Annotated in this window: 57 protein-coding genes (1 of these 57 only partly in view); 36 read left to right on the top strand and 21 right to left on the bottom strand. The window is 56.9% G+C overall.

What is annotated here, in order from left to right; translation table 11 throughout:
- Positions 1-59, bottom strand: partial view of a sigma-70 family RNA polymerase sigma factor gene (locus BUA39_RS15355; protein WP_242648622.1) — the 5' portion only. It extends 478 nt beyond the left edge of the window; 59 of the gene's 537 nt are visible here — the first part of the coding sequence; the start codon lies at positions 57-59; its stop codon lies off the left edge, out of view.
- Between the two features lie 241 nt (positions 60-300).
- On the opposite strand from BUA39_RS15355, the gene BUA39_RS15350 reads away from it, so the two are divergent.
- Genes BUA39_RS15350 through BUA39_RS15335 form a run of 4 tightly spaced genes read left to right on the top strand, consistent with a single transcriptional unit; the run spans position 301 to position 3,998 of the window.
- Complete coding sequence (locus BUA39_RS15350; protein ID WP_072794106.1) at positions 301-1,578, top strand: NAD(P)/FAD-dependent oxidoreductase; 1,278 nt, start codon at positions 301-303, stop codon at positions 1,576-1,578.
- Entirely contained in the window at positions 1,575-2,336 is a 762-nt protein-coding gene (locus BUA39_RS15345) for a DUF1365 domain-containing protein (RefSeq protein ID WP_242648615.1), read from the top strand. Before BUA39_RS15350 ends, BUA39_RS15345 begins: the two co-directional genes overlap by 4 nt.
- Complete coding sequence (locus tag BUA39_RS15340) at positions 2,333-3,490, top strand: SAM-dependent methyltransferase (RefSeq protein WP_072794105.1); 1,158 nt, start codon at positions 2,333-2,335, stop codon at positions 3,488-3,490. The genes BUA39_RS15345 and BUA39_RS15340 overlap by 4 nt, the downstream gene beginning before the upstream one ends.
- Positions 3,483-3,998 (top strand): DUF3833 family protein, encoded by a 516-nt coding sequence (locus BUA39_RS15335; RefSeq protein ID WP_072794104.1) that lies wholly within the window; start codon positions 3,483-3,485, stop codon positions 3,996-3,998. The genes BUA39_RS15340 and BUA39_RS15335 overlap by 8 nt, the downstream gene beginning before the upstream one ends.
- Before the next feature lie 107 nt (positions 3,999-4,105).
- Here BUA39_RS15335 and BUA39_RS15330 read toward each other — a convergent pair whose 3' ends face one another.
- The gene (locus BUA39_RS15330) at positions 4,106-5,161 is read right to left on the bottom strand and encodes a ParB/RepB/Spo0J family partition protein (protein ID WP_072794103.1); all 1,056 of its coding nucleotides are present in this window, start codon (positions 5,159-5,161) and stop codon (positions 4,106-4,108) included.
- Positions 5,161-6,537 carry an AAA family ATPase gene (locus BUA39_RS15325; protein ID WP_072794102.1) on the bottom strand — a complete coding sequence of 459 codons (1,377 nt, stop codon included), beginning with the start codon at positions 6,535-6,537 and terminating at the stop codon, positions 5,161-5,163. The genes BUA39_RS15330 and BUA39_RS15325 overlap by 1 nt, the downstream gene beginning before the upstream one ends.
- Before the next feature lie 614 nt (positions 6,538-7,151).
- On the opposite strand from BUA39_RS15325, the gene BUA39_RS15320 reads away from it, so the two are divergent.
- The 5 genes from BUA39_RS15320 to BUA39_RS15300 all read left to right on the top strand — a co-directional run bounded on the left by BUA39_RS15320 (position 7,152) and on the right by BUA39_RS15300 (position 14,185).
- Complete coding sequence (locus tag BUA39_RS15320; RefSeq protein WP_072794101.1) at positions 7,152-8,411, top strand: replication initiation protein; 1,260 nt, start codon at positions 7,152-7,154, stop codon at positions 8,409-8,411.
- A 419-nt stretch (positions 8,412-8,830) separates the two neighbouring features.
- Positions 8,831-9,823: a response regulator gene (locus BUA39_RS15315; protein ID WP_072794100.1), complete on the top strand. Its 993-nt coding sequence runs from the start codon at positions 8,831-8,833 to the stop codon at positions 9,821-9,823.
- Between the two features lie 228 nt (positions 9,824-10,051).
- The gene (locus BUA39_RS15310) at positions 10,052-10,423 is read left to right on the top strand and encodes an Hpt domain-containing protein (protein WP_165610540.1); all 372 of its coding nucleotides are present in this window, start codon (positions 10,052-10,054) and stop codon (positions 10,421-10,423) included.
- Positions 10,413-13,757, top strand: coding sequence for a PhnD/SsuA/transferrin family substrate-binding protein (locus BUA39_RS15305; protein WP_072794098.1), 3,345 nt, complete (start codon positions 10,413-10,415; stop codon positions 13,755-13,757). Before BUA39_RS15310 ends, BUA39_RS15305 begins: the two co-directional genes overlap by 11 nt.
- Positions 13,758-13,789: 32 nt before the next feature.
- Positions 13,790-14,185 carry a response regulator gene (locus tag BUA39_RS15300; protein ID WP_072794097.1) on the top strand — a complete coding sequence of 132 codons (396 nt, stop codon included), beginning with the start codon at positions 13,790-13,792 and terminating at the stop codon, positions 14,183-14,185.
- Positions 14,186-14,232: 47 nt separating this feature from the next.
- On the opposite strand, the gene BUA39_RS15295 is transcribed toward BUA39_RS15300, so the two are convergent.
- Entirely contained in the window at positions 14,233-14,670 is a 438-nt protein-coding gene (locus BUA39_RS15295) for a hypothetical protein (protein WP_072794096.1), read from the bottom strand.
- A complete protein-coding gene (gene motA, locus BUA39_RS15290) occupies positions 14,670-15,536 on the bottom strand; it encodes a flagellar motor stator protein MotA (RefSeq protein WP_072794095.1) in 867 nt (288 codons plus the stop codon). The genes BUA39_RS15295 and motA overlap by 1 nt, the downstream gene beginning before the upstream one ends.
- Before the next feature lie 198 nt (positions 15,537-15,734).
- Between motA and BUA39_RS15285 the strand changes: the two genes are divergently transcribed.
- Positions 15,735-16,925: a hypothetical protein gene (locus BUA39_RS15285; RefSeq protein WP_072794094.1), complete on the top strand. Its 1,191-nt coding sequence runs from the start codon at positions 15,735-15,737 to the stop codon at positions 16,923-16,925.
- A 3-nt stretch (positions 16,926-16,928) separates the two neighbouring features.
- Here the strand turns inward: BUA39_RS15285 and BUA39_RS17045 are convergent, their stop codons facing one another.
- The 3 genes from BUA39_RS17045 to BUA39_RS15270 form a co-directional block, all read right to left on the bottom strand.
- Positions 16,929-18,284 (bottom strand): flagellar motor protein MotB, encoded by a 1,356-nt coding sequence (locus BUA39_RS17045; protein WP_072794093.1) that lies wholly within the window; start codon positions 18,282-18,284, stop codon positions 16,929-16,931.
- Between the two features lie 162 nt (positions 18,285-18,446).
- Positions 18,447-18,917 carry a MucR family transcriptional regulator gene (locus tag BUA39_RS15275; protein WP_072794092.1) on the bottom strand — a complete coding sequence of 157 codons (471 nt, stop codon included), beginning with the start codon at positions 18,915-18,917 and terminating at the stop codon, positions 18,447-18,449.
- Between the two features lie 197 nt (positions 18,918-19,114).
- Positions 19,115-19,327, bottom strand: coding sequence for a hypothetical protein (locus tag BUA39_RS15270; RefSeq protein ID WP_072794091.1), 213 nt, complete (start codon positions 19,325-19,327; stop codon positions 19,115-19,117).
- Between the two features lie 271 nt (positions 19,328-19,598).
- Here BUA39_RS15270 and BUA39_RS15265 point away from each other — a divergent pair, with 271 nt between their 5' ends.
- The 4 genes from BUA39_RS15265 to BUA39_RS15250 all read left to right on the top strand — a co-directional run bounded on the left by BUA39_RS15265 (position 19,599) and on the right by BUA39_RS15250 (position 23,329).
- Entirely contained in the window at positions 19,599-20,288 is a 690-nt protein-coding gene (locus BUA39_RS15265) for a winged helix-turn-helix domain-containing protein (protein ID WP_165610539.1), read from the top strand.
- 332 nt (positions 20,289-20,620) lie between these two features.
- The gene (locus tag BUA39_RS15260) at positions 20,621-21,073 is read left to right on the top strand and encodes a hypothetical protein (protein WP_131814608.1); all 453 of its coding nucleotides are present in this window, start codon (positions 20,621-20,623) and stop codon (positions 21,071-21,073) included.
- A gap of 122 nt (positions 21,074-21,195) precedes the next feature.
- Positions 21,196-22,650, top strand: coding sequence for a flagellar hook-length control protein FliK (locus tag BUA39_RS15255; protein WP_165610538.1), 1,455 nt, complete (start codon positions 21,196-21,198; stop codon positions 22,648-22,650).
- 10 nt (positions 22,651-22,660) lie between these two features.
- On the top strand, positions 22,661-23,329 hold the full coding sequence (locus tag BUA39_RS15250) for a flagellar hook assembly protein FlgD (RefSeq protein ID WP_072794087.1): 669 nt from the start codon (positions 22,661-22,663) through the stop codon (positions 23,327-23,329).
- 20 nt (positions 23,330-23,349) lie between these two features.
- Here BUA39_RS15250 and BUA39_RS15245 read toward each other — a convergent pair whose 3' ends face one another.
- From BUA39_RS15245 to BUA39_RS15225, 5 genes are all read right to left on the bottom strand, one after another.
- A complete protein-coding gene (locus tag BUA39_RS15245) occupies positions 23,350-23,760 on the bottom strand; it encodes a flagellar biosynthesis protein FlgH (protein ID WP_131814607.1) in 411 nt (136 codons plus the stop codon).
- An 81-nt stretch (positions 23,761-23,841) separates the two neighbouring features.
- Positions 23,842-24,630, bottom strand: a complete 789-nt coding sequence (flgH, locus tag BUA39_RS15240; protein WP_072794085.1) for a flagellar basal body L-ring protein FlgH — start codon at positions 24,628-24,630, stop codon at positions 23,842-23,844.
- Complete coding sequence (gene flgA, locus BUA39_RS15235) at positions 24,627-25,295, bottom strand: flagellar basal body P-ring formation chaperone FlgA (RefSeq protein WP_072794084.1); 669 nt, start codon at positions 25,293-25,295, stop codon at positions 24,627-24,629. The genes flgH and flgA overlap by 4 nt, the downstream gene beginning before the upstream one ends.
- 3 nt (positions 25,296-25,298) lie before the next feature.
- Complete coding sequence (gene flgG / locus BUA39_RS15230; RefSeq protein ID WP_072794083.1) at positions 25,299-26,084, bottom strand: flagellar basal-body rod protein FlgG; 786 nt, start codon at positions 26,082-26,084, stop codon at positions 25,299-25,301.
- Positions 26,085-26,129: 45 nt separating this feature from the next.
- Complete coding sequence (locus BUA39_RS15225; protein ID WP_072794082.1) at positions 26,130-26,867, bottom strand: flagellar hook-basal body complex protein; 738 nt, start codon at positions 26,865-26,867, stop codon at positions 26,130-26,132.
- 143 nt (positions 26,868-27,010) lie between these two features.
- Here BUA39_RS15225 and BUA39_RS15220 point away from each other — a divergent pair, with 143 nt between their 5' ends.
- From BUA39_RS15220 to BUA39_RS15205, 4 genes are all read left to right on the top strand, one after another.
- Positions 27,011-28,843, top strand: coding sequence for a tetratricopeptide repeat protein (locus tag BUA39_RS15220; RefSeq protein ID WP_072794081.1), 1,833 nt, complete (start codon positions 27,011-27,013; stop codon positions 28,841-28,843).
- Positions 28,844-28,991: 148 nt separating this feature from the next.
- The gene (locus BUA39_RS15215; RefSeq protein ID WP_072794080.1) at positions 28,992-30,296 is read left to right on the top strand and encodes a flagellar hook protein FlgE; all 1,305 of its coding nucleotides are present in this window, start codon (positions 28,992-28,994) and stop codon (positions 30,294-30,296) included.
- A 26-nt stretch (positions 30,297-30,322) separates the two neighbouring features.
- Positions 30,323-31,741, top strand: a complete 1,419-nt coding sequence (flgK, locus tag BUA39_RS15210) for a flagellar hook-associated protein FlgK (RefSeq protein WP_072794079.1) — start codon at positions 30,323-30,325, stop codon at positions 31,739-31,741.
- A 10-nt stretch (positions 31,742-31,751) separates the two neighbouring features.
- Positions 31,752-32,834, top strand: coding sequence for a flagellin N-terminal helical domain-containing protein (locus BUA39_RS15205; RefSeq protein ID WP_072794078.1), 1,083 nt, complete (start codon positions 31,752-31,754; stop codon positions 32,832-32,834).
- Between the two features lie 30 nt (positions 32,835-32,864).
- Here BUA39_RS15205 and BUA39_RS15200 read toward each other — a convergent pair whose 3' ends face one another.
- Entirely contained in the window at positions 32,865-33,614 is a 750-nt protein-coding gene (locus BUA39_RS15200; RefSeq protein ID WP_072794077.1) for a response regulator transcription factor, read from the bottom strand.
- A gap of 161 nt (positions 33,615-33,775) precedes the next feature.
- Here BUA39_RS15200 and BUA39_RS15195 point away from each other — a divergent pair, with 161 nt between their 5' ends.
- The 4 genes from BUA39_RS15195 to BUA39_RS15180 all read left to right on the top strand — a co-directional run bounded on the left by BUA39_RS15195 (position 33,776) and on the right by BUA39_RS15180 (position 36,658).
- Positions 33,776-34,912, top strand: coding sequence for a flagellar basal body P-ring protein FlgI (locus BUA39_RS15195; RefSeq protein WP_072794076.1), 1,137 nt, complete (start codon positions 33,776-33,778; stop codon positions 34,910-34,912).
- Positions 34,912-35,205 carry a hypothetical protein gene (locus tag BUA39_RS15190; protein ID WP_072794075.1) on the top strand — a complete coding sequence of 98 codons (294 nt, stop codon included), beginning with the start codon at positions 34,912-34,914 and terminating at the stop codon, positions 35,203-35,205. Before BUA39_RS15195 ends, BUA39_RS15190 begins: the two co-directional genes overlap by 1 nt.
- An 11-nt stretch (positions 35,206-35,216) precedes the next feature.
- On the top strand, positions 35,217-35,702 hold the full coding sequence (locus BUA39_RS15185) for a hypothetical protein (protein WP_072794074.1): 486 nt from the start codon (positions 35,217-35,219) through the stop codon (positions 35,700-35,702).
- 131 nt (positions 35,703-35,833) lie between these two features.
- The gene (locus tag BUA39_RS15180) at positions 35,834-36,658 is read left to right on the top strand and encodes a flagellin N-terminal helical domain-containing protein (protein ID WP_072794073.1); all 825 of its coding nucleotides are present in this window, start codon (positions 35,834-35,836) and stop codon (positions 36,656-36,658) included.
- A 114-nt stretch (positions 36,659-36,772) separates the two neighbouring features.
- On the opposite strand, the gene BUA39_RS15175 is transcribed toward BUA39_RS15180, so the two are convergent.
- Complete coding sequence (locus BUA39_RS15175) at positions 36,773-38,134, bottom strand: FliI/YscN family ATPase (RefSeq protein WP_072794072.1); 1,362 nt, start codon at positions 38,132-38,134, stop codon at positions 36,773-36,775.
- Positions 38,135-38,202: 68 nt separating this feature from the next.
- Between BUA39_RS15175 and BUA39_RS15170 the strand changes: the two genes are divergently transcribed.
- From BUA39_RS15170 to BUA39_RS15135, 8 genes are read left to right on the top strand one after another with little or no spacing between them, the layout of a single operon-like run.
- Positions 38,203-38,550, top strand: a complete 348-nt coding sequence (locus tag BUA39_RS15170; protein ID WP_072794184.1) for a flagellar basal body protein — start codon at positions 38,203-38,205, stop codon at positions 38,548-38,550.
- Between the two features lie 11 nt (positions 38,551-38,561).
- Positions 38,562-38,972 (top strand): flagellar basal body rod protein FlgC, encoded by a 411-nt coding sequence (gene flgC, locus BUA39_RS15165; protein ID WP_072794071.1) that lies wholly within the window; start codon positions 38,562-38,564, stop codon positions 38,970-38,972.
- Between the two features lie 9 nt (positions 38,973-38,981).
- Positions 38,982-39,305: a flagellar hook-basal body complex protein FliE gene (gene fliE / locus BUA39_RS15160; protein ID WP_072794070.1), complete on the top strand. Its 324-nt coding sequence runs from the start codon at positions 38,982-38,984 to the stop codon at positions 39,303-39,305.
- A gap of 33 nt (positions 39,306-39,338) precedes the next feature.
- Positions 39,339-39,608: a flagellar biosynthetic protein FliQ gene (locus BUA39_RS15155; protein WP_072794069.1), complete on the top strand. Its 270-nt coding sequence runs from the start codon at positions 39,339-39,341 to the stop codon at positions 39,606-39,608.
- Between the two features lie 2 nt (positions 39,609-39,610).
- Positions 39,611-40,420, top strand: coding sequence for a lytic transglycosylase domain-containing protein (locus BUA39_RS15150; RefSeq protein WP_084605027.1), 810 nt, complete (start codon positions 39,611-39,613; stop codon positions 40,418-40,420).
- A gap of 7 nt (positions 40,421-40,427) precedes the next feature.
- Positions 40,428-42,524 (top strand): flagellar biosynthesis protein FlhA, encoded by a 2,097-nt coding sequence (gene flhA, locus BUA39_RS15145; RefSeq protein WP_072794068.1) that lies wholly within the window; start codon positions 40,428-40,430, stop codon positions 42,522-42,524.
- Between the two features lie 3 nt (positions 42,525-42,527).
- On the top strand, positions 42,528-43,283 hold the full coding sequence (locus tag BUA39_RS15140; RefSeq protein WP_072794067.1) for a flagellar biosynthetic protein FliR: 756 nt from the start codon (positions 42,528-42,530) through the stop codon (positions 43,281-43,283).
- Between the two features lie 3 nt (positions 43,284-43,286).
- Positions 43,287-44,411: an EscU/YscU/HrcU family type III secretion system export apparatus switch protein gene (locus BUA39_RS15135; RefSeq protein WP_072794066.1), complete on the top strand. Its 1,125-nt coding sequence runs from the start codon at positions 43,287-43,289 to the stop codon at positions 44,409-44,411.
- Here the strand turns inward: BUA39_RS15135 and BUA39_RS17040 are convergent.
- From BUA39_RS17040 to BUA39_RS15115, 4 genes are all read right to left on the bottom strand, one after another.
- Positions 44,408-44,854, bottom strand: a complete 447-nt coding sequence (locus tag BUA39_RS17040) for an NUDIX hydrolase (RefSeq protein WP_072794182.1) — start codon at positions 44,852-44,854, stop codon at positions 44,408-44,410. The genes BUA39_RS15135 and BUA39_RS17040 overlap by 4 nt on opposite strands.
- A gap of 99 nt (positions 44,855-44,953) precedes the next feature.
- Complete coding sequence (locus BUA39_RS15125; protein WP_072794065.1) at positions 44,954-45,757, bottom strand: ABC transporter substrate-binding protein; 804 nt, start codon at positions 45,755-45,757, stop codon at positions 44,954-44,956.
- Positions 45,754-46,470, bottom strand: a complete 717-nt coding sequence (locus tag BUA39_RS15120) for an ATP-binding cassette domain-containing protein (protein WP_072794064.1) — start codon at positions 46,468-46,470, stop codon at positions 45,754-45,756. Before BUA39_RS15120 ends, BUA39_RS15125 begins: the two co-directional genes overlap by 4 nt.
- On the bottom strand, positions 46,464-47,168 hold the full coding sequence (locus BUA39_RS15115) for an ABC transporter permease (RefSeq protein WP_072794063.1): 705 nt from the start codon (positions 47,166-47,168) through the stop codon (positions 46,464-46,466). Before BUA39_RS15115 ends, BUA39_RS15120 begins: the two co-directional genes overlap by 7 nt.
- A 206-nt stretch (positions 47,169-47,374) precedes the next feature.
- Between BUA39_RS15115 and BUA39_RS15110 the strand changes: the two genes are divergently transcribed.
- Complete coding sequence (locus BUA39_RS15110) at positions 47,375-48,148, top strand: DeoR/GlpR family DNA-binding transcription regulator (protein WP_072794062.1); 774 nt, start codon at positions 47,375-47,377, stop codon at positions 48,146-48,148.
- Positions 48,141-49,715 (top strand): glycerol-3-phosphate dehydrogenase, encoded by a 1,575-nt coding sequence (gene glpD, locus BUA39_RS15105; RefSeq protein ID WP_072794061.1) that lies wholly within the window; start codon positions 48,141-48,143, stop codon positions 49,713-49,715. The genes BUA39_RS15110 and glpD overlap by 8 nt, the downstream gene beginning before the upstream one ends.
- A gap of 336 nt (positions 49,716-50,051) precedes the next feature.
- Here glpD and BUA39_RS15100 read toward each other — a convergent pair whose 3' ends face one another.
- Complete coding sequence (locus BUA39_RS15100) at positions 50,052-51,158, bottom strand: saccharopine dehydrogenase family protein (protein ID WP_072794060.1); 1,107 nt, start codon at positions 51,156-51,158, stop codon at positions 50,052-50,054.
- Positions 51,159-51,272: 114 nt separating this feature from the next.
- The gene (locus BUA39_RS15095) at positions 51,273-51,704 is read right to left on the bottom strand and encodes an Lrp/AsnC family transcriptional regulator (RefSeq protein WP_072794181.1); all 432 of its coding nucleotides are present in this window, start codon (positions 51,702-51,704) and stop codon (positions 51,273-51,275) included.
- Positions 51,705-51,944: 240 nt separating this feature from the next.
- On the opposite strand from BUA39_RS15095, the gene BUA39_RS15090 reads away from it, so the two are divergent.
- The 4 genes from BUA39_RS15090 to BUA39_RS15075 form a co-directional block, all read left to right on the top strand.
- Positions 51,945-53,501: an ABC transporter substrate-binding protein gene (locus BUA39_RS15090; protein ID WP_072794059.1), complete on the top strand. Its 1,557-nt coding sequence runs from the start codon at positions 51,945-51,947 to the stop codon at positions 53,499-53,501.
- Positions 53,502-53,629: 128 nt separating this feature from the next.
- Positions 53,630-54,610 (top strand): ABC transporter permease, encoded by a 981-nt coding sequence (locus BUA39_RS15085; protein ID WP_072794058.1) that lies wholly within the window; start codon positions 53,630-53,632, stop codon positions 54,608-54,610.
- On the top strand, positions 54,607-55,569 hold the full coding sequence (locus BUA39_RS15080; protein WP_072794057.1) for an ABC transporter permease: 963 nt from the start codon (positions 54,607-54,609) through the stop codon (positions 55,567-55,569). Before BUA39_RS15085 ends, BUA39_RS15080 begins: the two co-directional genes overlap by 4 nt.
- 4 nt (positions 55,570-55,573) lie before the next feature.
- Positions 55,574-56,370: ABC transporter ATP-binding protein (locus BUA39_RS15075; RefSeq protein ID WP_072794056.1), on the top strand; the 797-nt coding region annotated here is incomplete at its 3' end.

Genomic DNA, 56,370 nt, shown 5'->3' with positions numbered 1-56,370 from the left:
TAAAAATCAAAGAGCCGCGCAAAGGCCGCGCGATCCCGATCCTGTTTCACCGCCAACATCCAGACCGTTTGGTCCGAATAGTCCTGTTGCACCGCTTCGTTCAAAGTGTCCCGTGTCCCACGCCCCTGCCGCTGCGCCAGTATGGCACGGTGCGGTTGATCATTCAGGGTTCGCTCCAACGTCAGCATACCCTCAATACGCAGTGGGTCGAGCCTTGGATCATTTTTTTCTTCGGACCGAGAATTTTTAATCCGAAGGCGAATTTTTCCCGTAGAATCATAAAAGAACCAAGGAGAACGCATGTCCTTTGACATCCCAAGCCCCCTGCCCCAACGCATTGCCATTATCGGCGGAGGCATCTCGGGCATGGCCGCTGCCTATCTGCTGGCCGACCGCCATGACGTGACCCTATTTGAGGCCGCACCGAAATTGGGGGGACACGCGCGCACCGTGATCGCGGGCAAAGCGGGCGATCAGCCGGTCGATACGGGCTTTATTGTTTTCAACTATGTGAACTACCCGCATCTGACGGCCATGTTCCGCGACCTAGATGTGCCCGTTGTCAAAAGCGACATGAGTTTTGGGGCCACCATCGACAATGGCCGCGTCGAATACGGCTTGCGCGACCTCGCCGCCGTGACCGGCCAACGCCGCAACCTCTTGCGCCCCAGCTTCTTTCGCATGCTGCGCGATATCATGCGCTTTAACGGCGGCGCGGAACGGCTGGCACAGGACGGCACCACAATTGGCGAGCTGGTGAACGAGATGCAACTGGGCGAGTGGTTTCGCCGCTACTACCTGATGCCCATCTGCGGCGCGATCTGGTCCACCCCACCCGAAGAAATCCAAGGTTTCCCCGCGCGTTCCCTCGTGCGGTTTTTCCGCAACCACGCACTTCTGTCAGCAACCGGACAGCACCAATGGTGGACGGTGAAAGGCGGCAGCGTTGAATATGTGACGCGTCTGGCGCAAAACCTCACCGACCGGGGCGTCACCCTGCGCACCGGCGCGCCAGTGACATATGTCCATCGTGATGCCGCAGGGGGTCAGATCACAAGCCCCGGCGCAGAACCGCAGCGCTTTGATCAGGTCATCTTTGCCTGCCACTCTGATGACGCCCTGCGCATGCTGGCCAACCCAACACCAACCGAAGCCGCCGCACTTGGCGATCTGCGCTATCAGGACAACCATATGATCCTGCACGCCGACCAAGCGCAGATGCCCCATCGCAAAGCCTGCTGGTCCAGCTGGGTCTATAAAGCCGACGCCCGCGATACGCGTCCGGCCATCGGCGTCACCTATTGGATGAACCGCCTGCAGAACATCCCTGAAGATGACCCGCTGTTTGTGTCCCTAAATCCCGTGCGCGATGTTGACCCGTCGTTGGTCTATGACGAAAAAACCTTCCGCCATCCGGTCTTTGACCTTGCGGCGCTGAAGGCACAGGGCACGATTGCCGACATCCAAGGACAGAACCAAACTTGGTACGCCGGGGCCTATCTGCGCCACGGCTTTCACGAAGACGGATTTGCCAGCGCCGTGCGCGTGGCTAAGTCGCTTAATCGGGTGACCGTATGAGCCGCGACATGGATAGCTGGCCGGAACACATCCGCGCCACCACAACCCACAGCCGGGGCGGCGACCTGTCGCGCAGCTTCACCTATTCGATCGACTATGTGCTGATCGACCCAGACGCCCAGCGTGGCCCCCTGCTCTTTTCGCGCAACCGGTTCAACCTTGCCTCTGTGCACGATCGGTCACACGGCGGACCACAAGGCAAAGGCGCAGGCGACGCATGGGCCCGTCGCGTTTTTGCAGAGGCCGGGCTTACTGATTACGACCTGCGCCTTCTGACGCAACCCCGCTTTCTGGGCTATATATTCAACCCCGTCAGCTTCTGGCTGGCGATGAAAGGCGACGATCTGCTGGCGGTCATTGCTGAGGTCTCTAACCCGTTCGGAGATCGCCATTCCTATCTGTGCCACAACCCAAATTTCGAGCCTATTACACCTGAAAGCACGCTCTGTGCCGAAAAGAACATGCATGTTTCACCGTATTTGGAAGTGAGCGGAGATTATTCTTTTAATTTCAATGTGTTAGATAACTCCATCCTTATCAAAATTTTGCTAACCCAAGGAAATCAAACGCTTTTTGCCAATCTGCGCGGCACCCGCGCCCCGCTAACCAATCGTGCCATCCTCTGGGCCGCCTTACGCCGCCCCTTTGGCCCCCTGCGCACCGTCGCGCTGATTTACTGGCAAGCGCTGCTTTTGAAACTGCGCGGCGCGACCTACCGCACCCGCCCTGCCCCACCCGAAAAGGAGATCACCCGATGACCCTGCTGACTGACGCCGTGAAACACGAATTTCTGAACGCCTGCGGTCAGATCAAAGTGGGTCGCCTGCGTTTGCGCACACCTGATGGGCAGGTCCATCACTTTGGCGACAGCGGTGAAGAAGGTGATATGGACATCAAAGATTGGTCCGTGATTACCGCACTGGCCGCACGCGGCGACGTGGGCTTGGGCGAGACCTATGTGGCGGGGCTGTGGGAGACCACATCAATAGAACGTCTGGTCGCGGTTGCGCTGCGCAACCTCGATACCTTTGAAGGCTTCGCCAACCCCAGCCGCCTCAACCGATTCAAGTTCCTGATCGTGGATCGTCTGCTGCGCGCCAATTCCGTGAAAGGCGCGTCTCGCAATATCAAAGCCCACTACGATGTCGGCAATGAATTCTACCAGCTTTGGCTTGATCCTGGCATGACCTATTCCTCGGCACTCTTTTCGCCCGAAGATAGCAGCCTGCAACAGGCCCAGACCCGCAAATACGACCGCGTGCTCAGTCGGCTTGGAGATGGCGAACGGGTGCTTGAAATCGGCTGCGGCTGGGGCGGCTTTGCCGAACGCGCCGCCGATCAGGGCCGCGCTGTGACAGGGCTGACGATCTCTCCCAGCCAAAAGGGCTATGCCGAAGCGCGGCTGGACGGCAGCGCCGAGATCCGTTTGGAAGACTACCGCAAGACCGAAGGCACCTATGACAACATCGTCTCTATCGAAATGATCGAGGCGGTCGGCGAAAAATATTGGCCAAGCTATTTCAACACCCTGAAAGCGCGCCTTGCCGAAAGCGGCCGTGCAGTGGTTCAGGCCATTACGGTGCAGGACAGCTACTTTGACCTCTACCGGCGCGGCAGTGATTATATTCGCCAATATACCTTTCCCGGCGGAATGCTTTTGTCGGATGCGGTCATCGCCGATCAGGCCCGCCGTGCCGGGCTGACCGTGTGTGACAACTTCGCCTTTGGTCAAGACTACGCCCGCACCTGCCGCCTTTGGGCCGAGCGCCTGCGCGATCAAAGCGAAAAGGTTCTGACACTGGGCTATGACCGACAGTTCCTACGCAGCTGGGTTTTCTACCTCGAAATCTGCGCGGCGTCTTTTGCGGTTGGTCAAACGGACGTTGTCCAAGTGGAGTTGGCCCATGCTTAAACGACTGCCTGATCCGCCTGCCGCCTTTGACGACAAAACAGGGTCTATGACCTTCGACTTGCGCCAACACCTGTCAGGATCCATCAAATCCGAAGGTGTCATCTTTGGCCCAACCGGCCGCCTCGTGTCTCGCTTTGTTGCGGACATGGAAGGGGAATGGGACGGCAATCGAGGACAACTGCGCGAGGCGTTTCGCTTTGCAAGCGGCGCAACAGAACAGCGCTGTTGGTCGATCACGCTAAGAGACGACGGGCGCTATACCGCGACGGCTGGCGACATCATTGGCCAAGCAGGGGGTGTGATCGAGGGCACATCGGTAAAATCGCTCTACCGTCTCAAACTCGGTGCCGACGCCGGAAACCACATCGTCTCGGTGGAGGACTGGATGTACCTGTCTGAAAGCGGCGTCATCCTCAACCGCAGCAAGTTCCGCAAATTTGGCATCAAAGTCGGAGAGCTTTTTGCAACCCTGCGCCCTGTCTCAGGGACTCCGTCTTCGGATCTGTAAACGAAAGCCCTCCAAGGGCTTCGGAGGGTAGCGCACATAATACGCCAAAAATATGTGCTACCGATGGATGCTAATAAGGCGCTCTCGTAGAGGGTTTCTATGCGAAACTAGCCGAGCAAGGCTTTGACCTGCGCCAATGTCTCATCGGCAAGGTCCTGCGGAACCTCCCTGCCCTTCACCTCCAAGCGCATGCCATTTATTCCGAACTGCACAGAGAGGCTCCCGCCGCCCTCCAACGGAACTGCCGGCAGCCTGTGATATTCATTCGGCCGGCCACCCCGAGAGGGTTCCTTTTCAAGCGGTCCCTGATCTTCAATCGCTCGCTCTAGCGCCTGCATTTCCTGCTGGGCGGTCAAAGCACTTTGATCTGCCAGTGCCGCCCGCAGCCGAGGCTGCGCCCCACCCCGCAGCGCCGCGGCCACCTTGAGCCCGGTGCGCTCAGTCAGCTCCTTCGGAAACTGCAACAAATCCCCCAAGGCTTCATGTACAGCCGCAAAACTGCGAATCTTAGAGCGTTTAGATTTCGACCCGTGTTCGAACAACCGATTGATGGCCTCTTCAACCGTCTCAAACACCCCACTTTGTGCCGAAACCACCGCAATCCGCCCGCGTTCATAGTGCGAAAGATTGGCCCGGACTTCGTTTTCTTCGACCATGTTAACGTAGGCATCGGCACTATCCGCAGGGCGACGCAGAAAGGCGGGAATACGCGCAAATTGCGGATCTTGCCCTGCCAGCGTTTTGAAAGCGTCCAGTCGACGATGCCCGGCAATCAGCCCATAGCCCTCTGCCAGCGCAACCACCTCGATCGGGGCGCGCAAGCCATTTTGCCGGATGGAATTCAACAACTCCTCGCGCGCTTCAACGGTGTCTTCTATGCGGTCGCGACGCAGGTAATCTGCTTGAATGTCTGCAAGCGGAATCGATTCTATTGCACGCCCTTCTTGTTCGGCCGACCGCCATTTCTCCGCATCGGCGCTATCTCTGGCTGCGGCCACCCGATCACTAACACCCGCCATTCCGCCAAGCGCGGCAGCCTCTCCGGCAACCTGTGCAATTGGCGGCGCCATCCCGCTCCCCAAAGGCGGTTTCGCGGCGAAACCCTCATCAAGCCTCTCGAGTTCTGATTGATCCGGTGCCACCAAACGTCTGCGTTTTGCCATCACTTGTCCTCCATCTGCGTATCGCGCCACCAGCTTCCAATCAGCAGCTCTTTGAACTCCGCGTAGGTGCGATCAAAAGTTTCCCGACCACGCACATAGGTATCTCGATTGAAGTCGCGGTAGTCCGCTTCATAAATCCCGTTCACCTGTTCGCCAGCCTGGCCCACCAAAGCCGTGTAGTCCTGCCGGTAGGCATTCATAAAATCGCCAAAATAGGCCTGGATCACATTTGCCATATCGGTCTGCTGGCTGGCGTCAAAGCGGGTGACAATCGCCCTCACTACATCCCATTCAAACTTAAGTTCCGGTAAACCCGCCGCCCGCGCGGCAGTGTTTTCACCGTCTTCGATGCTGGCAAATGTCGAATAGAGCATGTCAAAGAAGCGCCCAGTGGAATCAAACTCCAGAAACGATGCCCCAAGAGGGACAAGCAAGATATCAGCTGCCGCCAAACCATTGATCGTCAGATAACCGAGGGCAGGGGGCGTATCGAGGAAGACGATGTCGTATTTATCCAACACGCCTTCATCTTCCAAGAAATTGGTCAGGCCATCCCACAGCGGCCAGTTGCGTAGACCCATGCGCCAAACAGGGATCTGGAACTCGGCCCAATAGAGATTAAGCTGCGCCCCGATCAGGTCGATGTTCGGCCAATGGGTTTTCTGGATCACATCTTTGGATGTCACCCCAAGCGCTTCCTTCAGGGTTTCATCCAAGGCGATCTCGGGCTGCCCACCTGCGGCGCGCACTTCGTTTTCAGCAACCACGGCCTTGGCGTAATCCTTGGCAATCAGCGGGAAGACGGTGCTCCATTCATCCGGCACCTTGCCACCAAGGATTGAGGTCATGGACCCCTGAGAGTCCAGATCAATGACCAGAACCTTGTATCCATCCAGCGCCGCCGACATGGCCAAATGCGCGGCCGTAGATGTCTTGCCAACCCCGCCTTTGAAGTTCGCGACGGCCACCACCTTGGCAGGCAAGCCCTCGGGCCGGTAGGGCAGGTATTCTTTGGTGCTGACGCCCTCTTGGTGAAAGTAATGGCGAAGCACCAGGACCTCTTCCAAAGTGAACCATTTTGAGCCACCGACGCCTTCGCCCTGGGGCAAGTCTGGGTTGGCCTTCAAGACACGGCGCAGATGGGCCGGGGCGATGGGGATCAGGTATTTGGTGATCTCCCAGATCGAGAATTTCCGCAACCTCTTTTGTCCATCCGGCGCATAGCCACGACGCGCCATGTCGGCACGTCCCTTGGCGCAGAAAGCGGCGGCTTTCGCGAATCGTGTGGTGTCGATAGGGTCGGGTAACTTCTCTGCCGCAGCCTTGGGATCGAGGTTCAGATACGGGGGCAGGGGAAGTGTGGGAGCTTTGCTCACTGTTCGTTGCCTCTGATTATGTTCGCCTGTTTATCGGATATATCCGAATCTAGCGCACATTTTGCAAAGGCGGAAGCATTGCCTTTCTTGAAGGTACATAATTTGGCTTTTGAAGTCCAAAGATGGCCAAGTGGCTCCTATTCCTATTCCAAAAATAGAAAACACACCCCCAACAAAGAGTTTATTTTGTATAAGAACTTTAGATTCTTTGGGTTCGAATAATACTTTCGAATCAAGGAGTTAAGTAAGTTTGGGGACCTGCATCCGGGACGAAAGGCACCCGTTTACAGGCCTTAAGGTGCCTGGCTACGGGATCAATGGTACCCAGATGCAGGACAAAGGGCACCGATTCCCGGTGGGTTCAAAAGACCGCAAGATATGGTGGTTTTCTGCCGCTTTGGCCCCATATTTCTGGCTTTCGGACCTGCCAATGGGTCGTTTTTGACTCCCTGAGTCGGTCAGCGACCACCTGATTCGAAGGGAGATCGCACCCCATGAGTCAAGCGGAGTCTTTGGGTACCCGTTTGCGGGATGGGTTAAAGAACCCAGAGATTTATTGCGCTCGGGTACCTATTTATGCCAGTCTCTCGGGCAAAATCGAGTCAGTGAGAATCATGGCGCAAACCCAGATTGATATGGATAAACTGACCGGCGCATTGCGGCGGGAAACGGTCAAAAAGAACGTGGCCGCGATCCATATCAGTGGCAAACTCAGCCTTCTGCAGCGCAAGCTCTCCAACGTGCTTTTGCTCAATGCCTATGACTCTTTGACCTCTGCCCAAAGCCATTCGATTGATGCGCGGACGTTGGCGATGATGGTCGGATATAACTCCAACGATTTTGATACGCTGCGCGCGAGCCTGCGTGCGCTCGCCGAAACCGTGGCCGAGTGGGATATGCTGGATGAGGATGGCAAGCAGGAGTGGGGCGTCAGTTCGCTTTTGTCCTTTGCCAAACTGAAAAACGGCATTTGCGAATATGCCTATTCGCCGGCCTTGGCGCAAAAGCTGCATGACCCGAAAATCTATGCGCTGATCAATGTGCATATCCAAAAGAACTTCAGTTCCGGCCACGGGCTGGCGCTTTATGAAAACTGTTATCGCTTTGTCAGGACCGGCAGCACCGGCTGGTGGTCGCTTGATACCTTCCGCAAACTGATGGGGGTGGACGGGTCGAGCTATTACGAGAGCTTCAAGCACCTCAATGCCAAGATCATCAAACCCGCCGTCGCCGAGGTGAACAAAAGCAGCGATATTGAGATCACGCCGGAATTTCAGAAAAAGGGCAGGGCGGTCACCGACATTCGGTTTCTGATCAAGGAAAACCCGCAGCTTGCCATGTTCCAGATTGATGACAGCGACGGGACGCGGAACCTGCCTGTCTATAAAGCGCTGCTTGCGCAGGGGATTTCGGACCGGCTGGCGCGGCAATGGATTGCAGAGCACGGCGAAGACTATGTGCAGGAAAAGCTCTCTTATATGTCTGACCAGGACACGGTGAAGTCCAAGGTCGGCTATCTGACCGCGGCGATCCGGGATGATTACAAGCCAGCGCGCGAGGCAACGCCTGAACCAACAGAGGCCGCGCGGCAGCTGGCGGAGGCGCGCGAGGCGAAGCGGCGCGCGGAAGAATCAGAGGTTGATACTCGCCGTGCGGCCAAGGCCGAGCGCGGGCGGCGCTTTGCTATTGTGGCCGATGTGGTGGCAGGCCGGAACCCGACTCAGCGGGATGCGGACAAGCGGCTCTTTATGGCGACGCTGGACGACGACCTTTCACGCGAGGAATTCCGCGCCCATGGCTGGAATTCTGCGCTGAATTCCTCGGCCATTTTTGCCTTCTGGGAAGACCTTGTGCCGGGCGTTTTTGACGACTAGGAAAAAATACCCCCGATCCGTGATAAATTCTGGGGCACTGTTTCCAAGTTGCGGACAATTCACCACGTCCGACTGACACGACTGTGGGGAATCGATCACAGGCGAATGCGCCTTTGACGGGCAAGAACGCGCTGCTTGGCAAGGGATCAACCCTAGGTTACACTGTATACAAGTGATGAAAAAACAATCAGAACCGACAACCTGCTGTTTTTGAAGGTTAAAGTCGGGTTAAAAACCAGAGGTGTCAGGCAGTCCCAGTTGGAAAATCGCAAATGCTGCACTCAATCCAAAAGTTTGCCCCATTTGCGCCATAATTGTCCTGATAACTTCAACAATGAGACTTTAACAAAGCCCCGCCGGTTTGGCCGATGCAGAAGCATCCCACCCAAGGGCTCTGGCAAACGGACGCAGAAGCTTAGATGTCCCGCAATTTGGCGGTGACGCGACTGGAGAAAAAGATGAAGATCCTTGCCGTCGATGACGACGAACTGATCCGCGAAATTCTAAGTGCGACCCTTGAGGCGCATGGGTACACGGATGTGACCCTGGCGGAATCGGGCGAAGATGCCTTGCAGAAGATCGCTGCATCGCCGACGCCGTTCGAAGGCTTCATGTTCGACATTCAAATGCCGGGGATGGACGGGACGGAACTGTGTCAGCACGTCCGCCAGATGGAGCATTACAAAAATTCGCCGGTGATTATGATCACCGCGATGAACAACAAAGAGTATGTCGACCGCGCTTTTATGGCGGGCGCGACAGACTATGTGACCAAGCCTTTTGATACGACCGAGTTGATGACGCGCATCCGCTTGGCGGACCGCCTGCAATCTGAGGCACGCAAAGCTGCCGCTGCTGCCGCAAGCGCGCCGGCTGCTACGGCTGCCGCGCCGAAGCCACCGTTCAAAGACCCGGTCACCGTCAAAGATGTGCGCGGCGTGGTGAAGAGTGCTGCGCTGGATAACTATGTCATGCTGATGTTGGAGCAGAAGCAATTTGCCATGGCGGCCTTTGCGATCCGCGTGCCAGAACTTGAGGCGGTGCATGCCGGCTCTGACATCGAGGAGTTCACCTACGTGGTCACCGATGTGGCTGAGGTGATTTCTGATTGTCTGGTTGGCGCGCAGGCTTTCCTGTCTTATCTCGGTGGTGGGGTTTTTGTCTGTGTTGGGGCGAAGAACAAATTGCCGACGGCAGACAGCCTGCATGATGAATTTGTGATGATGCTGAATGACCCCGATCTTGTGTATTGCGAAGAGGTCGCCACCGGCTTTACCGCGCAGATCGGCGAAATTGCGGCACCGAAACTGTTTGAAAAACGCGGCGACCTGCGCTTTTTGGATCGCGCGGTTGAAAAACTGAACGAGGTGTCCAGCAGCCCGCGATCGGGGGGCGGCCGTTTCGCCGCCTAGGCTGACCCATTGAACCCCCCGCGGCGCAGAAGTGCCGCGGCCGAGCGCCAACTGCGTGGCGCGGCTCGTGTCCAGAGGGCACCAGATGGCCAAAAACGACAGTAAACCATGGAAAACGTTAACCATTTGTTAACGACCGAGGCTGATTTTGCCACACAGGCACCGTCAATCGTGGTAACCTGAGTGGGCAATAAAATCAGCGCCTGAAGAGCGTTGAGGAATAAGATGTTGGGTGAGCAGACAATGATGCAGGGAATGGACGCCGACAAAGCGGCCCTTCTGGAGGCCGGACTCGCGAAAATTCGTGAGCGGTTCATCGCGTCTTTGGAAGATCGCATCGAAAGTTTCTGCACACTCCTAGAACGTCTTGAAGATCCAGAGACGGAAGAATCCGCCTGCATGGAAATTCGCGCACAAGCCCATAAGCTGCATGGCATATGCGGCAGCGTTGGCCAGCCCCGGATGGGGGCCCTGGCGGCGCAGCTGGAACAGCATATCGACACGCTGCTTGCAGGCGAACGCCCCCTCAACACCGACTTTGTCGATGATCTTCTGAATGCGCTGCTCGATGAAATGGAGCAGAATGTGGATGGCGCATAACACAGACTTTTGGCATGCGCTTAAAGCGCTGCGCCGATGGTTCGGGTTCTGGATCTTACTCGCCGCTTTGACAGTTGCGTTGCTGGCACGCGCCACCGCAGCAGATGCTCAGCAGGCACAGTTCTCAGCCGATACAGAGGTTTTCACGGTGGGGGTCCTTTCCACCGAGGGCGCGACGCGCGCGCTTGAATCCTGGCGGCCCACGATTGACTATCTGAACCGCGAAGCGCAATTCGCAGAATCCCCATATCGTTTTAATGTGCAGCCGTTTTCCCATGCGGCCCTGATCGAAGCCATGGCCACCGGCGCGGTCGATTTCGCGCTGACGAACCCGGCGATGTACGTCACGGCCGAGGTCGAAAGCGGCGCACGGGCGGTGTTGTCGCGGGCGCGTTTCTGGGAGGAGCGGACCTATAGCGATATCGGTGCCCTGATTTTTGTGCGCGCCGATAGCCCGGTGCGTCAGATCAACCAGTTGCGCGGTGCCAGCGTAATGGCGGTTGCCGCCAGCGATTTTTCCGGCTGGTGGCTGGCCGAACAGGAATTCCGTCGCCGCCGTTTGGATGTCGAAGACATGCTAAGCGAGCTGGTGTTCTCGGGCGGGAACCAGCGCGAAGTGGTTTATGCCGTGCAGACCGGACTTGTTGATGCGGGCGTGGTGCCAGCAGGTGTGCTGGAACAATTGGCGGCTGAGGGTGTGATCAATCTGGACGATTTTGTCCCCCTTTCCCCCATGGCCTTCCCGGATTTTCCGTTTTGGGTGTCGACCCCGCTTTATCCTGAATGGGTGCTTTCGGCCAATGCAGAGGTGCCAAATGACACCTTGGCTTTGGTCATCAATGCGATGCTGAGCATTGATGCAGAAGCCGAGGAATCCATCGCCGCCGGCAATGTCGTGTGGCAGGCCCCGCAGAACTATCAAGAGGTGCACGACCTTCTGATTTCCCTGCGCGTGCGTCCTTACGAAAATTACCTGCTGCAGGCCACCGCGCGGATCTTCAGAAGCTACAAGTGGGCCATCCTTGGGATGACCACTTTTATCATTTGTTCGCTGCTGTTCCTGATCCTGCAATTGCGCCGCAACATTTTGCTGGCCGAGCAACAGAAGGACGTGCTGGAAAGCGAAATCAGGTCAAAGATTTTTTATCGCAGCGCGGTCGAAGAACACACCGTCTTTTGTATGCTCAAACCCGATGGGCGCATTTTGCATGTGAACGAAAGCTTCTGCGCAACAACGGATCGCGAACGATCGATGCTTTTGGGAACGCCGTTGTCTGACCTGCTGCCAGAGCGTGAGCAAGAGATTCTGCGCAACGATATTATGAAAGCGATGGAGGTCGGCGCGCCGTGGGATGGGCCGCTGAAAATCCTGCGCGAGGATGGCACTGCGGCTTGGGCGCAGTGCACCGTGATTCCTGTGTCTGGCGCGGGTGATCTGCTGTCTGAAATCGCGGTGGTCGCCACCGATATGACCCAGACCCGCAAGGGCATTTCCGATGAAAGCTTCCATGACAGTCTGGAACTGATCGAAGATCAGGTGGTCGTGCTGCGCCCCGGATCACTGGACCTGCTGTATTGTAACCGCACCGCCACTGAAAAGCTGATCGAGGATCGCGTGGGTGGCACGTGGAAAGGCCGCAGCGCGAAGGACATTCTGACTGACAACGACCTGCGCGCTTTGGAAATGCGCTGCCAAGCCTTGGAAGAAGGGCCGCAACGCCGCATGACCTGGGAGGTCACCGCAGGCGACGGCACGCCATATGAAATTTCGCTGGAATATGTCCAGCCCGACAATGATGAGCCGCGCTTGATCGCGATCTATCGCGACATCACCGCGCGCAAAGTGGCCGAGAAAGCCAAAAACGAATTTGTCGCCACGGTCAGCCACGAATTGCGCACGCCTCTGACCTCGATGAAAGGCGCGCTGGGTCTGGCGAAATCTGGGGCGATTGGCGAACTGACCCCGCAGATGGACAAGATGATCGGCATGGCGGCGGATAACTGCGACCGGCTGGTGCTGCTGATCAACGACATTCTCGATATGGAAAAATTCGAGAACGGCAAGATGGACCTGAAACTTGCGCCGGTCGACATGCTCGAAGTGGTCGAACAGGCGATGGAGTCCAACAAGTTCTACGCCGAGAAGTTCAAATGCACGATGCGCCTGCATCTGGAAGAGGTCGACGGTGGCTTTATGACCATGGGCGAGAAGGATCGCCTGCTGCAGGTCATGGACAACCTGATGTCAAACGCCGCCAAGTTCTCGGGTGCGGACAAAGAGATCATCGTGTCCTTGTCGGTACACCGTGGCCGCGTGCGCTTTGCATTGCGTGACTTCGGCCCCGGCATTCCGAAAGAGGCGCAGGCGACGATCTTTGACAAATTTACCCAAGCCGATATGGGCGACACCCGGTCCCAAGGCGGCACTGGGCTTGGTCTGGCCATCGCGAAGATGATTGTCGAAAGCCACAAAGGCGCGATTTTCTTCGCCTCTGAAAATAATATTGGCACCGAGTTCTTCGTTGATCTGCCGCGACTGGTCGGCCAGCAACTGATGCCGCTTGAAAAGCTCGACAGCGAAGTTGCGATGTTCAGCGGGGCAGGGATGGAAACTGATCCAGCGGCAGAAATTGCGGCGCGCGAGGAAATCGCAGCGAAGGCGGCGGCGCAGGTTGCTGATGGGTCCGAAATGCAGGTTCTGCTGTCTCAGCTGCAATCGGGCGGCTTTCAAGTGGAATTGGAAGTCGGCAGCGTGACCGTTAGCCAAGTCGTCAGCGGCAAGGGTGTTGTTGGTCAGTCCTCGGTCTTTAATTGGCTGTCAGACGAAGGGCGGACTTTGGTAACAGACCTCTTTGAAAAAGAGATGCTGTCGAACCTCAAGGTCTCTGTCTTGCAGGCCAAGTCGGAAGACATGAACATGTCAGATGGCGCGATCTTGAACAGCTTGCGGACAAATATGTACAGCAATTGGCTGAACATGATCCCGACATTGGATAGCACCGAAGATGGCTTCCGCCTGATGGCGGTCGGCTCTAAGGACTTGCCGCATGTGGATACCGATGATGTCACGTTGGTGCAGGCGGGCGATGCGGCGCAGGCCATGGTGCTGGCAGGCGAAGATCAATTTGATGCCATCCTGCATTTTGACAAAGTGGGCTTGGCCCATTGCATGACGATCATCCCCGTCACAGGCGGACAACTGCCAGACTCGCTGCCGGTGATTGTCATGGTAACACAGGTTGAAGCGCCAGAAGCGGAACGCGGCGTGGTTTCAAGATTTGCGCGGCCTTCGGGTGCAGGACGTGGGAAAGCACGTCGCCGGGCGCGCGGTTAAACGCAGAACGTTGGATAACGAGGAAATTGAATATGGGTGAGCTGACAAAAATTCTGCATGTGGAAGACGAGGGCGATATTCGCGAAATCGCAAATATGGCGCTGGAATTGATCGGCGGCTTTACGGTCGCGCAGGCGGAACTGGGCACGGTGGCGTTGGACATCGTCGAAGATTTCGCGCCGGACCTGTTGCTCTGTGATGTGCAGATGCCGGGGCTGACCGGGCCAGAGACCATTGCCAAAATTCGTGAGATTCCGGGCTATGAGCAAATTCCAGCGATCTACATGACCGCCAAAGTCGGGGAGTCCGAAAAGGACAGCCTTCTGGGCCAATATGAACTGGGCTTTATTGCGAAGCCGTTTGACCCGACAACCCTCGCGACCCAAATCCGCGAGATGTGGGCAGCTGGATTTCAGAACGCCGCTTGATAAGAACAAAGGCCAGCCCCCTCCCGTCGGTGGGGGCCGGTCTACGGCTACGTCTCCCCGCGCATCTGACGCAGATAGCGATTGCGCGCCACCTCTTCGAGGGAGGCGCTTTCGGCCAGATCGTCCTCGCGGCGCTTTTCAACCAGGGTTTTATCCAAGACCGCTTCGTTTGACCGCGCTTCGGTGTAGGTGTCAAACAGCTTGCCTTCGATCTGGGCCGCATCTTTATCCAGCCGGGCCATTTCTTTTTCTAAGAAGGCGCGGCGGGTTTGGATGGCCTTTAAGAAACCCGCCAAAAACGGCGCGGCCTCGGGCGTTGAAATATGCGCCTCTTTCGCGAGACGTTCATCCAGCTTGTCAATTTCGGATTGCACCTGCGCTTGATGGGACCGGATCAGCCCCATCTTGGCCGCGTGGCCATCCAGCTCGTGTTCCTTGATCCGTTGCAGAACCTGCAGGGCCTGAATGCGACGGGTGCGGTCCATTATGCCCCGGCAAGATCCTGACGCGCCTCTTCCATTTCATAGAAAGACGGCTGCAGCGTCGTCGGGATATTGCCGCGTCCGATTTCCACGCAGATGGTCGGCGAATGGTCATGCAGGATGGCGATAAAGATATCGCGGATCACGTTATAGAACGCGCCGTCCTGTTCTTCGATTGCGGTCAGGCGACCAGAAAGAGGGGCCACAAAACAATAGGCCAGGAAAACCCCAAGGAAGGTACCAACCAGCGCGCCGCCGATCATTTCGCCCAGCACCGCAGGCGGCTTGTCAATCGACCCCATGGTTTTGATAACACCCAAAACCGCGGCAACAATCCCGATCGCGGGCAAGCCGTCGGCCACGGTTTGTAGCCCATGTGCGGGCGTCAAAACCTCGTGATGGTGTTTCTTTAGCTTTTTGTTGATCACATCCTCAGTTTGGAACGGATCGTCAAAGTTCAGCGCCAGCATGCGGAAACTGTCGGTGATCAGATCAATCGCATGGTGGTCGTGTTGGATTTTTGGAAACTGCGAGAAAATCGAACTGTCATGCGGGTTTTCGATATGCTCGTCCAGGGCAAGGATGCCGTCCTTCTGGTAAATTTTAACCAGACCGTACATCAGGTTCAGCAGATCAATGTAATCGCTTTGCTTCCACTTCGGCCCCTTAAGGGATTTGAAGACCGCCTTGAATGTAGCGATCACATCTTTGAACGAATTCGCTGCGACAAAGGCGCCCAAAGAGGCGCCGCCGATCATCATGCCTTCGTAGGGGAGGGCGTGTAAAATCGGCCCCATTTCCCCGCCCGACCACAAGAAGCCGCCAAAGACGAGGACGATGACAAGGATAAAGCCAATGACAATATTCATTTTGGGTCGCTTTTCGCAGCTGCTCTATTTGCCTTATTTTTGCCATAGGCAAGGGTATTCTAGCAAGGATTAAAGGCGAATTCAGAGGATAGAATGCGCTTTTTCATGGAAAATACAAGAATAACTATGGATAAACCACTCAACCATGGCTAAACTTAAAGGATAAGTTAACGTCAAACGTTGCGCTTGGGGAAGAACATGTCTGGCAGCGAAAACATCTTGGTCGTATTGCTTGAAGAAGATGACCTTCGGATGGTGCATCGTGATTGGCCGCGTAAAATGCGGCTGGCGGTGTGCTTGATGCCAAGCGGCGATTGCCAGTTGCTGCTGTTCCGTCAGGAAGAAGCGGGGATTTTCGCCGCGCGTCTGCGCAAGCAACTTGGATTGCGCGCCAAAGAGATCTGCGTCTACCCGCCGGTGCACGGCTTCCCAACACGGCAGCTGCGCTATTCCGATCAACGCAGCCTTGCGACGTTGCTGGCGGACTCTCCGCAGCTGGTTGAAGAAGCGGATGACTATTCGGTGAACTTTGCCTTCGCGCTTGAAGAAGGGCTGGAACCCAGCGCCTTCCTTGGGGTCGACAGCGAACCTATGGTTACAGCAGCGCCGGTTGCCAGCGCGCAGGCAGCGCGTGAGGTGGAAGTCGCCACATCGGATGGCGCATTGCATTTCGCAAGCCGCCGCGCGCCGGTGCCGCCGCCCGCCCCAGCCGCTGAAAAACCGCTGCGCAATCTGCACCTTGATCTGGGTCGAGAGGCCGCGCGCCGCGACCCGCCTGCGCCCAAACTGCCAAAGGAAAAGGGCGCGGTGGTCACCAGCGCGCAATCAGTTTTTCCGGGGGCGGCCTTTACCTCGCTTGCGGATATGAAGGACGAGACCGATGCGCCCGCCTTTTCCATAAGCGAAGATGGCAACCATTTTGTGATTTCCGGCGGGGCAGGGGCCCAATTGGATATTCGCAATGCTGGCCAATTGTTCCTCCGCGATGACCGCCAGTTGCTGGCGATTCAGCGGGCCGAGGCTGGGGACGCCGCGCCGGGCACGGTTCGGATTGAAGCCGATCTTTTGCCAGCATCGCTGCGGTCGGTTCTGCGCAAAGCGATTGGGGCAGTGGACGTAAGCCACGATGCGGCCTTCCTTTATGTGACGCTGCCTGTGGACGGCGCGGCACCAGAAGAGAAGACCCCGGTTGTTGCCGAAGCGTTGAAAAAGCCCTCGCCACAGGCGCTGAAACGCCGCCGCCGGTTCCGGCTTTTTGCACTCACCACGCTGACAACATTGGCGATTTTGGTGATCCTTGGTATGCAGCCCGTCAATGGCATCAGCCAAAACGCGAAAATTGGCCCCATTGATTGGAGCCAATTCCGACTGTCGATGCAGGCGAATTAACCTTTAGCGCAGCGCGCTTCTGAGGTTCTCAAACACTTGCTCATCCAAGAGCGACGGCTTTTCTTCGATCACCAAAGATTCAGCCAGACGCGGCGCTTCGGCGACCATCTCTGGTTTTGCCATCTCGACCGGTTCCGCCACTTGGACCGGAGTCACAGCCGGTGCGGGCGCTTCTGGGGCGGCGGCCTGTTGGGTTTGGGCAGGGGCTGGCGTTTGAACCGGCGCGGGGGTAGGGGCCTGAAGTTTTTCGTAGGCCAGCATCACTTCGATCCGGCGGTTTGAAGCGTCGGTCGGGGCCTCTGGTTTTAAAAGCTGGGTCGCGGCCATGCCCGACACGCGGGTGATGCGGTCAGGCGTGACGCCATTGTCCTTTAGGATACGACGCATCGCATTGGCGCGGTCGGTGGACAGATCCCAGTTGTCATACGATTTGCGATTGGTGAACGGCACGGCATCGGTGTGGCCAGAAATCACCATATCGTTTGGCAGAGCGGTCAGTGACTCACCCAAAAGCGCCATCAGCTTCATCGTGGTCTCATTCATCGTCGCGCTGCCGCTGGCAAACATCGGCTTGCCCTGGCTATCAACGATCTGGATCAGCATGCCTTCGGGGGTGCGTTCAAAGATGATGTTTTCCTGTAGCGGCGCGAGGTCCGGCGCTGCTTCCATTGCCTGCAAAATCTTGCTCTGCAGGTCTTCGAACCGTTCGATATCCGCCGTGTGATCAGGATTGGGGTTGTCGATGTCACCGGCTGCCATCTTTTCAAATTGCTCAACCTGTTCAGAGGCATCCGCCGCCGCCGCCGAGTCCATCTTCGCGACATCCACCGCCTCTGCGAGGTGTTTTGGATCGGTGGTTTCAGCGGGCGCGTCCGCCTGACCTGCCAAATGTGCGTTGGTCACCGCGTCCTCAGTTGAATCGGACTGGAAGGTTTCGCTGGCGGCACCTGAGGCTGGATTCTCATGGTGACCCTGGCTTGTGCCGCGCGTTTTCATTTCGGGGTCAGCCGTTGGGGTCGTGTCCATGACTTCCCATTTCGCGGGGGAAGGGTCATCGATCTCACCAAACTCTGCGCCGCGCGCAACGGTGGAGCCATTGGAGGCCGTCATCGTGCCGGGCGGGCCAAGCGTCGCCCCATCCAGAACACCGCTACCGCCGGGCAGGGTGGCGTTTGTAAAATATTCGGCAATCCCGCGCAGCTTCTGCTCGTCAGAGGAGGATAGAATCCACATCAACAAAAAGAACGCCATCATGGCGGTCATAAAGTCGGCATAGGCCACTTTCCATGCACCACCGTGGTGGCCGCCGCCTTCGACGACTTCGATTTTCCGAATGATATTAACGGTGCCATCAGCCATCGTTTTATTGCCTCACGTCCGCCGGTTTGCCCGGCTTATTCTCAACGCTGGCTTCTGCGCAGGTTGGATCGATCAAGATATCACGTCAAAGATCGACCTCAGGAAGGCGCAAATAAGGCAAGAATGTGGCAGAGATTAAGGCGGGCGCGGTCGTCGCGTGCCTTAACGGATGCGGGGTTGGGGTTTTTCGGGGGTTTCCCGGCTGTATTTTCCCAGTCCGGCCTGTTTGGCGTAGGCCGCTTTGCGCTCTGAATAGTTGGGCGCGACGAGGGGCATGGAATCGGGCAATTCAAAGACCTTGCGGTATTCTTCTTCGGTCAGTCCATGCTCTGCATTCAGGTGGCGCTTCAGCATGGTGAAGCCTTTGCCGCAGCAAAGACAAAAGACTTTGTCGTCTGTCACCGCCTCTGACAGGGGCAGGGCAGGCGCGGGGGTGCTGCGCGCTGGTGCAGCAGCGGCTTCGACCGCGCGCGGTACAACGGCGGCGGCACGCGCCACCGGGTCCGTTGCAAAGACCGGAAGCAGGCGACGGGCCAGATCAACGATTTGGTCGCTTGTCACGTCAGGGCGTTGGGCAAAGGCCGCGACAACAGTTGCGACGGCACTTGCGGAGGGGGTGTCAATTTTGTTCATGCTAATACTTGCTGCAATGGTCTAAATCCCTGGTAACAGCGCGCAATATACGGGTCTTGTTACATTTTCGTCAAGAATAGTTACAGTTCTCATGCCGAAAACGTGATGCGTAAACCCCTGTAAAACTTGGGGTTGAGCCGACTTGTCCTTACATGCGCGCCGGGTTGAGGGATCATCCCGGCATCAATCCTTGGCCATCAGTGAAGGTACTTTGGGCGGGTCTCATCCACAGGGGAAAGAACCGTGTCCAGCAAAGGGGCATCCGCATGTCGGCGCAGAACGCTGGCGGCAGATACAAGGATTTCTCTGAGGGCGAGATCGCCAGTATCGGTTTCGATCAGGCGGTCAATTGATGCAACTGCCTTAAGCGCGACACGTGTGTCCGCTGCGGACGCAAGGGCTCCTGCCATAGCTGCTACTCCATTCTGAGTGATGAAAGGCGCATTCTGCTGCCTTGGACCAACAATATTATTCCTTGGGTTAAATTTTTGCCAAAATTTGGTGGCAAAAAGAAATTAATGGTTAAAGGAAGTTTTCCTTGCCTTTGATCTTGGGGATAACAGCGGTCTGAACGGACGCCATTTGGTGGGGCTTTTGGGAAATTTCAACAATGATCAAAGAATCGCGGTATTGTCTGTATTTCGAAGACGAAGAATCGGGCGGAATTAAGGCGCAATGTCAGTGAGCACCGCATACGCATATATTATCGACAGCGATCCCGGCATGGCGCTGTCCTTGCGCCACTTGTTCGGTGCGATCTGTGATGTTGGCGCAGAGATCTTCCAAGACCCCGCCAGCGCGGTGGCCGCCTCCGATGGGGCGCGCCCACCCGTCGTCATTCTTGGGCGCGTGGCAGATCGTGAGGATCACATTGCGGCACTGAAATCCGCCGGGTTCCCTTTTGTCATGGTCATTGACCGCCGGGACTCTGCGCAAGAAGCAGAGCGCGCGTTGTTGGCCGGGGCGGACGATGTCATCGGCTTTCCGTTCTCCTTGCGCCTTCTGGCGCTGCGGTTGCGGGCGCGGGTGGGGCTGTTGGACTCTCCTGAAGGTCTTGAAATTCTACAGGATTCCGAAAATTGGGACGACGGAGCGTATATCGCCAGCCGTGCCGGGCTGACCTCGGCAGAGGCGCAGGTCGCGCATATTCTGATCAGTCACGCCGGTGAAATCGTCAGCCGCGATGAGTTGAGCTATGCCATTGATCATCGGCCTTGGGACTATGGGGATCGGAAGTTCGACGTGCATGTTGCCAAGATCAGGAAGAAGCTGACAGCCGTTTTCGGAGAGCACATCACCGTGAACACAGTGCGCTCTGCAGGTTATACGTTAACCATTGATGAGATGGGCATGCAGCGATTGATGCGCTGAGGGCCGGAAATATTCGGCCTGATAGCGCTGTCAACGAAAGAATTGTAAATATCCACAGCTCAATTATGTGATCCACATTTCTTGGTTTGAGGCACAATTGGTTGTGGATATCTTTTCCATCCCACCTAAATCTGCCCATGCCCGTTGTTTTATTGACCGTTTTCGAGAGCAACAACGCGGTTTCTCAACTTAGAGACGTTCTAAACGCTCAGGATGAGACCAGAATACGACTTTGGGATGAGTGCACCGGATTTACAAAGCAATATTTCTCCTTTTGGGAGAATATGGTTACCTTGAGATCACGAGATATTTATGTCGTGAGGGAATATATAGTGGAACACAGCGGACTCATCGGGCAAATCTGGGGTGGATCATTAACCGTAGAGGCAGAGCAAGGGGCGTCCCCCTTGGCAGCGGTGCTTGGCTCGCTGATGGATGTGCCAGTGGTGACTTTGGCGTCCGACACTGAGATGACACGCCCCTTCGCGGTTATGGAAGAAACCGAAGTGCTGCCGGGCGCAAGTCTTGGCGATGTGCTGGCCGAAGAGCTTTCCATCGACATTCCCTATGGCGCACTTGTCCTTGTGCAGCCCAAGGATTTTGCGAAGGCGCAAGATTTGTCCGGTCAAAAACTGGGTGAGATCATCGGCCATATCATTCTTGAAATGGCGCAGGGTGTGCATTCGGTTGATGGTGGGTCCACAGATCTGGCACAGCTGGCGCTGAGTGGGCAGATGGTTTCCGCTGTGAAACTGGCGGGCGTGACGGCCTCTCGCGTCCAATAACCCCCAAGGATAGGTTGGTTTAATCTATCCTTAATCACATTTATCTTTGTTTTTTCCTTGCTTTGTGGTCTCTTATCCTTAACGAAACAGAGTTTTCGCGAGGCAGATAAGAGATGCAAGCCGTGATCAATCCATTGCTGTCCATGTTGGGCGCCGCTCCGGCGGCCCAAGGTGCTGTGCAGGGGGCATCTGCGCAAAACGGGCAGGGCGGCGGGTTTCTGAACCTCATTACCGCACAGCTTGCGCAGCCCGGCCGCGCGATCCCGGCAGCAGATGGGCCTGCCATGGCGATCTTTGATGCCCTCGCGCCAGACCTGGAAGAGCTTTCAACCCTGATCACAGAGATCGAAGCGCTTGTGGATGGCGCGGACCTTGGTCTGGATGTCAAAGAAGAGATCGGCGACATCTTCGCGACACTGACAAACCTGCTTGGTGCGTTGGAGCAGATCAAAACCACGCTGATGGCGGGGCAGGGCGAGGAAGGGTTGCAAGCTGACGGCAAGATCGATCTGACCGCCTTTGAGATGGGCAAATTGCCCCTGCTGGCTGCACCGACGGTTGTGTTGAACGCGCTTCAGCAAAATCTTCAAGCGCTCCCCGCCAAAATCTCGGGTTCTGACGCGCTGGCTCCATTGGTAAGCGAACCGCAACTTTCAGCGATTGCGGCGATCACAACAAAGGTTCAGGCGGTATTGCGTCCGGCAGCGAAACCCCAGCACCCGGTCGCGATTGCGCCAGTGCTGGAAGACGTCGGGCAGCCTGCGCCGCAGGTGGTCGTGCCGGCAGCATCGCAGCAAAACCAATCGTCGCAGGCAAGCCCCGCGGCCACGGTTTCGGGTTTGGTCCAAACCACACCAACGCAACCGACGCTGCCTGAGGTGGCAAATGCAAACGCCGCAGTTCAGGGCGCGGGTTCTGACTCGGCTGCCCCCGCGACGTCTCAGGCGGCTGAAGTGCTGGGTAAACTGGCCGCTGATCAACTGGCTGAGAAGCCTGCAGGACACGTCGTGGCTGATGTTGCGGCACGCCTCACGACATCGACCGCTGGATTGGTGGATGTGCCGCGCGAGATGACGCCGGTGATCCCGCAAGAAGTTGCGAGCGTGGTGCAAGCATCGGGCGCGGTGTCAGAGGCGGCGCAGCAAGTGTCTCAATCGGCCCGCCCCGACGCGCCGCAGACCAAATTCACGCAGGCTGTCGTTGGTCAATTGCGCTCTGTTGAATTCAGTGAGGGCACCACCAAAGTGGAGTTGAACCCACGCGGATTGGGCAACGTCGAGATTGAAATGAAGACCAACAGCGATGGGTCGCTGTCCGTTGTGGTCCGTGCCGAAAGCGCACATGTCCTAAGCAGCCTGCGGGGTGAACGCGAATTGCTGGCGCAGATCATCGGGCAGGGCGGCGAGGCCTCGGTCGACTTTCAGGAATTCAGCGAAAACCAACAGCAAGATGTTGGGGGTGAAAACGGATCAAGCGGTGGTGCAAGCGGCGATGGTGGCGCAGCATCTGCCGAAGATGGGGCCACAGCGACCGAAACCGCGACCATTGGCAATGGTCAGCTGGACCTGATGACCTAGGAGAGATCGCATGGCATTGTCCCCCATATCCTCAGGTGCAGCGACCGGCACCAGCAGCACGACCTCGTTGTCGCAGCTGGGCGAGGACTATACGCGTTTCCTGACTTTGCTGACGGCGCAGGTGCAATACCAGGACCCGCTGCAGCCGATGGACGCAACGCAGTTCGTGTCCCAGCTTGCTCAGCTCAGTCAGGTGGAGCAGGCGGTCAAAACCAACTCGAACCTCGAAGGCATCGGCGGGCAAATTTCATCACTGCTGTCAGCCAGTGGTGCGGACCTTTTGGGCAAGGAAGTCACCGTTTACTCTAACCAACTGACGCTCACGGACGGTGTGGTCGACAGCTATTATCAAGTGCCCGAGGGCACACAATCGGTGACTGCAGAAATCCGCGATCCGTTGACAGATACCGTGGTGCGGACAATGACGGGCCTTTCGACGGAACATTCCGCCTTGCAAAAGCTGGAATGGGACGGGTTGGACGACTTTGGTAACCCTGTGCTTGACGGGAGCTACGAGGTGAGCATCACCGCGACGGATGCAGAGGACGCGGCTGTTCAGTCATTCGTTTACCGTAAAGCCATTGTCCAAGAGGTGCTGTTCACGGAAGGTCAGAACTATTTCAAACTCTTCGGTGATGAGACCGTGCCGGCAGAGGCGATCCTCGCGGCGGCGACCTAATTCACATCATTGATCAGGCTTTAGCGTAGACTGCGTTCGGCGTGGAATTCGTTGATTTTGGCGGTGCGCAAGGGGCGGAACTTCATATGCAGTTTCCGCACGATATCAGTCGCCAGTTCTTGCTGATTGATGTTGTCTTCTTCGCCCTTTTCCAGCCAGAGCGTCGATTCAGCCATATCAGAGATGATGCCCACTGTGGCGTCGCGCATGCGGTTACGGCCCTCTAACCCGTTTAGGCGCTCAAAATCGGCAGCGCCCGCGATATAGACATCCAGATCCAGAAGAATATGCAGCACAGATTTCGGCTGCAGCACCTGAATGGTGAATTTGCCAAGCGGCATCTTGTATAGGATTTCTTCTGCTGTGGCATGGGCCGCGCCCGCTTTTCCGGCTGCGTCTCCATCCTCAACTGCGGGCTGCGGCTCTGGCATGAGCATTTTCCCAGCAAAATAGCCAGCGGGCCCCAGGATCAGGGGCCCGAGCAATATGAGGATCAGTTTCTTCATGGGGTGCTAGTAGGGCAGGATCACGTCGAGGAAATCTTCGCCATAGCGTGGCTGTTGCACGACGGAAATCTGCCCGCGACCGCCATAGGTGATACGCGCCTCGGCGATCTTGTCATAGCCCACGGTGTTGGCGGTGCTGATGTCCTCGGGGCGGATGATGCCCGCAACGCGCAGTTCGCGCAGTTCAGAGTTCACCTTGACCTCTTGCCGCCCGGCAATGACGAAATTGCCGTTGGGCAGTTCCTTGATGATCAAGGCCGCGATCCGCAGATTGATGGCTTCGTTGCGGCGGATGGACCCGGCACCCGCAGAGGCCGAACTGTTGCCAAGGTCAACGACATTTCCGCTATCGGGCAGGTCATCGTCATCGACGCCAGGCAGGATCTTGGTGAGTTGGCTGCCGTAGCCAAAGAAACCGGGGGCTTCGAGGTCCGTCGATCCAGAGCGTGAGCGTTCAGACTGGTTGCGCAGTTGCGCGTCGTCTTTGATGTTGATGACCACTGTCAGGATGTCTCCGACACTTTCGGCACGCTGGTCGTCAAAGAAGCTGCTAGTGCCCCGGTTCCAAAGGCTTGATGCCTCGGCGCGTTTGGGGGTGCGGCGCGGTTCGGCGGCTGGGAGCGGGACGCTGACGCGGTTCACTTCTGGCACCAACTGCGGGTCCATTTCACTGAACGCGGGGTTGCGATGTTCTTTATAGTTCTGCGTGCATCCGGCCAACACAAGGCTGGCACCTAGGATCAATGAGCCCAAAACCCGCTTCTGCGCGCGGTTCGCTTTGGATGAATAGGTCAAAAGAGAGCCTCCACAACGCCGTCGGCCCGTGCGACAGCGGTAATTGTCTTGTTGCTAGAGAGATTCACCACGCGCACCTCCTGGCCGAGATGGGCGTCGCTGATGGCCTTGCCTGTTGCGGTCAGCTGCAAGGGACCGTATTTCAATTCGATGATGACACGATCGCCACGCGCCACAATGATCGGCGGGATAACAGATTGGCGATGCACCGGGCGGCCCGGGGTCAGCATCCGGCGGACTTGCATGCCGTTTAGCCCGTCAAATTCAGTCACGGCAAAGCTGTGGACCCGCGCCCATGGCATGTCGACTATCTGGATGTCAGCTTCGGTTAAGATTTCTTCGGGCATGACGCGGCGGGTGACCACGGGCACTGGAATGTTCAAAATCGCGAGGCCCTGAATACGGCGGATGTCTCCGCGTTCCGTCACAAGGTTGGCGATGAACTGGCCGCTGTCCGGGTCAATCCAGAATTCTTTGATAAATTCGCCTTCCGCCGGGGTGCCCTGCGCCATGCGCACCGAAAAGCTGCCATTGGTGGGCAGGGTGGGCCCAAATTCCTGCTCGGCGCGTTCGATCACAAGGTCGGTGACTGGCACGGCCAAGGCCACGCCGGGCAGAAGGGCGATCCAGAGGGTGATCAGAAAGTGGATGGCGCGACGTGTCATGGCTTATTTGATCTGGTTGGCGGTCTGCAGCATCTGGTCTGCGGTTTCGATGGATTTCGAGTTCATCTCATAAGCGCGCTGCGCCTGGATCAGGTCGGTGATCTGCTGGATGATATTCACGTTTGAGTTTTCAAGGCTGCCCTGCCGGATCACACCGATGCCGGGGTCGCCGGGTACTACGGTTGTGGCTTCGCCCGACGCGCTGGTTTCTTCCAAAAGGTTGTTCCCGATGGGCTTCAGGCCTGCGTCGTTCAGAAAGGTCGCCATGGTCATTTGACCGAGTTCGGTGGGAGTCGTCTCGTTTTCCAAAAAGGCCATCACCACACCTTCGGCGTTGATCGTGATCTGCCGTGTGCCGTCTGGAATTGTAATGCCCGGATCGACTTCGTGACCGTCGAGCGTCACAATCGTGCCTTCGGCAGACAGGTTGAAATTGCCCGCGCGGGTGTAGCCAAGTGACCCGTCAGGGCGGTTCACAACAAAATACCCGCGGCCTTCGATCGCCAAGTCCAGCGGGTTTTCGGTTTGGATCAGTCCGCCTTGCGTGTTCAACCGCACCATGCCCGCGCCTTGCACACCAAGGCCGACATTCAGGCCAACCGGGCGGGCCGTGCCCTCGGTCGAAGTCAGTGCGCCTTCTTCCAGCATGGTCTGATAGATCAGATCCTGAAAGGCGGCGCGGCCGCTTTTGAAGCCGGTGGTGTTGGCGTTGGCGATGTTGTTGGCGATGACGTCAACATTGGTTTGCTGCGCCTGCATGCCGGTTGCTGCGATCCCAAGTGCCTTCATTGCCTCATACTCCTGTTATAGTCCTGCCATGCACGCGGCATGGGGTCAGACGACGCGACCCAGCCGTTGGATGGCTTGTTTGGTCAGTTCGCTCTCGTCGCTCATCAGTTTCACCGCGCGTTCATAGGCGCGCTGGATGTCCATCAGGTGGATCATTTCGACCACCGGTTTTACGTTGCTCTGCTCGATATAGCCTTGCGAGAGGCGGGCTTCTTCGGTTTGCTCGGCCACCGCGCCACCTTCCAAGAAGAGACCATTGCCAATCGGGGCGAGCTGATTGGGATTGTCCACTTTGAAAAGGCCGATGCGGCCAATGACACCACCGTTCTGATCGGTGATGGTGCCGTCCAATGCGATGGTCACGCTTGTGCCGACTTCGGCTGGAATGGTGATCGGCGCGCCGCTGACATCCACCACGGGTGAACCGCCCAACGTGACAAGCTGCCCTTCGGGATCAACCGTTAAACGACCATCGCGGCCATAGGCAATTTCACCGCCGGGGGCCTCGTATCCCAGAAAGGCATCGCCATTGACGGCCACGTCCAGCGGGTTGCCCGTGGGCACCAAGCTGCCCTGCGCCATGTCGACAAAGATGCCTTTGTCCTGAACGTAATTGACGGCCTGCGTTGAATCGCCGGTGTTCGCGGGATCGACCGCTTCAAGAATGGGGTGCTGCGCCTTGTAGCCCGCGGTGGAGGCGTTCGCCATATTGTGCGCTGCAAGGTCAAGGCTCCGCTCAAGCGCGGTGGCCAAGGAAAGGGAGACGTAATTTGTGGTTCCCATGTTGGCGCCTCTGTTTACGACGTTCCTTCAAGAACAATTCGTGCGAATACGAAATAACCTTGGTTGTTGCTTGTTAAACTATCCATCAATATAAAGATTAAAACAAGATGTATTTGCGAATTTGCAAGGATAGTTAAAAAATCATGAACGCAATCTTGCAGAGGCTGTGGTTGATCTTGCTGGGGTCCGTGTCTGCGACGGCCCTTGTCGCCGCCTCTGCGCCTAAAGAAGAGGTAGCTGAACCTCTCGCGCCCAAGGTTGAAAAGAAAGAAGAAATCCTCGCCCCAAGGACAGGGGTACAAACCTTGTTCGATCTGGATTTGCGGCGCTGGCCGGAAGAGCGTTTTTACGAAAATCTCAGTGCCCAGATCGATGCTCTGTCACATTCGCACGGCGTCGAAGGGCGCGTCGTGATGATGGATATCGCGGAAATCTACCTGGGTCAGATGATGCTCTATGAGGCCGGATCGGTGCTAGAGGGGATCAATGGCGCAGGGGCAAGCCGGGAGATGCGGCTGCGCGCTTTGCGCGATGCGCATAGGTTGCTCGATGGCTATCCAGTGGATGATTTCGAGACCTCTCCGCTTGCTGCGCCAAACCGCGTTGACCGCGCCTTCTGGGCGGTGTTGCAGGCGATTTCGAGCGGCGATCCGGTTATGCTTGCCGAGAATTTGGAGCCAGGATTGTTGGGGCTGATGCACCAGACACGCCCGGTGGCCCACAAAATGTTGCCGATCCTGACGGAAGCCATGATCGAGGTGGGGGCGCATGTGCATGCCGAACAGGCACTGCGTCTGCTGGAGGATTTCCCAGATCTCAGTGAGGCCCCGGTTGGGTCTTTTTTGCGGGGCCGCGCGCATCAGTTTATCAACAATGAATCCTCGGCGCTGGCGGCGTATTTCGAGGCGGCGAAGGGCTTTGATCGCTACGCCGCACGGGCACGATTAGCTTTGGCGAAGATGGCGCTGGATGATGGCGGGCGTGGCGCGATTTTGGCCGCGCGAGATGTCTTGGAGCACGGCAAAAACTCTTGGAAAGGGGACTTTCTGGAGGTGCAAAACCTGCAGACGTTGGCCGAAGTTTACGTGAAAAACCAAGATGATATCGCCGCGCTGACCGCCTATGGCACGATTATGCTGCGGTTTCCGGGCACAGCGGCGTCTGATCAAGCGGAAGAGAAAGCCTCGGCGCGATTGCAGGCTGTTTATGCGGCCGGAGAAGCGGGGGATATCCCCCTGTCGCACTGGCTGTCCGTGCATTACCAGCTTGTGCCGGCGTTTCGGTACTATGCGGCCTTCCCGAAGTATGTGGAACGGGTTGGTGACCATTTGTACAAGACCGGTGGCACCAGCATGGCCGCGGATGAATACCAGCGCGGGCTTGATCTGTTGCGCGACCTGCGTATCCATCACCCGGAACGTGCGGATGATGACTTGGAGTTCCAGCTTCACCTAAAAAAAGCCGAAGCTCTGGCCGCTGGCGGACAATATCGCGAGGCAAAGGAGCTGTTGGCGTCGCTAGAGATGCCGGATGCAGCGGATCAACGTGAGGTGGTCAATCGCCTGCGTGCCAGTGTCTACGCCAAAATCGGAGATGCCGAAGGGTTGCTGCGCACCCATGTCAAAACCCCGACGCCCTCCAACCTGCGGCATGTGGCGCAGGCCCTGTGGGCCAAGGGCAATTGGGCAGAGGCGATCACCTTTTATGAGCGTCTTTGGCAGGAGTTCCCCGGCCAGTTTGATGCCGATGACGCGACCTATCTGTTGATTGCGGCGCACCGGGCAGATCGCGATGACGTGACCGACCGGGTGATTTCGTTTTTCCCGAAGCTGACGGAATCCGAGGGCTGGATGGAAATCGCGCAAAGCTTCCGGACTGATCCGCCACCGGTCTTTCCATTGTCGCGCTACGCGGCGGATAACCGGATTGATCGGCTGCAAAAATCCTTGGAAAACCTGAGCAAATCGGGTCTTTAGAAGGATAAATTCAGGGTAAGGTCGCGAATTGTAAGAATAAAAATTCGGGAACATTAATAAAATTCGCTATTCTTTAACGTTCTTTAAAAGTAGTTCATGTATATCTTAAGCTGAGAGCAACTAATAATAATTTTTCGAGGCGAGCAAAATGTCCATTTCAAGTGCATTGCAGACCGGGGTCAGCGGCCTGAAGGCGAACTCTACCGCGGTTGGTGGGATTTCGGAAAACATTGCCAACGCGAACACTGTTGGCTACCGGCGCGGCTTTGCGCAGATGGTGACAACCACGGCGGGCAACAGCGGTGGCGGCAGCGGCGTTTTGTCGGTGGTCGCAAATGAGATGATGGACATCAATCAGGCAGGCGGCCTGATCTCGACCACCTCAGCGACAGATATGGCGATTGGCGGCAATGGGTTCTTCATCGTATCGGTGAATCCAAACGACACGGTGCAAACCAACTATGCCTTGACGCGGGCAGGGTCTTTCCTCCCGGACAAAGACGGCTTCTTGCAAAACGCGGCCGGGTATTACCTAGCGGGCTTCCCTTACGATTCAAGCGGGCAGCTTGGCAATGTCGACCGCAGCTCTTATGCGTCGATGGAAACCGTGAACATCGGGAACATCACGCTGTCAGCAGCACAGACGACCGAGATGGAAATTACCGGCAACCTGCCGTCGCAAGATACAGGGCTGGCGACACCGGGTGCGCCGTTTGAAACCTCGTCGGAATTCTTTACGGGCCTCGGGGAATCCCAGCGTATTTCCTTTAGCTGGCAGCCGACCACCAATGCCAACGAATGGGATGTAACCGTCCGTGACCACACTGGCGCAGACCTTGGGTCCATGACTGTGACCTTCACAGACTCGGGCGCCATGTCAGGCGCGCCGGAGTCCTATACCAACATCACCTCCGTCGCGACCGCGCCTTCTGCGTTCTCCTTTGATGCGGCCACAGGGATGGCGACGATCACAGTTGATAATGGTACCACTCCGCAGACCTTAACGATCAGCATGGGGGAACCCGGAACCTTCACCGGCATCACGCAGTTTGCGGGCGATTTTTCGCAGTCATTTGATCGTGATGGGTCCAGTGTGGGTGAATTGATCCGCACTGAAATCAACGAAAACGGCACGCTGTTCGGCGTCTTTGACAACGGCATGCGGCGCCCACTTTACGAAATCCCAGTGGGTGTCGTCGACAACCCCAACGGCCTGATCGAGCAAAAGGGCAACGCCTATAGCCTCTCAGGTGAAACCGGGGCTTTTGCCGCGCTGCGCGCCAATTCAGGGTCCACCGGGTCGATCAACGCAGGGGCCCTGGAAGGCTCTAACGTGGACATCGCGCAGGAAATGACGGACCTGATCCGCGTTCAGCGGGCGTTCTCGACCAACGCGAAGGTGATCACAACCGTTGACGACATGATGGAAGAGACAACCAGGCTGAAACGGTAATCAAGCTTGGAGTGGAGGCTGACTAGATGAGCCTTTCGGGCGCCCTCTACGCTGCAGGGTCTGGCCTTGCAGTCAATCAAACGATGTCCCGTGTGACAGCGGGCAACGTCGCCAATGCCATGACCGAAGGCTACACGCGGCGCAACACGCTGCTGGTCAGCACCTCGCTGGGCACCGGCGGCGTTTTGGTCGCGGAAATCCGGCGTGAGATCGACACCGCTCTGATCCGCATGTCGCGGTCTGAAAACTCTAAAATGGCAGAGCAGCAGGCTATTCACGAAGGGCTGCGCGACTACACCATCTTTCTGGGCCAGCCCGGCGATGGCACCTCTCCGGGTGAGAAATTCGGCGAGTTCAGCTCGTCTTTGACGACGCTTGTGAATATGCCAAGTTCGACCGCCGCGCAGCAGGGTGTGATCTTTGCGGCGGAAAACCTCACGGCGTCGATCCGCGATGCGAGCGATCGTTTGGCCAGTGTGCGCGCCGATGTGGATATGGAAATCCGTTATGAGGTGTCTGACCTCAACGACCTGCTGTATCAGATCAAAAACCTGAACTTGAAGATCCGAGATTTTGAACCGGGCACGCTGGAGGCGGCGGGGTATAATGATCAGGTCGATCAGGTGCTGGACCAAATTTCGGGCATCACTGATATTCGGGTCACGCGGACCACGGATGGTTGGGTCAACGTCTATACCACCGGTGGCGCGGCCTTGGTGGAAGGCGATCAGGTGCAGGACGTCACCTATAATCCGGGCGACGGCACGTTTTTTGCAGGCACGCAGGAAATCACCCCTGGCGTGCCGGGTGTGCGTGGTATTGAACATGGAAGCCTTGCGGGCTTTGCGGCGCTGAAGCGCGATATCATTCCCGAATTCCAACTGCAGTTGGATGAATACGCACGTGGGATCATCCAAGCCTTTGAAAGCGCGGACGCCTCTTTGGCGGTCGGGCAGGCGGGGCTGTTCACGGACAACGGTTTTGCCTACGATCCGGCGAATTTGGAAGGGCTGGCCTCGCGTTTGCGCGTGAACGACGCGGTGCAATCTGGCGCTGGCGGATCGGCCTGGATGGTGCGCGATGGGTTGGGCGCGACTGCGCCGGGACCGGCCTCGGATTCAACACAGGTTCAGGCCTTTATTGATGGCATCCACCAAGCCATGAATGCCGACCCATCAACGGGGATCAACGCCTCGGTCACGCTGTTTGATTACGGGTCCAATATGGTGACCGCACAGGGCGTGGCCACCTCGCGGGCCGAGCAGAGTTTCAACGCGGCCCGCTCTGCTGCTGAAGTCATTCAAGCCTCGCGCAAAAACGTCGAAGGCGTGAATATCGACGAGGAAATGCAAAAGCTGATGATGATCGAGCAAAGCTTTGCCGCCAATTCAAAGATGTTGACGGCTGTGGCAGAGATGCTCGATACCTTGTTAGCAGCAGTCTAGGAGGCAGGGCATGAGCTGGTTGTCCACGCGGATGTCGACCTACCAAATCAACTACTTCATGCGCAGTAGCGTATCTGAAGCGTCTTTGGCGTTGCAGCGGGCGGGGCAGGAACTGTCATCCGGGCGGCGGGCGGATATGTTTGGTGATCTGGGGCCACGGGCCGGGATCGCGATTACGATGCGCGCGCGAGAGGAAAACACACAGTCCTTTCTGGACGCCAATAACGTGCTGGAACACAAGCTGGACGCGATGCTGCTGTCGGTCGATGCGGTCCGTGCGCCGGTCGAGGAAGTGATGCAACTTGCGCTTCTGAATCAGGAAAGCGCTGGGACCGGGGCCTTTGCCATTCAGCAACAGGCGCGATCTGCGCTGGAGGCGGTTCTGAGTTCGCTGAACAACAGTTTCAATGGCGAGTTTTTGTTTTCTGGCACCTCAAGCGAAGTGCCCGCGATGAACCGCTGGAGTGAGGTCAATCCGGGGACGGGCCTGTCGCCTGAGGATGTCATGGCGGCGATCATCGGGACCGGGCCTACGGATGTAGGTTCTGCAAACGCTATTGTGGCGGAGTTGGACCAGCTGTTTGCCGGTACGCATGGGACAGCAGGCTATAACTACGAAGAGACTTTCTATAACGGCACGCCTGAATTGGACGGGTCCAGCAATCCGAATGAACGGATCAAAGGGCGTTTGGATGCCGGGCAAGAGTTGACCTATGGCATTCAGGCCAACGATCCAGCCTTCCGCGATATCATTAAAGGGCTGGCGATGCTGGCCACTGTCGATATTGAACAAATTCCCGATCCCGATGCCTATAAGGCCTGGATGCAAGAGGCTGTGCAAACCCTCGCCAGCGGTGTGCAGGGTGGTTTGGATGCCTCTGCGAATATCGGGTTCAGCCAGAATTTGGTCGAAAAAGCCAAAGAACGGCTGGGGGATCTGTCCATGGTGCAACGCAATCAGATTGCGTCCTATGAGAACATCGACCCCTATGAGGTCGCCACGCGGATGAAGGGTTTGGAGACGCAGCTGCAGGCCAGCTATAGCGTGTCTACACGACTGTCTGGCCTGTCTATCCTAAACTGGTATCGCTGATTTAGCCGCTAAGTGCGATGCGGCGCGGGCCTATTGGGCCCGTGCCTCAAGTGGCATTGCTGCGCGCAGAGGTTCTGTCGGCGGCAGGTCCATATCTTCTGGTGCGCTAAGTTTGTAACCACGGCCGTGAATGGTTTCGATATACTGCGCCCCGCTTTGCGCGGCTGCGGCGATTTTCTTGCGCAGCTTGCAGATGTAGACGTCGATCACCTTGTCAAAGGGCTGATCGGCACTCATCCCGTAGACCGCATCATAGATGGCGTTCTTGGAAATCACCTTGTTCGAGTTCAGCGCGAGGTGCTGAAAGATTGAATGTTCGCGCTTTGACAGCCGAATGCGGGCCCCCGAAACGATGGGGTCGCGGCCGTCGAAATAGGCGGTGACTTCGCCGACAACCACGCTTTCGGCCGCATGGCCGTGGAAACGACGCACGATGGAATTGATCCGGGAAAAGACCTCTGAGCCTTTGATCGGGCTGACAATCACATCGTCTGCGCCACGATCAAGCGCGGCAGCGGTTTCGGTCGAGTTGCGGAAATCACGCAGCACGATCAATGGGTTGGCGCATCCAGAGGCCCGCACCGCACGAATTTGCCGGTGGGTGTTTGCGGATTCACCAATCAGAATGGCGCGGTGCTCACTGCCGGGTTGCGACAATGGGGCCAGGCCTGTTTCAAAGAACTCTTCACCGACAAAGAGCGGTTGCAAGCCAACGTTCTCAAGCTCTGCTTGAAGGGATGCTCGACGTTTCTCGCGTGGCTCGAAAACATAGGCGCGCATGGCCACCTCCGTTCCACCTATTCATGTTATCCTTTATCGCTAGCAAGGATAAATCATGCTTTCAATAATAAAAAGAAAAATAATTAAGATTAATTTAGGGTTAATGCTGGACGTGGCAAGAATAATTGGGTAATTCTTGGGTGGGCATACAGGAAAGACCTATGGAGCAGTACCAAACAATTTCCGACCGCCTGACCGCGATAGTCCTTTGCGCCGCGATGCTGCTTGGCAGCGTCCTGTGGGCGCAGGATGCCAAGGCAGAGGTGCGCATTAAGGATATCGCCAGCTTTGAAGGTGTGCGCGAGAACCACCTGATTGGCTACGGGCTGGTTGTCGGCCTTCTGGGCACCGGCGACAAGCTGTCAAACAGCCCGTTCACGCGGGAATCCATGCGCGGCATGCTGGAGCGGCTCGGCGTCGCAAATATCGACGCTGATCTGTTGAAAACCAAAAACACAGCAGCCGTCATGGTGACCGCCAAACTTCCCCCTTTTGGCCGTCGCGGTGCGCCGATTGACGTCACCGTATCTTCGCTTGGCGATGCGACCAGCCTGCGAGGCGGCACCTTGCTGGTGACGCCGCTTGCAGGGGCTGATGGCGAGGTCTACGCCGTCGCGCAGGGCGCCGTGGCCGTCTCTGGTTTTCGGGCCGAAGGCAATGCCGCCACCATCACCGAAGGCGTTCCAACGATTGCCCGGATCGACAACGGTGGCATTATTGAGCGTGAAGTGCCGTTCAGCCTTGCTGAGCTCAGCAGCTTCCGCGTGGCTTTGCGGACTCCTGATTTCACCACGGCGACCCGCGTGCGCGATGTGGTGAACACGGAACTTGGCGCGCAATACGCGCAGGTCTTGGACCCGGGCACCATTGAAATTCGCGTACATGACAAGGGCAATGTGGCCGAGTTTGTGTCGGTCATTGAAAACCTGACTGTTCAGCCGGACTCTGTAGCGCGGGTGGTTGTGGATGAAAAATCCGGCACCATTGTGATTGGCTCCAACGTGCGAATTGGCCAGGTGGCGATCAGCCAGGGCGGCCTTACCGTTAAAGTGCGCGAACGGTTCAATGTCTCGCAGCCGGAACCTATTTCGATCGGCGGCACCACAGTGATTGTGCCGGACACGGAATTGGACGTCGAAGAGCAAGACAGCAAGTTCACTATTCTTGAGGGCGACGTCAGCCTGCAAGACCTTGTGGATGGACTTAACGCCATCGGTGTTGGGGCACGGCAGACGATTTCTATTTTGCAGGCAATCAAATCCTCCGGCGCGCTGCATGCGGATCTGGAGATTATCTGATGACTGACCTGCCACTGATCTCTTCCCTCGCGCAGGCCAAGGCGCAGATGGCTGAACAGAAAGCCGCGCTGTCGCAAGACGACGTGCAGGCCGCCAAGGATTTTGAGGCGGTGTTCCTGCAGCAGTTTGTCGATGAGATGCTCAAGACAGTCGACATGGGCACCGGGGACAATGACGGCCAGATGTGGCGGACCTTTATGTCCGAGGCACTTTCAAAGAGTCTGGTAGAGCAGGGCGGGCTGGGTATGACGGCCAATGTCCAGCAGATGATGGCGGCCTATAAGCCAGAGTAACGAGGGTCACGATGATTGCTGCGCGCCAGTTTCGCATGAATGAACGCAAGAAATCCCGCACGGGTGGTGCCGGCGATCCGACGGCGATGGATTTGCAGAACATCGACGCCTTTGCCGAAAAGCTGCGCGAGGCGATCACGCTGCTGAAAAAAGAGATCAAGGCCATCAACGACGGCGACCTGAATGTTGTCAGCGACATGTTCGAAGAGAAGTCCGGCCTGCTGAAATGGTTGGAATTGAAGAAGCCACTGGTCGAGCCATTCATTAAGAAAGACGCGGCCCTGACACGCCAGTTGCCGGAGCTTTTGCAAGAGCTGAGCACCACGGTGACAGAGAACAGCACACTTTTATCGCGTATGGCTGCCGCCGCCGGTTCCGTAGCGCGCGAGATCGAAAAGGCGACGCAAAGGCATAGTCTGGATGGCCTTTATGGTAAGTCTGGGCAGAAAGTCAGCGACCAAACTGTGTCAAAAATGACAATAGATCGGGAATTTTGACCCCGAAATCAGGGATTTATTAAGAAACGTAAACCGCGCTTTAACCAAGGCGCGTATAGTGTTGGTGTTGGCGCTAAGCCGCTTCAGTCAGAAGACTGATCATATAATAGAGAATAAGAGGAGAGCATTAAATGTCGTCCATTCTCACTAACAGTTCCGCAATGGTTGCTCTGTCCACCCTTAGCATGGTGAACAAGAGCCTTAATGAAACTCAGAACCGCGTTTCCACCGGCCTTCAGATTTCTACCGGTAAAGACAACGCTGCATATTTCGCTATCTCCGAGACGATGAAGGGTGATAGCGGCATGTTCAAGGCCATCAACGAAGGCCTGACATCCACTAAGAATTCCGTCGCAACAGCCCGTCTTGGCGCTGAAAACGTTCAGCAGCTGACACAGGACTTCTCTGAGCGCGTCGCGTTCGCACAAGGCTCTGGTATTGACCTGGCCGACGTTCAGCTTGAACTGGATTCTCTGGTGACTCAGATTGGCACAGCGATTTCTCAGGCGACTTTCAACGGTGAAGATTTGGTTTCTGGTGCGGTTGTGACACAGACTGTCGTAACTGGTATCAGCCGGACTGGCGGTACATTCGCAGCCACAACCATGACCTTTGACTCTGTTGATCTGGGCGCAATCCAAACTGCGCTGGCCGCGGTTGACCTGACCACCTCGACCAACCTTCAGACTGATCTGGCAACTGCTGAAACCCAACTGGGTCTGGCGATTGAAGCTGTGACATCTCTGGGCGTGACCGAGAAAACCATCGAAGGTCAGCAAGGCTTCTTGGACGCATTGGGTGACACGCTGGACAGCGGTGTTTCCTCCATGGTTGACGCGGATATGGAAGCAGAAGCAGCACGTCTGCAGGCGCTACAGGTTCAGCAACAGTTGGCGACACAGTCGCTGTCTATCGCGAACCAAGCCCCGCAGAACATCCTGTCTCTGTTCCGTTAATTCAATCGGAATAGCGGTTAAGCTGCTTCAAAGGCTTTCCGTAACGATTGATTGGATAAAGTTCTCCTTTGAAGGAGCGATGATCGGCCACCCACCCCCGGGTGGCCGGTTTTTTTATGCGGTGGCGCCAAGGTCGATGGGCACGTCGATGCCTGCTTCCAGAAGCATGCGGAAGATTTCAGCAAAGGCTTGATCAGACGTCATTTTCTCAGCCTTGCGTTGCGCGAGAAAGGCGTCGGCCGACCGAAAGAACTGCGCGGCTGCATCGATTTCAGGGTCCGAGCCGGGCTTGTAGGCCCCGACGCGGATCAGATCTTCCATATCGGCAAACTTCGCCAGCGCTTTGCGCGCCTCATGCATGATTTTGTATTCTTCGTCTGTATGGCAGGCGGGCAGCATCCGCGAGATTGAGCGCTGGATATTGATCGCCGGGTAACGGTTTTTCTCGGCAATGTTCCGGTCCAGCACCAAGTGCCCATCGACAATCCCGCGGATTGCATCGGCTATCGGTTCGTTCATGTCGTCGCCGTCCACAAGCACGGTATAGATCGCCGTGATATCGCCTTCGCCGTCGCGCCCGGGACCGGCGCGTTCCAGAAGGTGGGGCAGTTCTGAAAAGACGGTGGGCGGGTAGCCTTTGGTGGTTGGGGGTTCGCCGCTAGAAAGGCCGATCTCGCGCTGCGCCATGGCAAAGCGGGTGACGGAATCCAGCAGCAGCAAAACCTGACGGCCCTGCGTGCGGAAATGCTCTGCCACGGTGGTGGCTGTATAGGCGGCTTGTCGGCGCAACAGCGGCGCTTCGTCGCCGGTGGCGACGACAACGACAGAGCGTGCCATGCCTTCGGGACCAAGGTCTTCTTGGATAAATTCCTGCACCTCGCGTCCACGTTCGCCGACAAGGCCAATCACAATGACATCGGCGTTGGTGTTCCGCGCGAGCATCGCCATCAGGGTGGATTTGCCAACGCCAGAGCCTGCAAAAACGCCCATCCGCTGGCCTTGGCAGAGCGGGGTAAAGACGTCGATACATTTGATTTGGGTCTGCAGTTTTTGCCCTACGCGCCGGCGGGCAAAGGCGGGGGGAGGGCCGTTGCGCCCAGAGGATCGCGTGCGGCCTTTCTTGAAACGTGGCGCGTGGCCAAGCGGCCTGCCCAGCCCATCGACAACGGTGCCGATCCAGCTGTCATCCGGGCATATGCCTTCTTCGTGTTGGATCAATTCCACCGGGTCGCCGACGGCAACGCCGTTCCAGGTGCCAAAGGGCAAAAGCCGCAGCCCGTCTGAATCAGCGCCGATGACCTCGGCCATCACGGGGCCGTTGGCGCCTTTGACAATGCAGCGTTGGCCGATGCCAACAGCGCGTTGCAGGCCGGAAACGGTCAAGGACATCCCAACAATAGACTGCACGCGGCCCATGATTTGCATGGCTTCCAGCGAAGATATCTTGGCTTTCAGTTCCAAAAAAACCTTGGACACAAGAATAAACCCTATGTTAATCTTTGTTATACTTGCTATAATCAACAATAAATGCGCAGGAGTCCATGATGAATATCGAAGTGACAAATCTATTTGAGCTTGCATCGCAAAGACTCAAGTGGTTGTCCGACCGGCAGAAAGTGGTGTCCGAAAACATCGCGAACGCCGATACGGCGGGGTATCGCGCGAAAGAAGTCGAGAGTTTTGATTCCTATCTTGAGGTGGCTGCGGGACAAGCCGAAGCGCCAGGCGCCGCTATCTTTGAAAGCGAATCCACATGGGGCGCGGACCTGTCAGGCAACAATGTGATCCTTGAGGAGCAGATCCTCGAAGCGAGTTCCACCGCGGGTCAGTACAAGATTGCCGCCAACCTGTATCGCAAAGCACATGAGATGCTGCGCGCCGTGTCAGGGTAGGGGGCAGATAAATGGATAGCCTCAGCCTCATCGGAAAGATTGCCACCAGCGGCCTTCGGGCGCAGGGTGAGCGCATGCGGGTGGTGTCTGAAAACGTCGCCAATGCGAACTCCACCGCAGACACGCCCGGCGGTGATCCGTATCGCCGCAAGACCATCAGCTTTGGTGAGTTGATTGATGACGGCAGCGGTGTGTCGCAGGTAGAGATCGTCGATATTGATCGCGACTTGACAGATTTCACTGTGCGCTATGAGCCATCCCATCCGGCAGCGGATGATGCGGGCTATGTGAAAATGCCAAACGTGAACCCGCTGATCGAGATGAGCAACATGCGAGAGGCGAGCCGGTCGTATGAGGCGAACCTGACGATGCTGGAAAACGCCCGCCAGATGCGGAACCGTTTGATTGACATGATAGAATAGGGCTGAACGATGAGTGATTTTTCTTCGATCCGTTCCAATGCCGCCATTCAAGGGGCATACGGGAACGCAAAGTCCCTGAAAAGCCCGGCGCAGGTTGCGGAAGGCTCTGACGCACCGCAGTCTTTTGGCGACATGCTGCGCACAGCGGCCGCGCAATCTGTCGAAAACGTGCGGCAGGGCGATGAGGTCGCGACACAGGGCCTGACCGGCAAGGCGGGCATTCAGCAGGTGGTCGAGGCGACCATGACGATGGAAAGCACAGTGCGTGTGTCTGTCGCCGTGCGCGATAAGATCGTGGAGGCCTATCAAGACATCATGCGCATGCCGATCTAAGGATCGCTTGCGTCTTTTACTAAGGATGCCCGAATGGACAGCACAGGCGCATATGAGGTCATCCGGCTGACAATCAACACCATACTTCTGGGCAGCGCGCCGATTTTGGCGGGCGCGTTGGTGGTGGGCTTGGTGATTTCTTTTGTCCAAGCGCTGACACAGATCCAAGAGATGACGCTGACCTTCGTGCCTAAGATCATCGCGATCTTTGCGATATTGGCGCTGACCCTGCCTTTCATCTTTGGCACGCTGACCAGACTGTCGGATCGGGTCTTTGACCTGATCGTCTCCGGGGGCGTTTAGATATGGCGCGCGGTTGGGGCAAGGCACTTGGGATGATCGTCGCGGGCTTGCTGGCTCCGGCTTTGGCTCTGGGTCCGGCGGCGGTGCAGGCCGATCTCTTCACCAACCTCTATGCCTCGGCGGCACCCGTGCCAGCGCCAGTTGTGCAGGTGCCCGCAAAAAACCGGCCCACCACCGGCGCGCGCTGTGTGGCGGCGATCCTAGAAGCGCAGCAAAAATACGGCATCCCGGATAATCTGTTGCTGTCGATCGGTATCCAAGAGGCCGGGCGCAATGGCCCTGCGGGGCTGGCTGTTTGGCCATGGACGGTGAATGCCAACGGCGAGGGCGCGTTTTTCAAATCGCGTTTGGACGCCCAGAATTGGGTGCGTGAAAAGCAGGCACAGGGGATCACCAGCATCGATGTGGGCTGTATGCAGATCAATCTGCGTTGGCATGGCGACCAGTTCCCAAGCCAAGAAGCCGCCTTTGATCCCGAGATGAACGCGGACTACGCCGCGCGTTTTTTGCTGGGGCTTTATCAGGAAACCGGCAGTTGGCAGAAAGCGGCAGGGCGGTATCACTCTGCAACCGATGTGCATCAAGCGCGCTATCTGGCGTCGCTTGAGCGGAACCGCAAGGTGGTCGAGCGTGACATTGATCGTCTGACGGCCTTGGCACGGTCTTACGCGCCGGTTGCTGTGGCCGAAGTCGTTGCGCCGCGTGACCCACCACCCCCTGTTTTCTGGGGTGTTTCGGACGGCAGCAGCTATTCGATTTACTCTAACACTGAAATCCGGCCCATGTTGCCGGACTACAAAGAACTTTTCTGAGGACTATATGACCGCGTCCAATACAGACACACCCAACGTTACCGGCGGTTTCGCGCAGTTGCTTGCGAACCGCGATGTGGTTTTTGCGCTTGGCGTGGTGATGATCCTTGGCATGTTGTTCGTGCCATTGCCGCCGATCCTGTTGGATTTCGGCTTGGCAATTTCCCTGTCGCTGGCGGTGCTGATCCTGATGGTGGCGCTGTGGATACCGACGCCCTTGGACTTTAACTCTTTCCCGACGCTTTTGCTGGTTGTGACCATGCTGCGGCTGGCGCTGAACGTCAGTTCGACGCGGCTGATCCTCAGCCAGGGGCACACTGGGACGGATGCCGCGGGCAAAGTGATCGAAGGGTTCAGTCGATTTATTGTCGGCGGGGATTTCATCATCGGGATCGTGATTTTCTCGATCCTTGTGATCATCAACTTCATCGTGATCACCAAAGGTTCGACCCGGATCGCCGAAGTCGCGGCGCGGTTCAGCTTGGACGCGATGCCGGGCAAACAGATGGCGATTGATGCGGACCTTGGCGCGGGCATGATTGATGAACACGAGGCGCGCGAGCGTCGCCGGGTTCTGGAAGAAGAAAGCGCCTTTTTCGGCGCGATGGACGGTGCCTCAAAGTTTGTGCGTGGTGATGCGGTTGCCGGTCTGATCATTACCATCATCAACGTCGTCGGTGGCATTCTGATTGGCGTGGCAAGCTATGATCTGACGGTTGGTCAGGCGGCCAGCAACTATACGGTGCTAACGATTGGCGACGGTCTGGTGACCCAAATCCCGGCGCTTGTTGTGTCCTTGGCCGCGGGTTTGCTTGTCACGAAGGGCGGCACAAAGGGTGCAACCAACGAAGCGGTTCTGAAACAGCTCGGCAACTTCCCGCGCGCGCTTTACATGGCCTCGGCGCTTTGTTTTGTGGTGGGTTTCCTGCCGGGGTTTCCTTTCGTTGTGTTCGCCGTCCTTGCAACGGGCATGGCGGTTATGGGCTACGTCATGCAGGGATCACTTGCGGATCAGGCCAAAAAACAAGTTGCGGATGAGCTCGCCCGTAAGGAGGAAAGAGAAAAGCCGGTTGATCCGATCAAAGAAATGCTGAAACTGGATGATCTGCGGCTTGATCTGGGCAGTGCTTTGGTGCCGCTGATCAACTCTCCTGATGCGGCGCTGCCGGGCAAGGTGAAAAGCCTGCGCAACCTGTTCATCAAGGATTATGGCTTTGTGATCCCACCGGTGCGCATCAAAGATGACGCGACGCTGCCCGCCATGAGTTACGCGATTTCGATCCACGGTGTGGAAACTGCCAAGGGCGAATTGCGCCCCGGTGCGATGATGGTGATTGAACCCTCTGGTGCCGCTGTGGACATCCCCGGAGAGCGCACGCGCGAACCGACTTTTGGTCTGAACGCGATTTGGGTCGACCAAAGCCGCGCGTCAGAAGCCGAAGCGCGCGGCATGACGGTTGTGGACCCCGAAAGCGTCGTCACGACACACCTGACCGAGATCATCAAAGAGCATATGCCCGAGTTGCTGACCTACGCCGCCACGCAAGAGTTGGTGAACGGGCAAAGCAAAGATTATCAGAAGCTGCTGACCGAGATTTCCAACAGCGCGCCGCTGGTTCTGATGCAGCATGTTTTGCAGGCGTTGATGAGCGAGCGGGTGTCGATCCGCAACCTACCCAAGATCATTGAAGCGGTGGCCGAGGCTTCGGGCACCACGAAAAACGTGCAGACCATCGTCGAACATGTACGCGCGCAACTGAGCAAACAGATTTGCCAGAGCCTTGTCGACCCGCAGGGCTATGTGCCGGTGGTGACGCTGGGCCAGACCTGGGAAACTGAGATGCAGAACGCGATTTCCAAAACCGGGGATGAGACGAATTTCATCATGTCGCCGCAACGGGTGCAGGAATTTGTGCTGGCCGTGCGTAAAGAAATTCAAGAGTTTGCCGCCGGGGATCAATGGCCTGCATTGCTGGTCGCGCCAGATAGCCGCCCCTATGTGCGCTCGATCCTAGAGCGCGTCAGCCCGATGACGCAGGTGATTTCCCACAATGAAGTGCACCGCAAGGCCTCGCTTAAGACAGTGGCCACCATTGGCGGCTAAGAGATGGACCTGAACTCCTATATCGCGACGGTGCTGTTTGGCTACTTGCTGGTGGTTGGGCGGATTGGCAGCGCGATGATGTTCCTGCCGGGATTTGGCGAAGCGCAAATTCCGGTGCGCGCACGGCTGTCGTTTGCCTTGGTCCTGTGTCTGGCGCTTTATCCGGTGGTGCCGGTGGTCGCAGGCGCGCCAAACACGCCGACCGCGATGTTTCTGTTGCTGATGGCTGAGATCACGGTGGGCGTTTGGATTGGTGTCACCGCGCGTATCCTGCTGTCGGCGATGGATTTCGCGGGCTACCAAGTGGGGCAGGTGTCGGGTCTTGCCAATGCCTTTGGGCCGTCACTCGGTTCGTTTGAAGGCGCGACTTTGGTTGCGACGCTGCTGTTGATTGCGACCGTTGCCCTGATCTTTGTGACGGACACGCATCACATCATTTTACGCGGGATGATGGAAAGCTATGCGGTCTTCCCACCGGGTGTGATCTTTGCCGGTGATCTGGCCAAGCAGATCGTTCATGCGGGCAGCAAGAGCCTTTATATTGGGGCCTCTATCGCTGCGCCGTTTTTCGTGATGGGTGTGATCCTGAACCTTGGCATGGGTCTCGCCAACCGGATGATGCCCCAACTTCCCGTCTTCTTTGTCGCTGCAGCCATGCTGATTGCGGTTGGTCTCTTTATCCTTGGTGTCGCAGCGCCTAGCATGATCCACCACTGGCTGGGAGAATTCAGCAGCTGGTTCGGATTGTTTAGGTTCTGAGCGATGGCAGAAGAAGACAGAAGCAACAAGACCCAGGAGCCGACCGAGAAGAAGCTGCGCGATGCGCGCAAGAAAGGCGATGTCCCTGCCTCGCGCGAAACCGGCAATATGATGGTTGTCGTGTCGCTGATTGGGGTGGTGGCGATTGCCTTGCAATGGCAGGGCCCAAAACTGGTGGATGCCTTGGCCTCCTTGGTGGACAACGCCGGGCGCATCCATGTCGGTGTTGAACGTCCGGGTGTTGCGACTTTGGGCGATGTTTTCTGGGATTTCATCAGCCGGATCGTGCTGGCGATCGCGCCAGTTTTTGGGCTGATCCTGTTGGGCGGTATCGTTGGCGTTCTGATTCAAGGAGAGACGGTTGTCGCTGCTGAGCGGATCAAACCAAAATGGTCGAAAATTTCCATTTTCGAGGGCCTCAAGCGTCAGTTCTCGGCCAATACGCTGGTTGAATTTGTCAAAAGCCTTGTGAAGGTTCTGGTCGTGGGTGGCATGGCGCTTTGGGTGACAAATAGCGCCGTCCGCGACATCTGGCAGGGCACGGGGTTCGTGCCAGAGCATCTGCCGGGCTATATGTCAGATGCCACGCGACAGCTTTTGATCATGGCCGCGGTTTTTCTGGTGCCGGTGGCCATTCTCGACATTCTGTGGAAACGCTTTGACTGGCGCAGAAAGCAGATGATGTCGGTCAAGGAAATCCGGGATGAGATGAAAGAGGCCGAAGGTGATCCCCTGATCCGTGGGAAACGCGCGCAGTTGCGACGCCAACGTGCGCAGCAACGGATTGCCACCGCAGTGCCGACGGCCAATGTGATCCTGACCAACCCGACGCACTACGCTGTGGCATTGCGGTATGAACAGGGCGTCGATGTTGCGCCGGTCTGTGTGGCCAAAGGGGCAGACTTGATGGCCCGCCAGATCCGTTTGATCGCGCATGAACATGAGGTGCCGATTATCGAGAACAAACCGCTCGCGCGCACGCTTTATGACGTGATCGAGGTCGACGATCAGGTGCCGGTTGAACATTGGGAAGTGGTGGCGGAAATCATCAGCTTCGTGATGGCACTGAAACGCGATCCAAAGCGAAAGCCACCCACTGGATCTGAGCTGCGGACTGATCCGAACTAAGGCTGCGTTGCTTCGCTAAGCTTTGCCGCAATCTGTTTCGCAACTTTGGCGACACCCCAACTGAGGGGGCGGACCTCGTTGACCACATCGCGCACCGGCACCCATTCTGCTGCTGCCGCGTCGTCGCCCGCCTTGGGGATGCCTGAAACATAAGTGCAGGGCACGACGGCCAGCAGATAGTGATAGAGGATCGCGCCATCCTCATCCCGGCCAATCACATCGACATTGGTCAAATAGGCCTGCGGTGTGCCGATGACGGTGGTTTCCTCAAAAAGTTCCCGCACGGCGGCCTCTTGCGCGGTTTCACCCAGTTCAACGTGTCCGCCGGGAAACCCCCACAGGCCAATGCCGGGCGCCTTGCCCCGTTGCACCATCAGGAAATGGCCGTCACGCAGGATAACGGCGATGGCACCAACTTTGGGGGTGAGGGTGGGGGCGGACATGGCGGACCTTTTGTCGATTTTGCGCCACCCTGCGCGGAGCGGGGCCGAATGGCAAGGCGTCATTCGGCAAAGTGCGCAGGCGGTGCGGGTACTGGCCGCTTATTGCGCGTTGAAGGTAAAGAGTTGTTCACCATTTAGCCGGTAGCCGTCGATCAGCAATTTGGCTGCCTCGCTGGTCAGCCACGCCTCAAGCCGCAGGGCGGCGTCGTGATTGACATGGGCATGGCGGGTCGGGCTGACAGGCAGGTAGGCATATTGATTGAACAGCACCGGGTCGCCTGCGAAAAGGAGTGTCAGATCGCCTTTGTTGCCAAAATTCAGCCAGCTTGCACGGTCGCTGAGGACATAGGCATTGAGGCCTGAGGCCACATTCAACGTTGCCCCCATGCCAGCCCCTGCGGCGCGATACCATTCAGGCGACAGGTCAGCACTGTCAAAACCCGCTTCCGCCCAAAGCGCTTTTTCCTTCTTGTGGGTGCCACTGTCATCGCCGCGCGATGCAAATCCTGCTTGAGTGGCTTCAATGCGCCGCAGCGCGTCTGCTGCCGTTGCAGCCTCGCCGACTTTGGCGGGGTCATCATTGGGACCGATCAGGACAAAATCGTTGAACATGATCTCTCGGCGGTGGGGTGCGAACCCTTCGGCCACAAAGGTTTCTTCGGCCGCTTTGGAATGCACCAGAATGGCGTCCACATCCCCGGCGCGACCCAGCCGCAGGGCCTGACCTGTGCCGACCACCAAAAGATGCACATCAAGGTCGATGTCGTCTTTGATGGCAGGCAAAAGGATCTCTGCGAGGCCCGAGTTGTGAAAGCTTGTTGTGACCGCGAGTTTCATTTCGTCCGCCTGAACGAGCGTCGCCGTGGCCAAAGTGAGCAGGGCAAAAAGGGGTCGCAGGATCATTCGACAATGTCTCCGTTCAAAAAGGCCTGTGCCTGGGCCGTCATGGGGTTTTCAAAAAATGTGGTGGCAGGGGTTTGTTCCAAAAGCGCGCCCTTGTGCATGAAAATCACATCATGCGCCAGACGCCGCGCCTGTCCCAGATCATGCGTGGCCATGATCAGACGCGTGCCCGCCGCGTGCACTTCTTGCAAGAGGTCCTCGATTTCGCGCGTGGCGCGGCCATCAAGATTGGCGCAGGGCTCATCCAGAAACAGCACCTCGGGGTCGCGGATCAAAGCGCGGACCAGCGCCATTTTTTGGCGTTCGCCGCCGGACAGGTCAGTGGCGCGTTGGTTCAGGGCTTTGCCAAGATGGACACGGTTGAGCCAGTCGGTTGCGATGCGAAAGGCGTCTTTGCGCGAAGTCCCATTCAGGCGCAGCGGGTAGGCAACGTTTTCAAGCACGGTCCGGCGCATTAAGATAGGGGTCTGAAACACAAAGGCTTGCCGGTCACGGGCCTGTTTGTCAGGCAGCGCCCATTGGATGTCACCACCCGCCAGCCGCTCCATCCCGTGCAGGGTTTTCAAAAGCGTGGATTTCCCCGCGCCATTGGGGCCAAGCACGATGGTGGTGCCGGTGCCCGACAGCGAAAGCGAAACGCCGTCCAGCAACAGACGCCGGCTTTTGCGCACCTTTAGGTCGCTTGCGCGCAGAGGCAGGATCGACGTCACCATCGGCCACGCACCTCGGTGCCAGAAACGCGGTGGATCGCAAGGTTCACCACAATCGCAAGGAAAATCAAAACAAAGCCTAGGCCGAGCGCCAAAGCGAAATCGCCTTTGCCGGTTTCAAGCGCGATTGCGGTGGTCAGGACGCGGGTGACATGATCGATATTGCCGCCGACAATCATAATCGCGCCGACCTCTCCGATGCCGCGCCCAAAACCGGCCAAGGAGGCCGTCAGCAAGGCGCGCCGCCCGTCCCAAAGCAAGGTGCCCATGCGCTGAAATCGCGAGGTGTTCAGGGAAATCAGCAGATCGTGGTATTCGGCCCAAAGATCACGGATCGCCTGATGGGCAATCGAGGCAATCAGGGGCGTCAGAATAATGACCTGCGCAATGATCATCGCGGTCGGCGTAAAAAGCAGGCCAAAGACGCCAAACGGTCCAGAGCGGGAAAGCAACAGGTAAACGATCAGCCCGACCACAACCGGCGGCAGGCCCATTAGGGCGTTCAAGATGGCGATGACCGTGCGGCGATAGCGAAACCTGCGCAGGGCAAGCCAGCAGCCAAGCGGCAGGCCAATGAAGGACGCAATCAGAACCGCGCTTGTTGTGACGTAAAGCGACCGCAGCGAAATCTCGATAAGATCCGCGTCCAAAGTGAAGATCAGCCAAAAAGCCGCCCGCAGTCCCTCAAATATATCCGACATGCGTTTCCGTCCGTGTGTCCGCCTTGCAATCTAACGCCCAAGATCGCAGTGAGGCGAACGGAAAACGGCATTCTGCGTCGCTTTTTGTGTATTCTTGCTGTGGGGCGCTGCGTCGCACCCAAGTGAACACAAAATTCCCAAAATTTCTGGCCTTTCATGTTCATTCGCGCTATTTCGAGTGTGAAATGAAAATATCGAGGTCCCAGATGGCCCTAAATGACCGCCAAGAACAGATACTAAGCCTGCTGAAATCCGAAGATCGGGTTGAAGTTGACGATTTGGCGAGCCGTTTTGCCGTGACCACGCAGACCATCCGGCGCGATCTGACAGAACTCTGTGACCGGGGATTGGCCACACGGACCCATGGCGGGGCGCGGAAACTCGTCTCTAGTGCGTCCTTTGGCTACGAAGAGCGGCGCCTGCGCAATGCACAGATCAAAGAGGCGATTGCGCGCCGCGCCGCGGACCTGATCCCGAACGGGGCGTCGATCATTCTGAACATTGGCACCACAACAGAACAGGTTGCCGCCGCGTTGGCCATGCACGAGGACCTGACCGTCATCACCAACAATATCAACGTCATCCACATCCTGCGCGGGGCGCGGTTGAATTCATTGGTGATCGCTGGCGGGTCCGTGCGCCAATCTGACGGGGCGGTTGTCGGGGCCGAAGCAGTGGAATTCATGCGGCGCTACAAGGCAGATTTCGCGATCATCGGCACTTCGTCTTTGGACGAAGACGGCGCAGTTTTGGATTTTGACGAGCGCGAAGTCGCTGTTGCCCGCGCCATTCTGGAAAACGCGCGCACGAAAATTCTGGTGGCGGATGCGTCCAAGTTTGAACGCAACGCCCCGGTTCGGATCTGCGGTGTCGCTGATCTGGATTACGTCATCACTGACAAACGCCTGCCCCAATCCTTTGTCGACGCGGCAGAGGCGGGCGGTACGAAACTTATCACATTGGAAGACGGATATGTCTGACACTCAAAAAACCTATGATCTTTTCGTTATTGGCGGCGGCATCAATGGCTGCGGCATCGCACGTGACGCGGCAGGCCGAGGTCTGACCGTTGCTTTGGCAGAGATGAATGACCTCGCTTCGGCCACTTCGTCATCCTCGACCAAACTATTCCACGGCGGTTTGCGCTATCTGGAGTTCTTCGAATTCCGCCTCGTTCGAGAAGCTTTGAAAGAGCGCGAAACCCTGCTGACGGCGATGCCCCACATCAGCTGGCCGAAGCGCTTTGTACTGCCCTATCACAAAGACATGCGGTTTGATTCTGAAACGCCAACATCCAAGCTGCTGACCACCTTTATGCCATGGATGAAGGGCCGCCGCCCCGCGTGGCTGATCCGTTTGGGTCTGTTTATGTATGACCACCTTGGCGGGCGGAAAATTTTGCCGGGCACCAAGACGGTTGATCTGACATCGGGGCCAGAGGGCGCACCGCTGGAGGATCGCTTTGCCAAGGCTTATGAATATTCCGACTGCTGGGTGCAGGACAGCCGCTTGGTGGTTTTGAACGCGCGCGATGCGGAGGCGCGCGGGGCCAAAATTATGACTCGCACCAAGGTGACATCGGCCCGGCGCGAGGGCGACCTGTGGGTGGTTTCAACAGAAGATCGTCATACCGGGGCCACGCAGGAATTCCGCGCAAAGATGCTGGTGAATGCCGGGGGTCCTTGGGTGATGGATGTGATCCAAGGTGTGGCTGGGATCAACAGCTCTGAAAACGTGCGGCTTGTTCGGGGCAGTCATATTGTCACCAAGCGGCTTTACGATCACGACAAATGCTACTTCTTCCAGGGCGAGGACGGGCGGATCATCTTTTCGATCCCGTATGAGCAGGACTTTACATTGATCGGAACAACCGATGCTGATCACGCGAGCTTTGATGAGCGCCCGGTCTGTACGGATGAAGAACGGGATTACCTGCTGGCCTTTGCCAACAACTATTTCAAACAGACGCTGACGTCAGATGATGTTGTTTGGACCTACTCTGGCGTACGTCCGCTGTATAACGACGGGGCAACCAGCGCGACGGCCGCGACGCGGGATTATGTGCTGCGCGTGAATGAGGACGGCGGTGCGCCGATCCTGAACGTGTTTGGCGGCAAGATCACAACCTATCGGCGTTTGGCGGAAAGTGCGCTCGAGAAAATCGCCGGGTTCTTTCCCCATCTGCCGGGGAAATGGACCGCTGGGCAGACATTGCCGGGCGGCAATTTCGCGGTTGATGGCGGTCCGGCTTTGTTGGACCAAATCAAAGCCCGCTACCCGTTCCTCAGCGACAAAGACGCGTTGCGTTTGCTGCGCACCTACGGGACCGAGGTCTTTGACATCTATGGTGAGGCCAAGTCTGCCGAGGCACTGGGCGAAGGTTTTGGGGCCGGAATTACGGCGGCTGAACTGGATTGGGCCAAGCGTGTTGAATGGGTGCAATCCGGTGACGATTTCCTTTGGCGTCGTACCAAATTGGGTCTGCGTTTGACAGATGACGAACGCGCCAAGGTGGATGCTTATATTTTAGGCAATGGCAACGGATAGACCATAATCAGACGTAACGTTCGCGAATCGAATCTTGTCGATTTGAGATGAGATTCGCCATTTCAGGGCGCGAAAGCGACAGAGTGTTTTTTGGATGCGTTCAAAGAAAGACGACTGCGTAATAATAAGCCGCTGAAAAATAACGCGTTTTACAAACAGAGAAGGCCGCGCATTGCTGCGCGGCCCGCCTTATCCAGCGTCATCCTCCAAAACCCTGATGCGCCGGATATTCAAATAAAATCATCGTGAGACTAGACTTGCGTGACAATTGCGTCTTGTCAAATCTGCATTTGCTTTGGGTTGTGAAAAATTTTCATTCTCCCGTATAGGGCGTGTCTAGGCGGCGTGATGCAGGGTGCTGACATCACCTTTCTGATAAAGCGCGCCGAATTCTGTTAAGAGGAAATCCTGCAGGCGCACCTGTTCTTGTCGTACAAAACCGACCGTTGGCAGCTTTCCTTGGCGCATCAAATCCACCGCGCCCAATACGCCAGCGGCTGTGGTGACTTGGATCGCACTCCAGATGCGGCCATCGATCTCTCGGGCGAAGGATTTGTTGATATAGCTTTTCTCGCGCAGGCTGCCGTCCTTGTGGCCTTTCGCAGTGCAGAACACCAAGACCACATCCTGATCCGTACGGGGCAGGGCGGCCTCAAATATTTCTTTCAATAAATCGCGACGCCGATCCAACCCAAGGTCATGCAGCAAGAGCTTCAAGATCTCACAATGACCGGGATAGCGGATCGATCGATACGACACCGCGCGGGCCTTTCCGTCGAGCGTTTCCGGCAATGTGCCAAGACCGCCGGAGGTGTTGAAGCATTCATATTCAACGCCGTCATGTCCAAGGATTTCGTAATCTTCCAGGGGCTGGGTTTTGGTGCGTTCACCGTTCACGATGGCATCGCAGGGGTTGCAGTATTCGTTGATCAGCCCCTCGGTTGACCAGGTAAGATTGTATTTTAGCGCATTGGTCGGATAGAGCGGCAACGCCCCGACCCGCATGTGCAGGCTGTCGAGCGTGTCGAACTCTTCAGCCAAGGCCGCGCCGGCAATGCCGACAAACCCCGGCGCAAGGCCACATTGCGGCATAAAGGCTGTCTTGGCGTCTTGTGCAAGATCGCGCACGGCTTGTGTGGCGGCGACATCTTCGGTCAGGTCAAAATAATGCGCCCCAGCCGCTTTGGCGGCGGTGGCGATTTGTGGAGTCAGATAAAAGGGCGCTGCGGAAATCACAGCATCAAAATCTGACAGGGCCGCTGCCAACCCGTCTGGATCATTGGCGTCGATCTGTTTGGTTGCGATATCAAGGTCTCTGATCGATGACAGGGCCGCCAGATCGCAATCCGCGACGCTGACGCGATAGTTTGGTGACTGTTTCAGGAGCGTCGCGATCATCTGCCCGATGTTGCCTGCTCCGACCACACAAATGTTCCAACGCATTTTTGGCCTCCTTCTCCTAATCTCAGGATGCGGAGCAGGCTGTTCAAAAGCCAGCCAGCAAGGCGACGAAATGTTGGTTGGGATTGTCAATATGACGACAAATCTGACGATATGTCAGCGGCGGTCGATCCGACGCCCAAAGACCACATGGGTTTTGGTGCGATTGACGCCGGGGATCGCGCCGAATTCATCGGTGAGAATATCAAGATCTTCGATGCGCGGTGCTTCGGCCACAATGATCAGGTCGAATTCTCCATTCACCGACAGGCATTGCTTCACCTCAGGATAGGCCGCGATCCTGCGGATGATCTGCGCGGTCTCTGGCTGGTGCACGGCGAGTTGCACAATCACCTGCACCATCGGCGTTTCATCAGGCTGCCCAAGCACCACCGTATAGCCCTTGATCTGCCCACGTTCCTCCATCCGTGCGATACGTTCATGCACAGTGGTGCGTGCCACGCCAAGCGCCTTTGCAATGCTGGCGGTGGACTGCCGCGCGTTGGCCTGCAGGGCGGCAATGATCTTGGTATCAAGCGTGTCTTTCACGTGTTTTCGGCCTGTCTGGTGGACGAGAAGAATGACGCCTTTCAGGCGCACGACCTAGCGTCAAGGTCCATGCTAATCGTCGGGCCGTGCAAAGCGCAAGGAAAATCAATGATGTATTTCAATTGGTTAATCGACATATGACGCTGTATTCGTCATGCGCATGGCCCCATGCAAAACTGGCATTTGCACATTTCCAAGCCGCGCCAATACTGGGACCATAATAAACTGGGAGCGTCTATTATGAAAAAATTTACCACTGGCGTAGCAACTGCTGCGCTTCTCGCCGTGCTGTCTGGCGGGGCTTTTGCTGAAACTGTGCGCGTTGCTTATGACGCTGATCCGGTTTCGCTTGATCCCTATGAGCAGCTGTCTGGCGGCACCCTGCAACTGTCGCATATGGTATTTGACCCGCTGGTCCGTTGGACCAAAGATCTGCAGTTCGAAGCGCGTCTGGCGGAAAGCTGGGAGCAGATTGACGAAAACACCATGCGGTTCAAGCTGCGTGAAGGTGTCAAGTTCCACAGCGGCAATGATTTCACCGCGAAAGACATCGACTGGACCTTTGACCGCATCAAGGAAAGCGCGGACTTCAAAGGTATTTTCACACCTTTCACCGATGTTGAAGTTGTCGACGACTACACTGTCGATCTGAAAACCGCCGCGCCTTATCCGCTGATCCTGCACACGGCGACTTACATCTTTGCGATGGACAGCGCCTATTATTCCGGCACGACCGACGACGGCAAAGACAAAGCGGAAATCGTCAAACACGGTGACAGCTTTGCGTCTCGCAATATGTCAGGCACGGGTCCGTATATCGTCACCGACCGTGAACAGGGCGTGAAAGTCACGTTTGATCGCTTTGACGGCTATTGGGACACCGCGTCTCCGGGCAACGTTGATGAAATCATCCTGACCCCAATCAAAGAAGACCCAACCCGCGTTGCAGCCCTGCTGTCAGGCGACGTTGACTTTATCGCGCCTGTGCCACCGACCGATCTTGATCGCGTGGATAAGGCTGAGGGCGTGAACCTGATCACCATGCCGGGTACACGGATCATCACATTCCAAATGAACCAAGAACGTGTTGAAGCCTTTAAGGACAAACGCGTGCGTCAGGCGATTGACTATGCCGTGAACAACGCCGGGATCGTCGACCGCATCATGCGCGGCTTTGGCACCGTGGCGGCGCAAGCCTCCCCCGAAGGGTATCTGGGCTACAACCCTGATCTGACCCCGCGGTTTGATCTGGACAAAGCCAAGGCGCTGATGGCCGAGGCGGGGTATGCCGATGGGTTCTCGATCACCATGATGGCGCCCAACAACCGCTATGTGAATGACGACCGGATCGCGCAGGCAGTGGCGTCTATGCTGTCTCAGATCAACATCACCGTTGATTTGCAGACCATGCCAAAAGCGCAATACTGGCCCAAGTTCGACGAGCGCGCGGCGGATATGATGATGATCGGCTGGCACGCGGATACCGAAGACTCCGCAAACTTCCACCAGTTCCTGTCTGCCTGCCCAGATGCCGATACCGGCAATGGTCAGTACAACTCTGGCAACTTCTGTAACCCAGAAACCGACAAGCTGATGGACATGTCCAACACGGAAACCGATCCCGCGAAACGGGGTGAGGCGCTGCAGAAGCTGGAGGCGATGCTTTATGACGAAGCGGCCTTTATCCCGCTGCATTGGCAGAACCTCGCTTGGGGTGCCAAGGACAATATGAACGCGGAAGACATCGTAAACGCGTTGAACTTCCCGTACTTCGGCGACCTCGTGGTCTCTGAATAATCCCTGTGGGTCCGGGCTGGCCACGCTTGGCTGGCCCGGCCAATTCCGTCATAAGACATCAACGGTGTCTTACTCCGCCCCTGATTGCGTGAACCGGGGGCCGGAACGATCTAATTTGGGTGGAGATCATGTTTGCCTATCTCGTAAAACGAGTTTTTCAGGCCATTGCGGTGATGTTTGTCATCTCGTTGATCGGCTTTGCCATTCAGGGCAACCTGGGTGATCCGCTCCGTGAGTTGGTGGGGCAGTCGGTCTCTGAAGAGGTGCGTCAGCAGCTGCGCGAGGAGCTTGGGCTGAACGATCCCTTCCTGCAGCAATATATTCGCTTTGTTGGCAATGCGATCCAAGGCGATCTTGGGACGTCCTATTTCTTTAAGGAGCCGGCGCTGGACGTGATCATGAAAAAGTTGCCCGCCACGCTAGAGCTGGTGTTTGGCGCAACAATCATCATCATTGGCCTCTCGGTGCCCTTAGGTGTTTACACGGCGATCAAACCCAATGCCGTTCTGTCACGCCTGATCATGGGTCTGTCGATTGTCGGCATTTCAATCCCGGTGTTCCTGACCGCGATCATGATGATCTTTGTCTTTTCGGTTGAACTCGGCTGGCTGCCAAGTTTCGGACGGGGTGATCTGGTGCATGTCTGGGGCTATTGGGAGACCAATTTCCTGACATTCGACGGCTGGGCGCATATTATTCTGCCGTCCATTGCCTTGGCATCGATCATGTTGCCGCTCTTCGTGCGCCTGATCCGGGCAGAGATGATGGAAGTTCTGGAAAGTGAATACGTGCGGTATGCCAAGGCAAAGGGCATCAACCCATGGCGCATCTATTTCGTACACGCGTTGAAAAACACGCTTTTACCGGTGATCACCGTGGGCGGTGTGCAGATCGGGACCATGGTGGCCTATACGATCCTGACTGAAACCGTGTTCCAGTGGCCGGGCATGGGATTCATGTTCCTAGAAGCTGTGAACCGGGTCGATACGCCCCTCATCGTGGCTTATCTGATTGTCGTTGGCTTTATCTTCGTGGTGACCAACACCATCGTTGACCTGATCTATGGCCTCGTGAATCCAACCGTGAATCTGGCGAGGATGGGCGCATGAGCGAGCAGAGCATCGACACCCACGCGCCACATCAGGCAACCCCGTCCCGGTGGGAAAAGATTTGGGATTCGAACATGGCTTATAGCTTCCGGCGCAATCCGGTTGCGATGGCCAGCATGGCGATCTTCCTGCTGATCGCGCTGCTGTCTTTTCTGGCACCGGTTATTGCGCCCTATGATCCCTATGATCCGGCGTCGATTGACCTGATGAACTCGGAATACCCACCAGCGTGGGTAGAGGGTGCTTTGCCAGAGTTTGCATTGGGCACCGATGATCAGGGGCGCGATTTGCTGTCGACGATCCTTTATGGCACCCGGTTGTCGATCATCATTGGCCTCTGCGCCGTCGCGTTGCAGGCTTTCCTTGGTATTTCGATCGGCCTGATCGCTGGCTATATCGGCGGGCGCACCGACAGTTTGCTGATGCGGATGGCAGATATCCAATTGTCGTTCTCGACCCTTATGGTGGCGATCATCTTCCTTGCGGTCACCCAGGCGCTGTTTGGGTCAGAGACCTTTAACCGCTATGCTGTCTTTTTCCTGATTGCCGTGATTGGCGTCGCCGAATGGCCGCAATATGCGCGGACGGTGCGGGCGACGGTGCTGGCGGAGAAAAAGAAAGAATACATCGACAGCGCGCGAGTGCTTGGGTTTGGACCGATGCGGATCATGCTGCGGCATATCCTGCCGAACTCGCTGTCGCCGATCTTTGTGATCTCGACCGTGCAGGTCGCCAACGCGATCATTTCCGAGGCGTCGCTCTCGTTCCTTGGCCTTGGCATGCCACCGAGCCAGCCGTCTCTCGGTTCGCTGATTTCGGCGGGCTTTGACTATATCTATTCCGGCAGCTGGTGGATCACCGTTATTCCCGGGATCGTGCTGGTGGTCCTGGTTCTGGTCATCAACCTTCTCGGTGATTGGGTGCGCGATGTGCTCAACCCCAAACTTTACAAGGGGTAGTCTGATGTCATTGCTTTCTGTCCGGGACCTGACCGTCAAATTTGCAATGCGGGATCAGACCGTGACCGCGCTGAACGGGATTTCCTTTGATCTGGCCAAAGGCGAACGGCTTGGCATCGTTGGGGAATCCGGCGCGGGGAAGTCGATCACTGGCTTCTCTTTGATGAACCTGCTGAGCCGTCCCGGCTATATCGACAGCGGCGAAATCCTGTTTGATGGCCAAGACGTTGTCAAAATGTCTGATGCGGAACTGCGCCGGGTGCGCGGCAATCGTATGGCGATGATCTTCCAAGACCCGATGGTCACGCTGAACCCTGTGCTGACGATAGGCCAGCAGATGGTGGAAACCATCCGCGCGCACCGCAAAGTCAGCTATGACGATGCGCGCCAAATCGCGATTGTAAAACTGCGCGAGGTTTACATTCCGTCGCCAGAAGAGCGGCTGGAACAATACCCGCACGAACTGTCCGGCGGTATGCGGCAGCGGATCATCATTGCGATTGCTTTGCTGTTGGACCCGCAGTTGATCATCGCGGATGAACCCACAACGGCGCTCGACGTGACCATTCAGGCCGACATTATGGAACTGATGCTGGAACTGTGTCAGTCCAACCAAGTGGGGCTGATCCTGATCACCCATGACCTTGGCGTGGTCAGCCAGATGACAGAACGCACATTGGTGATGTACGCGGGGCGTATCATCGAAGCGGGGCGCACCCGTTCGATTATCAATGACCCGCAGCACCCCTATACGCAGGGTCTGATCAACGCTTTGCCGCAGCAGACTCAGCCGGGTGAACA

The sequence above is a fragment of the Cognatishimia maritima genome (assembly GCF_900129685.1).
GTDB lineage: Bacteria > Pseudomonadota > Alphaproteobacteria > Rhodobacterales > Rhodobacteraceae > Cognatishimia > Cognatishimia maritima.
The sequence above is the reverse complement of the archived record's forward strand: the minus strand, read 5'-3'. Positions and strand labels throughout refer to the sequence as shown.

Bases quoted from the DNA above. Each gene is read 5' to 3' on its own strand.
- BUA39_RS15215 (WP_072794080.1), top strand. From the start codon at position 28,992: ATGTCCATTTCAAGTGCATTGCAGACCGGGGTCAGCGGCCTGAAGGCG.
- BUA39_RS15250 (WP_072794087.1), top strand. From the start codon at position 22,661: ATGGCATTGTCCCCCATATCCTCAGGTGCAGCGACCGGCACCAGCAGC.
- BUA39_RS15150 (WP_084605027.1), top strand. From the start codon at position 39,611: ATGGCGCGCGGTTGGGGCAAGGCACTTGGGATGATCGTCGCGGGCTTG.
- BUA39_RS15100 (WP_072794060.1), bottom strand. From the start codon at position 51,158: ATGCGTTGGAACATTTGTGTGGTCGGAGCAGGCAACATCGGGCAGATG.
- BUA39_RS15190 (WP_072794075.1), top strand. From the start codon at position 34,912: ATGACTGACCTGCCACTGATCTCTTCCCTCGCGCAGGCCAAGGCGCAG.
- BUA39_RS15205 (WP_072794078.1), top strand. From the start codon at position 31,752: ATGAGCTGGTTGTCCACGCGGATGTCGACCTACCAAATCAACTACTTC.
- BUA39_RS15245 (WP_131814607.1), bottom strand. From the start codon at position 23,760: ATGCCAGAGCCGCAGCCCGCAGTTGAGGATGGAGACGCAGCCGGAAAA.
- BUA39_RS15225 (WP_072794082.1), bottom strand. From the start codon at position 26,867: ATGGGAACCACAAATTACGTCTCCCTTTCCTTGGCCACCGCGCTTGAG.
- BUA39_RS15080 (WP_072794057.1), top strand. From the start codon at position 54,607: ATGAGCGAGCAGAGCATCGACACCCACGCGCCACATCAGGCAACCCCG.
- BUA39_RS15185 (WP_072794074.1), top strand. From the start codon at position 35,217: ATGATTGCTGCGCGCCAGTTTCGCATGAATGAACGCAAGAAATCCCGC.
- BUA39_RS15090 (WP_072794059.1), top strand. From the start codon at position 51,945: ATGAAAAAATTTACCACTGGCGTAGCAACTGCTGCGCTTCTCGCCGTG.
- fliE (WP_072794070.1), top strand. From the start codon at position 38,982: ATGAGTGATTTTTCTTCGATCCGTTCCAATGCCGCCATTCAAGGGGCA.
- BUA39_RS15170 (WP_072794184.1), top strand. From the start codon at position 38,203: ATGAATATCGAAGTGACAAATCTATTTGAGCTTGCATCGCAAAGACTC.
- motA (WP_072794095.1), bottom strand. From the start codon at position 15,536: ATGAATATTGTCATTGGCTTTATCCTTGTCATCGTCCTCGTCTTTGGC.
- BUA39_RS15305 (WP_072794098.1), top strand. From the start codon at position 10,413: ATGGCGCATAACACAGACTTTTGGCATGCGCTTAAAGCGCTGCGCCGA.
- BUA39_RS15115 (WP_072794063.1), bottom strand. From the start codon at position 47,168: ATGTCGGATATATTTGAGGGACTGCGGGCGGCTTTTTGGCTGATCTTC.
- flgC (WP_072794071.1), top strand. From the start codon at position 38,562: ATGGATAGCCTCAGCCTCATCGGAAAGATTGCCACCAGCGGCCTTCGG.
- flgG (WP_072794083.1), bottom strand. From the start codon at position 26,084: ATGAAGGCACTTGGGATCGCAGCAACCGGCATGCAGGCGCAGCAAACC.
- flgA (WP_072794084.1), bottom strand. From the start codon at position 25,295: ATGACACGTCGCGCCATCCACTTTCTGATCACCCTCTGGATCGCCCTT.
- BUA39_RS15110 (WP_072794062.1), top strand. From the start codon at position 47,375: ATGGCCCTAAATGACCGCCAAGAACAGATACTAAGCCTGCTGAAATCC.
- BUA39_RS15180 (WP_072794073.1), top strand. From the start codon at position 35,834: ATGTCGTCCATTCTCACTAACAGTTCCGCAATGGTTGCTCTGTCCACC.
- BUA39_RS15120 (WP_072794064.1), bottom strand. From the start codon at position 46,470: ATGGTGACGTCGATCCTGCCTCTGCGCGCAAGCGACCTAAAGGTGCGC.
- BUA39_RS15320 (WP_072794101.1), top strand. From the start codon at position 7,152: ATGGCGCAAACCCAGATTGATATGGATAAACTGACCGGCGCATTGCGG.
- BUA39_RS15155 (WP_072794069.1), top strand. From the start codon at position 39,339: ATGGACAGCACAGGCGCATATGAGGTCATCCGGCTGACAATCAACACC.
- BUA39_RS15125 (WP_072794065.1), bottom strand. From the start codon at position 45,757: ATGATCCTGCGACCCCTTTTTGCCCTGCTCACTTTGGCCACGGCGACG.
- BUA39_RS15345 (WP_242648615.1), top strand. From the start codon at position 1,575: ATGAGCCGCGACATGGATAGCTGGCCGGAACACATCCGCGCCACCACA.
- BUA39_RS15315 (WP_072794100.1), top strand. From the start codon at position 8,831: ATGTCCCGCAATTTGGCGGTGACGCGACTGGAGAAAAAGATGAAGATC.
- BUA39_RS15220 (WP_072794081.1), top strand. From the start codon at position 27,011: ATGAACGCAATCTTGCAGAGGCTGTGGTTGATCTTGCTGGGGTCCGTG.
- BUA39_RS15340 (WP_072794105.1), top strand. From the start codon at position 2,333: ATGACCCTGCTGACTGACGCCGTGAAACACGAATTTCTGAACGCCTGC.
- BUA39_RS15350 (WP_072794106.1), top strand. From the start codon at position 301: ATGTCCTTTGACATCCCAAGCCCCCTGCCCCAACGCATTGCCATTATC.
- flgK (WP_072794079.1), top strand. From the start codon at position 30,323: ATGAGCCTTTCGGGCGCCCTCTACGCTGCAGGGTCTGGCCTTGCAGTC.
- glpD (WP_072794061.1), top strand. From the start codon at position 48,141: ATGTCTGACACTCAAAAAACCTATGATCTTTTCGTTATTGGCGGCGGC.
- BUA39_RS15335 (WP_072794104.1), top strand. From the start codon at position 3,483: ATGCTTAAACGACTGCCTGATCCGCCTGCCGCCTTTGACGACAAAACA.
- BUA39_RS15085 (WP_072794058.1), top strand. From the start codon at position 53,630: ATGTTTGCCTATCTCGTAAAACGAGTTTTTCAGGCCATTGCGGTGATG.
- BUA39_RS15140 (WP_072794067.1), top strand. From the start codon at position 42,528: ATGGACCTGAACTCCTATATCGCGACGGTGCTGTTTGGCTACTTGCTG.
- BUA39_RS15295 (WP_072794096.1), bottom strand. From the start codon at position 14,670: ATGGACCGCACCCGTCGCATTCAGGCCCTGCAGGTTCTGCAACGGATC.
- BUA39_RS15330 (WP_072794103.1), bottom strand. From the start codon at position 5,161: ATGGCAAAACGCAGACGTTTGGTGGCACCGGATCAATCAGAACTCGAG.
- BUA39_RS15300 (WP_072794097.1), top strand. From the start codon at position 13,790: ATGGGTGAGCTGACAAAAATTCTGCATGTGGAAGACGAGGGCGATATT.
- BUA39_RS15285 (WP_072794094.1), top strand. From the start codon at position 15,735: ATGTCTGGCAGCGAAAACATCTTGGTCGTATTGCTTGAAGAAGATGAC.
- BUA39_RS15275 (WP_072794092.1), bottom strand. From the start codon at position 18,917: ATGAACAAAATTGACACCCCCTCCGCAAGTGCCGTCGCAACTGTTGTC.
- BUA39_RS15200 (WP_072794077.1), bottom strand. From the start codon at position 33,614: ATGCGCGCCTATGTTTTCGAGCCACGCGAGAAACGTCGAGCATCCCTT.
- flhA (WP_072794068.1), top strand. From the start codon at position 40,428: ATGACCGCGTCCAATACAGACACACCCAACGTTACCGGCGGTTTCGCG.
- BUA39_RS15135 (WP_072794066.1), top strand. From the start codon at position 43,287: ATGGCAGAAGAAGACAGAAGCAACAAGACCCAGGAGCCGACCGAGAAG.
- BUA39_RS15195 (WP_072794076.1), top strand. From the start codon at position 33,776: ATGGAGCAGTACCAAACAATTTCCGACCGCCTGACCGCGATAGTCCTT.
- BUA39_RS17040 (WP_072794182.1), bottom strand. From the start codon at position 44,854: ATGTCCGCCCCCACCCTCACCCCCAAAGTTGGTGCCATCGCCGTTATC.
- BUA39_RS15270 (WP_072794091.1), bottom strand. From the start codon at position 19,327: ATGGCAGGAGCCCTTGCGTCCGCAGCGGACACACGTGTCGCGCTTAAG.
- BUA39_RS17045 (WP_072794093.1), bottom strand. From the start codon at position 18,284: ATGGCTGATGGCACCGTTAATATCATTCGGAAAATCGAAGTCGTCGAA.